Genomic DNA, 57,077 nt, shown 5'->3' with positions numbered 1-57,077 from the left:
GGGCGCATTCGACGCGTCCGCGCCCTTCGCGCCCGGCGCCCGGGATGAGGCGGGGCACGGCCTTCGTCTCGGCGCGCAGCTCCTCCTGTACCTTGGCCGCCGCCTCCAGGATCTGCTCGCCGTTGCGGAACGACCGGCTGAGCTGGACGACCGGCGCGGCCACCGGGCGCCCGCCGGGGGCGGCCGCCGGCTGCGCGGGGAAGTCGTAGGCGAACCGCAGCAGGTTCCCGGCGCTCGCGCCGCGCCACCCGTAGATGGACTGGCAGGGGTCGCCGACGGCCGTCACCGGATGCCCGCCCGCGAACAGCGACTTCAGCAGGACGAGCTGCGCCTGGCTGGTGTCCTGGTACTCGTCGAGCAGAACGACCGAGAACCGGGACCGCTCGATCATCCCGACCTCGGGGTGCTTGTAGGCGATGCGCGCGGCGAGGGCCATCTGGTCGCCGTGGTCGATGACCTCGCGGTCGGCCTTGGCGCGTCCGTACGCCTCGATTAGCGGCATGAGCTGCTCGCGGACGGCGTGCTTGGCGAGGACGTCGCGCTGCGCCTTGAGCGGCTTCTTCACCACGGCGAGCCGCTCGTCGAGCCAGGCGCCGACCTTGCGGACGTCCTCGGCCGTGCGCAGGTGCTCCGCCAGGTCGCCGGACAATTCCATGACGGCCTTCGTCACGGTGTCGGGCTGCCAGTCGATCCGGTCCATGGGGCCGTGGTAGGCGTCGACCACCCGCGAGCAGATCTGCCAGGCGACGGCAGGCGAGATCAGCCGCATCGTGGGTTCGAGCGCCTCGCGCAGGGCGTGGTCGCCGAAGAGGCGCGCCGCGTACGAGTGGTACGTGGACACCATCGGCTCGCCGTCGAACAGGGCCTCGCCGCCCAGCCGCTCCAGCTCGTCGCCGGGCAGGACCTCGCGGAGCCTGTCGAGCCGCTTGCGCACGCGCACGCCGAGCTCGGCGGCGGCCTTGCGGGTGAAGGTGAGGCCGAGGACGCGCTCCGGCCGGACGAAGCCGTTCGCGACCAGCCACACCACGCGCGCGGCCATCGTCTCGCTCTTGCCCGACCCGGCGCCGGCGATCACCGCCATCGGCGCCATCGGCGCCTCGATCACCCGGGCCTGCTCCTCCGTCGGCGCCGGGATCTCCAGCAGCCGGGCCAGTTCTCCCGGCGTGATCACCTCGCTCCCCCCGAGCCAGTCAGTCGCTCACCTGCCCGCCCTCGTCATGGACGGGGCAGCAGGAGCGTACGGGACAGGTGCGACACTTGTCGTTCGCCCTGGCCTGGAAGACGTCGCCGGCCATCCCCGTCGCGACGATCTCGACGAGCTTCTTCGGCCACTCGGGGTCGGTGTCCTCGGCGGGCGGGGGCTGCTCCTGCTCGCGCGCCTTCGCCGTGAACGCGGCCTTGCCGACCTGGATCAGCTTCGCGCCGCCCGGCTCGATCAGCCCGTGCCGCTCGAACGCGCCGAGCATCACCGCGTACTGGTAGACGCCGAGCTGCGGGTGCCGGGCCAGTTCGTCCTTCGGGACGGCGGTGGAGGAGGTCTTGATGTCGATGATGACGGCGCGGCCCTGCTCGTCGCGCTCGGCGCGGTCGATGCGGCCCTTGATGACGACGCGGCCGAGGTCGACCTTGAACGACTCCTCCAGCGCGACGACCTCGTTGGGGTTGTCGCGGTGCCAGGCGAGGAACTTGTCGACCATCCGGGCGGCCTGCTCGCGCTGCTTCTCCGAGTACCAGGAGCTGCGGAACTCCAGGTCGTTCCAGACCTCGTCGAGCCGCCGCGCGACGTGCACCTCGTCGACGCCGTCGTCCGCGCCCGCCATCTCGGCGACGGCGTGGACGACCTTGCCCATGGTGCTGTACTCGTTGGGCCCGCCCTCCTGGGCGCCGACCGCGGAGGCGAGCAGCCAGCGCAGCCCGCACGTGGTGAACGCCTCGACCTGGGACGGCGAGATCGTGATGGGCTCGTCCTCGGCGAACGCGGGGCCGGAGTCCGACAGCGCGGTGATGGCGTACCAGTTCTCCGGTCTGGCGCCGCGCACGCCCGCGCGCGCCAGGCGGGCCAGGTGCCCGGCGGCGGCGCGCCGCAGCGGTTCGGGACGCGACGGGTCGGCGACGACGGACCGCAGGTCGGCCACGAGCGCCGACAGCGAGAGCCAGCGGGTCTTCTCGTCCAGCTGCGACTGCTCGATCGCGCCGGGGAGGAGCTCGTTCAGGAAGCGGGACGGCCGCTCCTCGGTGTCGTCGCCGCCGACGGCCGTGACCACGAGGCGCTTGCGAGCGCGCGTGACCGCCACGTAGAACAGGCGCCGCTCCTCGTCGAGCATCTTGGCGGCCATGGAGGCGCCGGCGGCGGCCTCGCCGTCCGGTTCGGCCCCTGCGGCGTGCTCGACCAGCTCCTCGACGCCGAGCAGCGACCCGCGCAGCCGCACGTCGGGCCAGACGCCCTCCTGGACGCCGGCGACGACGACGACGTCCCACTCCAGGCCCTTGGAGCGGTGCGCGGTGAGGATCCGGACCGCCTCCCCCTCCGGCGCCTGCTCGGCGAGCGTGTCACCGGCGATCTCCTGGGACGCGATGTTGTCGACGAACAGCTCGGGCCCCGCCTGGGGAAGCCGGTCGACGAACCGCGCGGCGTGGTCGAACAGCGCCACCACGGCGTCGAGGTCGCGGTCGGCCGCCGCACCGCGCGTCCCGCCCTTGACGCTCTGCTCCAGCAGCACGTCGGCCTGGCCGCTCTCCTGCCACACCGCCCACAGGACGTCCTCGGCGGTCCCGCCGTCGTGCGCGCTGCGCCGCGCCGTCTCGATCAGGTTCGCGATCCGCTCGGCGGGCGCGCGGACCCGCTCATGGACGAGGACCAGTTCGCGGGGGTCGTTCACCGCCGCGACCAGAAGCTCGCCCAGCGGACGCTGCCCGCCCGACAGCTCCTCCAGGTCGCGCAGAGCGCGCTTGAGGCGGCGCATGGCGAGCGCGTCGGCGCCGCCCAGCGGACCGGTCAGGAGGTCCTCCGCCACGACCTCGTCCAGGAAGCCCTTCTTGAGCGCCGCCCTCAGCAGGACGAGGAACGGCCGGACGGCGGGCTCCCCCACCAGCGGCACTTCGTCGCCGGCGACGACCACCGGCACGCCGGCCTGGGCGAGCGCCCGCCGCAGCACGGGAACCTGCCGCACCGCGCTGCGCACCAGGACCGCCATACGCGACCACGGGACGCCGTCGAGCAGGTGGGCGCGCCGCAGCTCGTCGGCGACCAGCGCGGACTCCTGGCTCTCGGAGTCGGCGATGACCGCGCGCACCTCGCCCTCGTCGAGCTCGTCCACGGGACGGAGCGCGCGGTGCTCGGCGGCGCCCGCCGACCCGGCGGGCAGCCGCCGCGCGATGCGCCGCGAGGCGGCGAGGATCTCGGGTCCCATCCGGCGGCACGTCCGCAGCGCCACCACGGGCGCCGGGTCGCCGTCCAGGGTGAGGAAGCGGTTCGGGAACTCCTGGATGCCGCGCACGTCGGCGCCTCGGAACCCGTAGATGGACTGGTCGGGGTCGCCCACCACGACCAGGTCGCGCCCGTCGCCCGCGAGGTGGTGCAGGAGGGCCTCCTGCGCGGGGTCGGTGTCCTGGTACTCGTCCACGAACACGGCGTCGTAGGCGTCCTGCTCCCGAATGCGCACCTCCTCGTCGGCGAGCATGCCCGCGGCCAGGTGGATCAGCTCGCCGTAGTCGTAGGTGGGGACGGGATCGAGCAGGAACCGGTCGACGTACCGCTCCATGAACCCGCCGATGGCGGCCCAGTCGTCGCGGCCCCGCATGCGCCCGAGGGCGGCGAGGTCCTCCGCAACGTACTGCCGCTCGACCGCGCGCAGGGCGAAGTCACGCAGCTCCTCGGCGAACCCGCGCGTCGCCAGCGCGGCCCGCAGCCGCTCCGGCCAGTCGCGGGCGCCGTCCGCGAGCTCGCCCTCCAGCAGCCGCCGCACTTCGAGCAGCTGCTCGGGACCGGACAGCAGCCGGGGCGCCGGCTCCTCGTTCAGGACGGCGTCCCGCCGGATCAGCGCGTACGCGTAGCTGTGGAAGGTCAGCGCCAGGGGCGTTCGCGTCGTCCGGTGCAAGCGGCCGGTGATGCGCTCCCGCAACTCCCCCGCCGCCTTGCGGCTGAACGTCAGGACGAGCACCCGCTCGGGGTCGACTCCCCGGTTCTCGATGCGGTCGACGACCGCTTCCACGATCGTGGTGGTCTTCCCGGTACCCGGCCCCGCCAGCACCAGCATCGGCCCACCGGCATGCTCGACCACCCGCCGCTGCTGCTCGTCGAGCACAGGCGGGACGCTCCGCGCGGGACCCGCGCGGCGCACGAGACGGTAGGAAGCTGCAGGCACAACAGTTCATTGGAACAGATCCCCGAGCCTGATCTGACCAAGACGCACGCATGTCGCAGGAGAGAAAAACCACCGCCCGAACACATCATCTCGGGCAAGGGTGCCCTGAGCGCGCGCCGCCTTCCCGCGACGACCTCGGCCCGCACCGCAACCCCGCGACGACCTCAATGGTCGCGATCGCGTCCGAAGGCAGGTGCGAGCGAAGCGAGAACCTGATCGCGCAGCGAGCCGCCAAGGCGAGCCGGAGCGATGCCAGCGATCGCATCGCGTTTCTCGACGATGGAGGGCCGCCAGGCCCGAAGGAGGAGAGAAATGCTAAGGAACCCAGCGGGCTCGCTTCATGTCGACGCGGCGGCCGTCCGGGTGGAGGGGGGTGCCTTCGGCGCGGTAGTTCTCGTGGGCCTGGATCTCGTGGCCGCTCGGCGGGTTGCCGTCGGCGCGGATGACCCGCCACCAGGGGACGGCGCCGCCGTAGAGCGACATCACGCGTCCGACCTGGCGCGGCCCGCCGCGTCCGACCAGCTCGGCGACGTCGCCGTAGGACAGGACGCGGCCCGGCGGGATCCGTTCCACCGCGTCCAGCACCGCCTCGGCGTACTCGTCAGGTTCGGACCACACCCGCTCATTATCCGCTCAATCCGACGGGTCCCGCTCGCCGCGCAGGAGGACGGCGGCGCCCGCGAGGCCCAGCAGGGACAGCGCGCAGATCAGCAGGTACGTGAGGACGAGCCCGCCCGAGCGGTGCACGACCTGGACGGGGCGGGCGGGCCCCGCCGCGAACCGCTTCCCGGCCGGCAGGCCCGCGCCGCCCGTCCGCGCGCCCGCCAGCGTGTCGGACGCGGCGAGCGCGGCGGCGGCGTCGACCCGCCCGAAGCCGACGCCCCGGTCGTAGCCGCGTGCCGGGCGGTCGCCGGTGCCCGCCACGATGGCCTGCGTGACCAGCGCGGGGGCGAGGCCGCGGTGGCGGGACCTGATGAGCGCGGCGACGCCGGAGACGAACGCGGTCGCCGGGCTCGTGCCGTCCCCGACCCAGTACCGCCCGTCCGGGCCCGCGCCGATGATCTGGACGCCGGGCGCCGACACCACGACGCCGGAGTTGCGGTTGGAGAACCCGGCGTGCCGGCCCTGCGCGTCCACGGCTGCGACGGAGATCACGCCGGGGAACGACGCCGGGTAGAAGTACCTGGCGGATCCCCCGGGTCCGCGGGCGCCGCGCGGCGGGGCGGACCCGTCTCCCACTCCGCGCGGGTCGCCCTCGGCTCCGCTGTTGCCCGCCGCCGCGACCACCACGACGTTCCGGCCGATCGCGTAGGCGACGGCGTCGCGCTCGCGGGGCGTGGGATAGGAGCGGCCGAGCGACAGGTTGATCACGTCGGCGCCGTGGTCGACCGCGTACCGGATGCCCTGGGCGATCGTCCCCGTGTAGCGCTGCCCGCCGGTGAACCGCGCGAAGCCCGGCTCGTCGCGTTCCAGGATCACCCGCAGGGACAGCAGCCGCGCCTCGGGCGCGACGCCGACGACCCCCTCCGACCCTCCGGGTCCGTGCCCGTGCCCGGCGATGATCGACGCCATGTTGGTGCCGTGCAGCCGCTTCGGCGCGACGCCGTCCGGGTTCGCGCCGCGCGTGTAGTCGGGCCCGGCGGTGACGGAGCCGGCGAGGTCGGCCTGGCCGGGGTCCACGCCCGAGTCGAGGACGGCGACCGTCACGCCGCCGCCCTTCGTCATCGTCCAGGCGCGCGGCACGTTCAGCGATGCGAGGACGGGCATGACCGCGTCCCGCACCGCGTCGGCGGGAAGGGCGCGCTGCGGGAGCGCCGCGGCGGCGCGGGCCGGTGCCGCCGCGGGGGCGAGGACGAGGGCCAGCGCGGCCGTCCCGGCGGCGACGCGGCTCAGCACCGCCACTCCCGGCCGCCGCAGCGGACCGTCGCGGGCGCGGTCAGCGGCCGCAGGACGCCCTGGACGAGCTGCGGCGCCAGTTCGGCCGCGTCGGCCAGGGAGCCGCGCAGCGCGGGGCGCCCGTCGGCGTACCCGGCCGTCGCCGCGACCACGTAGGGGCCTGCCTGCGCGGCGGTGGACGCCTGCCGCGCGGAGTCCCCGAAGCGGGCGGCCACCGAGCCCGCGAACGGCAGCGCGCGCAGCCCCGGGCCGGCGGCGTGGGACGGGAACCAGGCGACGGCCTCCCGCGCCGTCCGCTCGTCCGGGAACACGACCACGCCGACCGTGACCGCGAGTCCCTGCGCCTGGTCGAGGTAGGTGGCGCGGAGCGCGGCGCGGCAGCCGCGCGACGTGAGGCTGTTGGCGAACGCGTCGTCCACGGCCGTCTCGCAGCGGGTGTCGGGACCGATCCCCACCCGGCGGGCCGTCTCGGTGGAGGCCTGGCCGAGCCGGTAGCGAAGGCCCGCGGGGAAGATCCGCCCGGCGGGCCAGGCCCGGTAGCGGCCGGACAGCTCCGCCGCCGCGGCCGCCGCGCGCTCGGCCGGCGTCGGGGCGCGGGTCAGCTCGGCGGCCAGCCGCACGCCGGCGACGGCGAGGACGGTCGCGCAGACCGGCGCGGCCACCAGGGCGGCCGTCCGGCGGGAGACCCGCCGTCCGCCGCCCGGCTCCGGTTCCGGATCGCTGTCCGGGACGGAGATCTGGGCGCGCCACACGCAGCGGAGCGTAGCCGAAGCCGGGTCAGGACGGGGCGGCAGGAGGCCGTCCCGAAGGCGGCCCGGCCTGAGGGGGCACGCCGCGAGGAGGGGGCATGCGAGGGGCCGCGCTGCGGGGAGGCGCACCAGGAGCGGGGCCGCCGCGGTGGGGGCCGTCGGGGGCGGGGCCGCCCGCCGGCCTGGGGTGCCGCCGCCGGAACGTGATCGCGAGCGCGCCCGCCCCGGCCGTCCCGCCGATCCCGAGCAGCACGATCACGATGATCAGCGGGCGGACCCAGAACGGCCGTTCGATGACCTCCACCGGGCCGGGGTCCTTCTCCCCGAACCGCTGCCCGGCGGGCTTGGCCCGCGCCGGGCCCGGCTGCGCCGAGGCCAGCGAGTCCGCCGCCGACAGGGCGCGGGCGGCGTGCACCTCCCCGAACCCGATCTCCGGGTCGTACTTGCCCGGCGGGCCGTGCCGGGTGCTCTGGATCAGCGCCTGCGAGACCAGCGCGGGCGCCATCCGGGGATGCCTGGCGCGGATCAGCGCGGCGATCCCGGACACGACCGCGCTGGCGTCGCTGGTGCCGGCGCTGGTGAAGTACCGGCCGCCCGGCCCCGCGACGGGCAGGCCCGCGCCCGGCGCCGACAGCAGCACCGAGTAGTTGCGGTTGGAGAACGGCGCGCGGACGTGGCCGGGCTGCGTCGCCGCGACCGCGATCACACCGGGGTAGGACGCCGGGTAGGAGTACGGCGCGAACCCGTCGCCGTCCAGCAGCCGGTCCTCGTCGCCGTCGTTGCCGACGGCCGAGACCACCACGACGCCCTTGCCGACCGCGTAGCCGACCGCCTCGCGCTCGGCGGGCTGCTCCTCGCGGCTGCCGAGCGACAGGTTGATGACGTCGGCGCCGTGGTCGGCGGCGTAGCGGATGCCGCGCGCGACCGCCGCGTCGGAACTGCCCGAGGTCCGGAAGCGGGCGTAGCTGGCGTCCTCCGGCTCGCCGATCGCCCGGACGGCGAGGATGCGCGCCTGCGGGGCCATCCCGATGACCCCGGAGCCGCCGCCGGGGCCGTGCCCGTGCCCGGCGATCAGCGACGCCATGCCGGTGCCGTGCAGCCGCGCCGGCGTCGTCCCGGCGTCGATCCGGGCGAGCATGTTGGGGCCGACGGTGACCTTGCCGCGCAGGTCCGGCTGGGCGGGGTCGACGCCGGAGTCCACGACCCCGACCGTCACCCCGGCGCCCTTGGTGACCTTCCAGGCGGCCTTCATGCCGAGGAGGTCGAGGATCGGGCGCTGCCGGTCGCGGACCACGTCCGCGTGCGCGTGGACGGGCATCAGCCAGCCCGCCGCCAGTGCCGCCGCGGCCGCGGCCGCGGCCGCGGCCGCGGCCGTGCCGCGCCGCCGCGCCCGGGTCAGCATTGCCACTCGGGCTGGTCGCAGTCGGGCAGCGCCTTGGCCGACAGCGTCCGCGCGATCGCGTGTCCGATCTGCGGGGCGAGCGCGAACGGCTCGCCCGGCCGCTCCTTCTTGATCACGGAGGCGGGGCGGCCGTCGGCCTGCCCGGATGTCGTCAGCACGACGTACGGGCCGCCGCGGTCGATCGTCCGGTCCTGACGGGCGTCGTCGGTGAAGCGGGCGGACGCCGTCCCGGGGAACGCGGCGGCGCGCAGGGCGGGGCGCACGGAGCCCGAGCCGTCCGGGCCCTGCGAGCCGGGCAGCTCCTTGTAGGCCCGGTCGGCCTTCCACGGGTCGGGGAACGCAACCACGCCGACGGTGACGACGACGCCCTGCAGCTGGTCGACGTAGGTCGCGCGCAGGACGGCCCGGCAGCCGTGCCTGCCGATCGTCGTCGCGATCTCCTCGTCCACGCCCTCGACGCAGCCGGTGTCCGGGACGATCCCCGTCCGCGACGCGTACTCGGTGTGGTTGCCCGTGGGCCGGTAGCTGATCCGGTCGGGGAAGACGCGCCGCGCGGGCCACGCCTCCCAGCGGCGCGCGACCTCCTTGTTGGCGGCGATCTGCAGCTCGGCGTTCGTGGGCTCGCGCCTGAGGGTCGTCCAAGCGCCGAAGAACGAGATCGCCGTGGTGAGGAGGTAGCAGCAGCCGACCACCAGCGCCATGAGGCTCCACTGCCGGCCGGTCAGGCCCAGCACCGTGGGCGGAGCGCCCATCCCCGGCGGCAGCGGCGGGCCGGGCGGGCGCGAAGGCCCTGCGTAGGGGGTCGCGGGCGCGCCGGGCGGGCCGGGGCGGCGGAGGCCGCCGGGCATGCCGGGCTGGTGCGGGGACCGCGGCGGGGGCGGTTGCTGGGAGGGAGGCAGGAATGCCACAACAGTCAAGATTAACTGCGCTTCACGACATTCCGCCTGTCATCCGGCGAAGGCCACGCTCCGTCCGGGGCCGGAAACGGACGGAGCCCCTTTCCGCAGGGGCTCCGTCACCGTGTTCCGCGTCACGCGCTTCCGCTCCGGGCGGCGGAGGTCCGCCGCCCAACCCGGCGGGTCGGGCGCGTCACTCAGCGGCGCGCTTCGCCTCCTTGGCGGCGTCCTTGACCTTCTCGCCGACCTGCTTGGCGCCGCCGGCGGCGCGGTCGGTCCTGCCCTCGGCCTCGAGGCCGGGGTCGCCGGACTGCCGTCCGGCCTCCTCCTTGCCGCGGCCCTTGGCCTGCTGCGCCTTGTTCTTCAGTTTGTCGAGGAAACTCATGGTTCCTCCTCTGGTACGAAGAGTCGTCCAAGTCGGCCATGCCCTCGATGGCCACGGATCATGCAGACGTCCGGGTGCCGCGCCGCAGCCGCTCCGCCTCCTCGTGGATGAGGGCCTCGGTCTCCAGGAGCTTCGCCTCGGCCTGCTCCGTGCGCATCCGCGCCCGCAGCTCGCGGGGGCTCGGCTTGCGCCGCTTCCCGGCCGTCCGCCGCCCGGCCCGTTCCCCCGTGAGCTTCTTCAGGAACCCCATGCCCGTCACCTCTCTCACCCGCGGCCGGTCCCGTCCGCCGGCCTCGCGCCCGTACGGTGCCCCTTTTATGGCGTTCCATTCCGGTACCGGGGAGGTCAGGGCCGTCCGGCGCACGGGCGGCTGCCGGGAATGCCGCAGGACATGGCAAGGTTGTGCGGTGAGTGGACGATGACGTCCCGCCCTCCTTACGTCGAGCGTCAGCACAGGAGCATCCACCGTGTCCTTGCCACCTCTGGTCGAGCCCGCCCCGGAGCTCACCCGCGACGAGGTCAACCGCTACTCGCGGCACCTGATCATTCCCGATGTCGGCATGGCCGGGCAGAAGCGCCTCAAGAACGCCAAGGTCCTGGTCGTCGGCGCGGGCGGCCTCGGTTCCCCCGCCCTGCTCTACCTGGCCGCCGCCGGGGTGGGCACCCTCGGCGTCATCGACTTCGACGTCGTGGACGAGTCCAACCTGCAGCGGCAGATCATCCACCGGCAGTCGTCCCTCGGCAGGCCGAAGGTCGAGTCGGCCGCGGACACGGTCCGCGACATCAACCCGCTGATCGACGTGGTGGTGCACGACACCGCGCTCGACCGCGACAACATCATGGACATCTTCTCCGGCTACGACCTGATCGTGGACGGCACCGACAACTTCGCCACCCGCTACATGGTGAACGACGCGGCCGTCCTGCTCGGCAAGCCGTACGTGTGGGGCTCGATCTACCGGTTCGACGGCCAGGCGTCGGTGTTCTGGGCCGAGCACGGCCCCTGCTACCGCTGCCTCTACCCCGAGCCGCCGCCGCCCGGCATGGTGCCGTCGTGCGCGGAGGGCGGGGTGCTCGGCGTCCTGTGCGCGTCCATCGGCTCCATCCAGGTGAACGAGGCCATCAAGCTGCTGACCGGCATCGGCGAGCCGCTCGTCGGCCGGCTGATGGTCTACGACGCCCTGGAGATGACCTACCGCTCGGTCAAGGTCCGCAAGGACCCCGAGTGCCCGCTGTGCGGCAAGAACCCGACGCAGACCGAGCTGCTGGAGGACTACGAGGCCTTCTGCGGCGCGGTGTCCGACGAGGCCGCCGAGGCCGTGAAGGACTCCACGATCTCCGTGCACGACCTCAAGGCCATGCAGGACCGCGGCGAGGACGTCTTCCTCGTGGACGTCCGCGAGCCCAACGAGTACGAGATCGTCTCGATCCCGGGCGCCACGCTCATCCCGAAGGGCGAGTTCCTGAACGGCTCCGCCCTGGAGCGGCTGCCGCAGGACAAGAAGATCGTCCTGCACTGCAAGTCGGGCGTCCGCTCCGCCGAGGCCCTCGCCGTCGTGAAGAACGCCGGCTTCGGCGACGCCGTCCACGTCGGCGGCGGCGTCCTGGCCTGGGTCAACCAGATCGACCCGAGCCAGCCCACCTACTGACCGTCCGCGCCGAAGGCCCCCGGAACCTCCGGGGGCCTTCGGCGTCTCCGGGGCGGAAACGAGCCGCTCCCAGGCGTCGAAGCCCGGAAGCCGCCCGGCTCACTTCCCGGGCGGGGCGTAGGTCAGGCCCAGCTCCGAGGCCACCTCGCCGAGCATCAGCTCGAACATGGGGGCGGCGTCGGACAGGGCGAACTCCAGGTGCCCGAACACCTCCAGGCTGACCCCGCCCTGGAGCCTCGTCCAGCACTTGAGGAACTGCTGGATCACGCCGAGCGGGAGCTCGACGCCGAGGACCTCGTCGCGGTAGCGGCGCAGCTGCTCGCGCAGGCCGGGGTCGATGTCGTCGTCGGCCATGACCGGGAACGGGCTCTTCCTCCAGAGCTCCAGGAAGAGCGACAGGAACGTCCAGCCGAAGCGGCGGGCGCACTCCTCGGCGAAGTCGACCTCCTCCTGGTGCGCGGCGCCGCGCACGGGCGCGCCGAAGAGCAGTGAGTACTCGCGGGGGTGCGCCAGCGCCCAGAGCCGGAACTGGCGGGCCACCGTCATGAACTTGCCGCTCATGTCGCCCGCCGGCACGTCCTTCATGGCGGCGTGCAGCTCCGTGGTCAGCTCGGTGAACAGGTCGCCGACCAGGTGCCGCAGCAGCTCGCCGTGGCTGCCGAAGTAGCGGTAGAGCGCGGGGGCGGTCATGCCCATCTCGCGGGCGATGGCGCGCAGCGTCACCGCGTCGGGGCCCTCCTCGACGAGGATCCGGCGGGCGGTCTCGGAGATCTCCCGGACCGTCGCCGCACGCAGGCGATCACGACGCGATTCCACCACGCCTCCTCTCACCGTCCGGTGCCCGGCCGGGTCCGGCCGCCCTCGCATGATTCCGCAAAAACACCCTTGACGACAGCTAACGCTGTATGCGAAGTTAACGCTGTTCTCAGTTTACGGCGTTCACTGAAATTACTCAAGGTAACAAGGCTGGGGGAAAGAGCCATGTTCGATCGATGGGGCAGGTGGGTGCACCGGCGCCGGCGGTGGGTGCTCGCCGTCGCCGGCGCCGCGCTGGTGTTCGCCGCGGTGTGGGGTACGGGCGTGTTCGGCGCGCTGACCTCCTCCGGCGGCTTCGACACCCCGGGCAGCCAGAGCGCGGAGGCCGCGCGGATCGCCGAGCGCGACCTCGGGCGGGACCAGGCGGACGTCGTGGTCCTCTACCAGGGCCGGACGACCGTGGACGACCCGTCCTTCCGGACGTCGGTGGAAGGCGCGCTGGCCGCGCTGCCGTCGGACAAGGTCGCCAAGGCCAGCACGTTCTGGACGACCAACGCGCCGCAGTTCGTGAGCCGGGACCGCAAGGCGACCTACGCCGTCCTGCAGCTGGCCGGCTCCGACGAGGCCGCCCGCGAGGACGCCTACAAGGCGATCCGGGACGACCTGACCGAGGTCGGCGGCGGCCTCACCGCGAAGGTGGGCGGGGCGGTCGGCACCGGGGTCGCGATCAACGAGCGCGTCTCGTCCGACATCGGCCGGGCCGAGGGCATGGCGATGCCGGTCCTGCTGGTGCTGCTGGTGCTCATCTTCGGCGGGCTGGTCTCGGCGAGCCTGCCGCTGCTGGTCGGCGGACTGGCCATCCTGGGCTCGTTCACCGCGCTGCACGCGCTCACCTACGTCACCGACGTGTCGATCTTCGCGGTCAACATCACCACCTTCCTCGGGCTCGGCCTCGCGATCGACTACGGGCTGTTCATGGTCAGCCGGTTCCGCGAGGAGATCGGCCGGGACGGCGCCACCGCCGAGGACGCGCTGGCCGCCACGATGGCCACGGCCGGGCGCACCGTCGCGGTCTCCGGCGTCACGGTCGCGGTGTCGCTGTCCGGGCTGCTGCTGTTCGACCAGAACTTCCTGGTCTCCATGGGCTACGGCGGCATCGCCACCGTGCTGGTCTGCATGGCCGGGGCGCTGACCGTGCTGCCCGCGCTGATGGCCGTCCTCGGCCCGAAGGTGAACGCGCTGCCGATCCGGCGGCGCCGGGCGGCCGCCGGCCGGACCGACGGCTGGTGGGGACGCGTCGCGCGCAGCGTGATGCGCCGCCCCGTCGTCTACATGGTCGCGACCGTGGCGCTGCTCCTCGCGCTCGGCGCTCCCTTCCTGCGCATCAACTGGGGCGGCGTGGACGCGAAGGTGCTGCCGGACGGCGCGGACGCGCGGGTCGTCGCCGAGACGCTGGAGGCGCGGTTCCCGCGCAACGCCACCAGCCCGATCGAGGCCGTCGTGACCGGGACGTCCGACCGGGCCGCGGTCCAGGCGTACGGGGCCCGCCTGGACGCGCTGCCCGGCGTCACGGACGCGGCGGTGACCGGCGCCAAGGGGACGACGACCCGCATCGCGCTGCGCTACGACGCCGACCCGAACTCCGGCGCCGCCCGCGACCTCGTCCAGCGGGTGCGGGACGTCCCGCCGCCGCCCGGCGCGCGGGCCCACGTCGGCGGCCAGACGGCCGACGTGGTCGACCAGCTCTCCAGCATCGGCGCGACGCTGCCGTGGCTGGCCGTGCTCGTCGGCGGCGCCACCTTCCTCCTGCTGTTCCTGGCGTTCGGGTCGGTGCTGCTGCCGCTGAAGGCGATCGTCATGAACATGCTGTCGCTGTCGGCCACCTTCGGCGCGGTCGTGCTGGTCTTCCAGGACGGCCACCTGTCCGGCCCGCTGGACTTCACCGCGACCGGCGCGATCTCCCCCGCGATGCCGATCCTCATGCTGGCGATGCTGTTCGGGATCTCGATGGACTACGAGGTGTTCCTGCTGTCGCGGGTCCGCGAGCAGTACGACCTGACCGGCTCCAACACCGCGGCCGTCGCCTCCGGCGTGCAGCGCACCGGCGCCATCATCACCAGCGCGGCGCTGCTGTTCATCGTGGTGATCGGCGCGTTCGCGACGTCCGGCATCACGTTCATCAAGATGACCGGGGTCGGGATGGCCGTGGCGATCCTGCTGGACGCGACGGTCGTCCGGGCGCTGCTCGTGCCCGCCACGATGCGGCTGCTCGGCCGCGCCAACTGGTGGGCGCCCGGCCCCCTCGCCCGGCTCTACCGCCGGTACGGGATCCGGGAGGGCGACGCCCCGGCCCCGTCGCGGCTGGAGCCCGTGGGCTGACCCCCGCACCGGTGGCCGGCACCGCGAAAGTGCCGGCCACCAATCCACCCGAACCGCTTGTGGACTCCCTCGCCCGGCGGAAGACTGAACGTCATTCCACCGGCTCCACCCTCGCGTGACGCGCGCCGCGACGGCCCCTGCCCGGCGGATCCCCGAACCCCTGTCCCGTGCCGGGATGTTCCTTTGGAGGCACCATGTCCGCGCTGCTGATCACCGACGACACGGCGCTCGCGCACCTGGAGCGGCTCACCGACGTCCTGCGCTCCGCCGGCTGGGCGGTCGAGGTCGCCGCGCCCGCCGACCGGCGCCCGTCCGCGCTCATCGCCGACCCGCGGCTGCCGCGGGTGAACGAGAGCGTCATCGCCGTGCGGGAGCGGTCCGGCGACGGCTGGTCCTACTGCTACGGCTGGGGCGAGCGGATCGCGTCCTGCGACGACCCGTCCGGCGCGGCCGCCGCCGTCGGCCGGGTGCTCGCCGCCCGCCGCGACAACTGACCCGCCCGGCGCACGCACCCGGCGAGGGGTTCAGGCCGACTTTCGGCCGCGGCTCTTCGCCGGCTCCTTCTTCGCGCCGCTCTTCGCCGGCGACGTCTTGCGCGCGGCGGGCTTCTTCTCCGCCGCCTCCTTGCCGGACGCCGCCTTCGCGCCCTTCTCGCCGCGGCTCTTCTTGGCCGCCTCCACGCTCGCGCGCAGCGCGCTGAGCAGGTCCGCGGCGGGCTCCTCCGGGCCCTCCTCGGCCGGGCGCGCCACCTCCCGGCCCTCGACCTTGGCGTCGATCACCGCCTGGAGGGCCTCGCGGTAGGCGTCCTTGTACTCGCCCGGGTCGAACTCCCCCTCCATCGACTCGATCAGCGAGGTCGCCATCGACAGCTCCTGCTTGCGGACCTCGATGTCCTCCTCCAGGAAGGGGAACTCCGGCGCGCGGACCTCGTCCGGCCACAGCATGGTCTCCAGGACGAACACGCCCTCGCGGACCCGGAGCGTCGCGAGCGACTCGCGCTGCCGCAGCGCCACCTTCACGATCGCGACCTGCCCGGAGCTCTCCAGCGCGTCGCGCAGCAGCACGTACGGCTTGGCGCCCTGCGCGTCGGGCTCCAGGTAGTAGGACTTCGCGAAGTAGATCGGGTCGACCTCCTCGCGCTCCACGAACTGCAGGACGTCGATCCGGCGGCTGGACGACAGCGGCAGGTCGGCGAAGTCCTCGTCGGTGAGGATGACCATCTCGCCGCTCGGCAGCTCGTACCCCTTGGCGATGTCGGAGTACGGCACCTCCTCGCCGTCGACCGTGCACACCCGCTTGTACTTGATGCGCCCCCCGTCCTCCCGGTGCACCTGGTGGAAGGCGACGTCCCGCTGCTCGGTCGCCGAGTAGAGCTTCACCGGTATGGTCACCAGACCGAAGGAGATCGCGCCCTTCCAGATACTGCGCATGATCCGTCCTTACCCAGCACGTTCCTGCCCCTAGCGTCGCAACGCCGTTCGATTTGCGCCACAAGGGCGTCGTGATCCTTTCCCCGTGCGGCGGGACGGGGTAAGACGGCGGTATGACCATGCCGTGGCCCGTCGAGCCGATGATGGCCTCCACCGGGGCCCTCCCCTCCGACGGCGGGAAGTGGGGCCTGGAGCTGAAATGGGACGGGGTGCGCGTCCTGTCGCACGTGTCCGCCGACGGCGTCCGGGCCGTCGGGCGGCGCGGCGGCGAGGTGACGAGCCGCTACCCCGAGCTGTCCGCCCTCGCCGACCTGCTGCCCGACCACGACGTCGTCCTGGACGGCGAGGTCGTCGCCTTCCGGGAGGGGCGGCCCAGCTTCGAACGCCTCCAGCGCCGCATGCACGTCGAACGCCCCGATCCGCGACTCATCCGCGAGGTGCCCGTCCGCTACGTGGTCTTCGACGTCCTCTTCCTGGACGGGCACCTCCTGTACGACATGCCGTACGCCGACCGCCGCTCCGTGCTGTCGGAGCTGGACCTCGCCGGCACCGGTCCCGTGGAGGTGCCCCCGTACCTGCACGGCGGCGACCAGGCGCAGGTGGAGGAACTGCTCGCCTTCACCCGCGAGCAGCAGATGGAGGGCCTGCTCGCCAAGCGCCTCGACTCTCCGTACCGTCCGGGGCGCCGCGTCGACTTCTGGCGCAAGGTGAAGAACTTCCTGACGCGCGAGGTCGTCATCTGCGGGTGGAAGCCCGGGAAGGGCCGCCGCGAGGGCGGCGTGGGCTCGCTGCTGCTGGGCGAGTACGACCTGAAGGGGCTGCTGGGCTTCGTCGGGCACGTCGGCACGGGCTTCAGCGACCGCGCGCTGGACGACCTGTACGAGACGCTGTGGCCGCTGCGCCGCCCGACCAGCCCCTACGACGAGCCCGTTCCGCGCGAGTTCGCCCGCGACGCCCAATGGGTTGAGCCCCGGCTCGTCGGGGAGGTCGCGTACAGCGCCCGGACCAGGGACGGCCGCCTCCGCTTCCCGTCCTGGCGGGGCCTGCGTGACGACAAGGACCCCCTGGAGGTCACGAGTGAGCAGTAAGAGGACCGCCGTCGACGTGGACGGCCGTCAGCTCTCCCTCTCCAACCTCGACAAGAACCTGTACCCGGAGTTCACCAAGGGCGAGGTCATCGACTACTACGCCCGCATCGCCCCGGTCATGCTCCCCCACCTGAAGGACCGCCCCGCGACCCGCATCCGCTGGCCGGACGGCGTCGACGGCGGCAAGTTCTTCGAGAAGAACGCCCCCTCCCACACCCCCGACTGGGTCCGGACCGCGACGGTCCCCACCCCCGGCAGTTCGAAGGGCCGCGACACCCTCGACTTCGTCGTTGTCGACGACCTCGCCACGCTCGTGTGGTGCGCGAACCTCGCCGCGCTGGAGCTGCACGTCCCGCAGTGGAAGGTGGGGCCGCGCGGCAAGGTGCACACCCCCGACCTCGTGGTCTTCGACCTCGACCCCGGCCCGCCCGCCACGATCGTGGAGGCGTGCGAGGTGGCCGCCCTGCTGCGCGACGTGCTCGCCGAGGACGGCCTCGACTCCTACCCGAAGACGAGCGGCAAGAAGGGCCTGCACCTCTACGTCCCGATCGAGGAGCCCGGGGACGCGGAGCGGACGTCCGAGTACGCCAAGGCCGCCGCGCAGCGCCTGGCCGAGGAGAACCCCCGGCTGGTCGTGGCGAAGATGGAGAAGCGGCTGCGCAAGGGGAAGATCTTCGTCGACTGGAGCCAGAACAACCCGGCCAAGACGACCGTGGCGCCCTACTCGCTGCGCGCCGGAAGCCGCCCGTCGGTGTCGACCCCCATCACCTGGGACGAGCTGGAGTCGTGCGGGGACGCCGCCGAGCTCGTCTTCGGCCCGGACGACGTCCTCACCCGAGTGGACAAGCACGGCGACCTCCTGGAACCCCTTCTGAAGGACCACCGGCCGCTGCCCTGAGCGACTTCCGCGATCCGCGTGCCCTATGTGTTCGAATCGGCACGCTCCGGGACCGCGGTCCGTCACCATGGTGCGCGGGGACACCACCGGTGGAAGGAAGGACCGTTGTCGCACAACCACCACTACGACGCCGTAGTGCTGGGCGGGGGGACCGCGGGCGAGCTGGTTGCGACCGGCCTCGCCCGCGCCGGGAGGGACGTCGCGCTCGTCGAGAGCCGCCTCGTCGGCGGCGAGTCGCCGTACTTCGCGTGCGTCCCGTCCAAGTCGCTGCTGCTGTCGGCGCGCCGCGGCGAGACCTGGGAGGCGGCCGTCGCCCGCCGGGACGCCCTGGCCGGGCACCGGGGCGACGACCCCGCCGTCGCGCGGATGGCCGAGGAGGGCGTGACCGTGCTGCGCGGCCGGGGCCGGATCCTCGAACCCGGCCGCATCGAGGTCGACGGCGCCGTGCACGGCTTCGGCGACCTCGTCGTGTGCACCGGCAGCGAACCGGTCATCCCGCCCGTCGAGGGCCTGGCCGACGTCCCGCTGTGGACGAGCGCCGAGGCCCTGTCGGTCCCCGACCTGCCGCGCCGGCTGGTGATCCTCGGCGGCGGCCCGGTGGGCTGCGAGCTGGCGCAGGTGTACGCGGCGTTCGGGTCGCAGGTCGCGGTCGTCGAGGCGTCCGGGCGGCTGCTGACCGCGGAGGCGCCGTTCGCGGGGGACGTGCTGGCGGACGCGCTGCGCCGGATGGGCGTCGACCTGCGGCTGGGCGCCGACGTCGCCGACGTGGAGCGCAAGGACGTCGGGGCGCGGCTGTGGCTGTCGGACGGCGGCACCCTCGACGCCGACCGCGTCCTCGTCGCCGCCGGGCGCCGTCCCCGCGTGGAGGGCCTCGGGCTGGAGAACCTCGGCGTCGACGTGGTCCCCGGCCGCGGGATCCCCGTCGACGCGACGTGCCGCGTCCCGTCCGGCGGGGGCAGCGTGTGGGCGGCCGGCGACGTCACCGGCATCGCGCGGACCACGCACGCCGCCCGCTACCAGGCGCAGGTGGCGCTGTCGAACCTCCTCGGGAACCGGCGCGAGGCCGACTACCGCGCCATCCCCCGCGTCGTCTACACGACGCCCTCCGTCTACTCGGTCGGGATCTCCCCCAGGCAGGCGGAGGAACTCGGCATAGACCTCCTCACCGCCGGGTACGACCTCGCCTCGACGGCCCGGGCGGCGGTCGAGGCCGACGAGCGCGGCCGGGTGGAGCTGTACGCCGACCGCGCCCGCGGACTGCTGGTCGGCGCCGCCGCCGCAGGACTCAACGCCGAGGAGTGGATGAGCGAGATCGCGCTGGCCATCCGAGCCGAGACGCCGCTGAGCCTGCTCGCCGACGTCGTCCACGCGTTCCCGACGCACGGCGAGTCCGTCGAGGCGCCGCTGCGGGAACTGGCCGGACGGCTGTGAACCGCGAGCCGGCCGTCCACCCGAGACGACCGCGGACCCTGGAGGAGGACCCCTGATGAGCGAGACCGACGACCTGGAGCAGCCCGCCCCCGACGAGGCCAACGAGGCCGACGCCGCCGAGCAGCGCGCCGTCCTCGACGAGGAGGGCGGAGTCGAGCGGGGCCCGATACCGGACGACGCGAACGAGGCCGACGCCGCCGAGCAGCGGCTCGAGGTCCGGCTCGACGAGGACGACTACCGCTGACCCGCGTTGGCGTCCGGCACAGGAAGGAAGGCTGACAGAAGACTCGGTGCACGACCGCGCCGCGCTCCGCCGGGAATACACTGACCTGCGCGAAGGAACGCCGGCGGGCGCGGCCCGTGACCAACGGAGTTACTCGCGCGTAGGATGATGAGATTGTTTCCCGGCGACGGACGACCCCCATCCGTCCCAAGATTCGGTGATCGGAGAGTGTGGTGACCGCGACCCCGGACGCCCGCCCCCGTGGCACGAGACTGCCGCGACTGGCACGCCGCAAGCAGCTGCTCGGCGCGGCCCAGGAGGTGTTCGTCGCGCAGGGGTACCACGCGGCGGCGATGGACGAGATCGCCGAGCGTGCGGGCGTCAGCAAGCCGGTGCTCTACCAGCACTTCCCGGGCAAGCTGGAGCTGTACCTGGCGCTGCTGGACGAGCACGCCGAGGCCCTGGTGAAGATCGTCCGCGAGGCGCTGGAGTCCACCACGGACAACAAGCTGCGCGTGCAGGCGAGCATGCAGGCCTTCTACGACTTCGTGGCGGGCGACGGCGAGGCGTACCGGCTGGTCTTCGAGTCCGACCTGCGCAACGTCGCGCCCGTCCGGGCCCGCGTCGACCGCGCCAACCAGCAGTGCGCCGAGATGATCGCGCAGGTCATCGCCGAGGACACCAACGCCCCGGCCGAGGAGGCGCACCTGCTCGGCATGGGCCTGGTCGGCATGGCCGAGGTCAGCGCCCGCTTCTGGCTCTCCCAGCACCGCGCGATCCCCAAGGACACCGCCGAGAAGATCATCGCCCGGCTGGCCTGGCGCGGCATCTCCGGCTTCCCCCGCACCACCGACCAGGGCTGACCGCCGCCGGGGGTGAGGGAAAGTTCACCCTCGGCACAACCGGGCGTCGGCACGTCCGGCGATCTCCGTGCGACCATCGGAAGGCGAGCCCGCCGGCGGTCGGCGGGACGCGCCGGACGACGGGAGGCAGCGCGTGCAGGTTCGCATCGGGGTCCAGAACGTGGCCAAGGAGCTCGTGGTCGACACCGACCAGACGGCCGACGAGGTGCAGGACGCGCTCAAGGCGGCGCTCGCCGACGCGCAAGGCGTGCTGGTGCTGAAGGACCGCCGCGCCGGCCGGGTCGTCATCCCCGGGGCCCGCGTCGGCTACCTGGAGATCTCCGAGGACGAGCAGCGCAGCGTGGGCTTCGGCACGCAGTACGCCTGAGCCGCCGGACCCGGGTTTTACCCCCTTCCCACTCTCCTTGACCTGGGTTTTGTTTCAACCTGGCAGGAGGGGCATATCGACCACCGACCCGGGCCACCGGCCCACGGAAAGGAATGGTTGATCGATATGCTCACGACGATCCTTTGGTTCATCGTGGTCGGTGCCGTCATCGGAGCCGTCGCGCGGCTTCTCGTCCCCGGCCGCAACCCGATCGGCATCCTGCTGACGATCCTCATCGGTGTCGCCGGCGCCATCCTCGGCGGCGTCGTCGCGGACGCCCTCGGAGCGGGCACCATCGTCGCGCTCGTGTTCGCCGTGGTGATCGCCGCGCTCGGCGTGGCGGCGCTGACCGCGATGAACACCCGAGGCCACGGCCGCGGCCGCGGGTGGCGGACCAAGCACCGGACGTTCTGACCCCGCGCCACCCCGGTGGAAGCCCTCGCCCCGGCGGGGGCTTCCGTCATTCCGGATGTCCGGATGTGGCCGTCGCCGCGCCGTCCCCCGGCCGGTCCGGAACCCCCGTCCCGCCGGGCCTGTAATGCCTGGCGGGCCCGGGACGGAATAGATGAAACCATGGAAACGTTGGGCACGGTGACCGGCTATTGGTGTAAGCGACTAACGGTCGGTACACTGCGTCGCGGAGTGTGACCGCACGCAGCCACAGCGAGTGACTGCTTTCAACCCCTGACTGCGGTCGCCGAAGGATTTTGATCAACGGCTGGTCCCTCCCGCGCGAGCGCGCGGCCACAGGAACGGCGGACAACGCCGACTGGGCGGCGTCACGCCGGCGAGCCGCGCCGCACCCGGGAGCGGAGACCCCGCATATTGGAGGCTGAAAGCCCTGACTACCTTTCGTGAACTCGGGGTCGTACCCGAGATAGCAGACGCCCTCGAAGCCGAAGGCATCGTGGAGGCGTTCCCCATCCAGGAACTCGCCCTGCCCATCGCACTGGGCGGGCACGACATCATCGGCCAGGCCCGCACGGGCACCGGCAAGACCCTCGCGTTCGGCGCCGCGCTGCTGCAGCGCATCGAGCACGGCGGCCGCGAGCCGCGCGCGCTCGTCGTCGCGCCGACCCGCGAGCTGGCCCTCCAGGTCACCGACGACCTGCTCGTCGCCGGCGGCAAGCTCGGCACGCGCGTCCTGTCGGTGTACGGCGGGCGCGCCTACGAGCCGCAGATCGAGGCGCTGCGCGAGGGCGTCGACGTCGTCGTCGGCACCCCGGGACGGCTCCTCGACCTCGTCAAGCAGAAGCACCTCGACCTGTCCAAGGTCGGCGTCCTGGTGCTGGACGAGGCCGACCGCATGCTCGACCTCGGCTTCCTGCCCGACATCGAGCGGATCATCGACCGGATCCCGGCGCAGCGCCAGACCATGCTGTTCTCGGCGACGATGCCGGGCGAGATCGCCGCGCTGTCGCGCCGGTACCTGACCCGTCCGACCAACGTCCGCGCCGAGTCGCACACCGAGTCCGACGCGACGCCGCAGGTCGTCCAGCACGTCTTCCAGGCCCACCAGATGGACAAGCCGGAGATGCTGGCCCGCCTGCTGCAGGCCGAGGGCCGCGGGCTCACCATGGTCTTCTGCCAGACCAAGCGGGCCTGCGACCGGGTGGCCGCCGACCTCGCGCAGCGCGGCTTCGACGCCGCCGCCGTGCACGGCGACCTCGGGCAGAGCCAGCGCGAGCGGGCCCTGCGCGCGTTCCGCAACGGCAAGATCGGTGTGCTGGTGGCCACCGACGTGGCGGCCCGCGGCCTCGACGTCGACGACGTCACCCACGTCGTGAACTACGAGTGCCCCGACAGCGCCGACACCTACGTGCACCGCATCGGCCGGACCGGCCGCGCGGGCAAGGAGGGCGTCGCCGTCACGCTCGTCGACTGGTCCGACCTCGTCCGGTGGAAGCTGATCAACAGCACGCTCGACCTGCCGTTCGCGGCGCCGGAGGAGACCTACTCGACGTCCCCGCACTTCTTCGAGGTGCTCGGCATCCCCGAGGGCACGAAGGGGACGCTGCCCGCCGACAAGCGCAACGGCCGCGCGGGGCTGGACGCCGAGGAGCTGGAGGACATCGGCGAGACGGGCAAGGTCCGCAGCCACGACCGCGGCCGCGACCGTGACCGGGACCACGAGCACGAGCGTCCCCGGCCGCGCCGGCGCAAGCGCAACCGCACCCGGACGCGGGCGGGCCAGCCGGTCGAGGCGACCGCGCGGGAGACCGAGACCGCCGCCGCCACCGACAACGTGGTCGACGCGGTCGCCACCGAGCGCAAGCGCAGCCGGACCCGCCGCCGCACCCGCGCCGGCAAGCCGGCCGCGACCGGGAGCGGCACCGCCGAGACGTCCCAGACCGCCTGACCGGCGGCGGAGCACACGGCCGCGAGACTCAGCCAGGTCTCGCGGCTCGCGTTCTCCCCGGGTCTCCCCCCTCGCGCATCCTGAGGGCGAGGCCCGGATGGTCGGTGACGAGGACGGCGACCCGCGGATCGCCGAGGAACCGGCGCATGACGGGCTCGGCGTTGACCGTCCAGATCATGGCGGGGATCCCGGCGCGCCCGCACTGGCGCAGCACGCCGACGCGGGCGAGCCGGTGGTTGAGGGCGACCATGTCGGCCCCCGCCCGCCGGATCAGCCGCAGCGGCGCGAAGTCGTGCGCGGCGCCCCGCTCCCACAGGTTGCGCCCGACCGACAGGGCCGTGCGCACCCCGGGGAAGCTCTTCTTGATCTCCATGAGGGACGTGATCTCGCGGGTCGTCACCACGAAGTTCTCGGTGCCGAACGCCTCCACGGCGAGCGCCACGGTCTCGTGCTCGCAGCCGCGCTCCTTGAGGTCCAGGTGCCCCTGGGCCCGGCCAGCGATGATCTTCATGGCGTCGGCGACCAGCGGCACGGGGCGCACCGCGAGCTCCTGGATCCGCGCGTAGCTGAGCCGGTTCAGCCGGAGCCCGCCGATCTCGGGGTCGTGGTGGACGACGAGGCGGCCGTCCCCGGTCCGCCTGATGTCGATCTCCACGTACTCGGCGCCGGACGCGGCGGCCTCGCCGAGACCCGTCAGGCCCGCCTCGTCACGGCGGTGCGCGGAGATGGCAGGCATGGCGACCACGCTGGTGACGCTACCACCGAAGATTTCTTACCGAAGCACGTAGCCACCCATTGACTAAGGTTTCCACCGTGAGTACGCCCCGGTTCGTGAGTCTGCCCCCCGGTGTTCGCCGGACGACCGTCGAGACCTCCCGCGGCCCGTTCGCCGCGCTGGAGGCCCTCCCGGGATCGGGCGCGCCCGACCGCTGCCCCGCCCTCCTCGTGCCCGGCCTCACCGGGAGCAAGGAGGACTTCCTCGCCGTCCTGGAGACCCTCGCAGCGTCCGGCCGCCGCGTCGTCGCGATCGACATGCGCGGGCAGTACGAGACGCTCGGCCCCGACGACGAGAGCGCCTACACCCGCGCGGCCCTCGGCGCCGACGTCGCGGCCCTCCTGACGGCCCTCGGCCCGGACCCCGTGCACCTGGTCGGCCACTCCTTCGGCGGCCTGGTGTGCCGCGAGGCCGTGCTCTCCGGGGCCCGCCCCGCGTCCTTCACCGTGATGAGCTCGGGGCCCGCCGCCGTCGGCGGCCAGGCCGCCGCCAGGGCCCGCGCCCTGCGCGACGCCATCCCCGAGCTCGGCATGGAGCAGATCTGGGAGCTCAGCCTCGAACCCGACTACCTCGGCCGCGGCGTCCAGCGCGAGATCGTCGCCTTCCTCAAGGCCCGCACCCTCGGCAACTCCGAGAAGGGCCTGACCCGCATGGCCGACGAGATCCTCACCGCCCCCGACCGCGTCGACGAGCTGGCCAAGCACTGCGCCGACACGGGCCTGCGCACCCTCGTCCTCTACGGCGAGGACGACGACGCCTGGGACCCCCGCGAGCAGGCCGCGATGGCCGAAAGGCTCAACGCCTCCAAGGTCGTCATCCCCGGCGCCGCCCACTCCCCCGCCTGGGACGCCCCCGAAACCACCGCCGCCGCCCTCCTGTCCCACTGGGCCGACACCGAGCGCGCCCTCAAGTAGCCGCGCCCGGACGGGCCGCTCCGTCATCCGAGTTCGGCGAGGTCCTGCTCGGTCAGGGTGAGGGCGCCGGCCGCGATGTTCTCCTCCAGGTGGGCCGGTGAGCCCGTGCCGGGGATCAGGAGGATGTTCGGGGAGCGGGCGAGGAGCCATGCCAGGGCCACCTGCGGGACGGTCGCGCCGTGCCGGGCGGCGACGGCCTCCAGGTGCTCCGCAGTGACCGGGGTGAACCCGCCGACGGGGAAGAAGGGGACGTAGGCGATCCCCGCCTCCGCGCAGGCGTCCACGAGCGGGTCGTCGTCCCGCTGGGACACGTTGTAGAGGTTCTGGACGCACGCGATCGGCGCGATCCGGCGGGCCTCGGCGAACTCGGCCGGAGTGACGTTGGAGACTCCGAGGTGGCGGATGAGGCCCTCCTCCCGAAGCGCGAGCAGCGTTTCCAGGGGTCCGGCCAAGGGCGTCTCGCTCCGGTCGAGGTCGCCCATCCGCAGGTTCACCACGTCCAGGCGGTCGACTCCCAGCGAGCGCAGGTTCGCCTCCACGCCGCGGCGCAGGCCGTCCGGGGCGAGGCCCTTCTTCCGCTCCGCGGGAAGGGCGAGATCAGAACCCTCGACCAGCGCGCCCACCTTGGTGACGATCACAAGGTCGTCCGGATAGGGGTGCAGGGCCTCCCGGATCAGCTCGTTCGCCGCCACTCCGCCGCGCGAGTAGTAGTGCGAGGTGTCGATGTGGTTCACCCCGAGCTCCACGGCCCGGCGCAGGATGCCCAGCGCGGTCTCCCTGCCGGGCGGGTCTCCCTTCGGCCATCCGGTCAGCTTCATCGCGCCGTAACCGATCCGCGCGACCTTCAGATCTCCGCCCAGCGTCCAGCTTCCAGCAGTCATGATCATTGACGATAGACGCCCAGCACGGAGATCGCGCCTTCTTGACCTCAAGTGAGGTTGAGGTTCTACGGTCGGGGGCCGTGAGCAGTTACCTGGTGACCGGGGCGACGGGGCGGGTGGGGCGGCACGTCGCCGCGTCCTTGGCCGAAGCGGGCCATGCCGTCCGCGCGCTGGTCCGCGACACCGCGGGCGCGCCCGCCGGGATCGACGCCGTCAAGGGAGACCTCAGCTCCCCTGAGACGCTGGAGCGCGCCGCCCGGGGCGTGGACGCCGTCTACCTGATGTGGCCCGGCCTTCCGGTGGACTCGCGCGCCGTCGACGCGATCGCACGCAGCGCCCGGCACGTCGTCTACCTCTCCACGGACGTGGCCGATCTCGCGGACGGCGAGCCCGCCGCGTCCTTCCATCAGGAGATCGAGCGGCTGATCCGCAGGTCGGGGCTCGCCTGGACGTTCGTGCGCGCGATCGACTTCGCCGCCAACACCCTTGCGTGGGCCGACCAGATCAGGCGGGGCGTCGTCCGCTGGCCCTACGGGGACGCCGCGCGCTCCCTGATCCACGAACGGGACATCGCGGACGTCGCGGTCCATGCCCTCACCACCCCCGGCCACGACGGGGCCGCCTACGTCGTCACCGGCCCCGAGTCGCTCACCCACCGGGAGCAGGTCCGCATCATCGGCGAGGTCGTCGGACGCGAGGTGCGCTGGGAGGACCTGCCCCCGGAGATCGCCCGCGAGCAGCTGACCGCCGCCTGGGGCGACGCCGCCTTCGTCCAGGCCCGGCTGAAGGCCTGGCAGGGCTTCGTGGACGAGCCGGAGCGCGTGACCGACACCGTCGAACGCCTCCTCGGCCGCCCGGCCCGCACCTTCCGCCAGTGGGCGGAAGACCACGCCTCCGACTTCCGCTGACGGGATTCCCGCCCGCGGGGTCCGCCACGACCGGCGCGTGGAGGGCTGGCCCTCTCCCCGGCCGGCCCCCCGGGAGCTCCGGAAGGACCACTGCGCGGCTCCCTAGCCGATTCGCCGCTTCATGGCGCCCCGGATGAGCCCCATTCGCCCAACGTTCGCCTACGCGATCTCCGAAGGCCAACCGCGCTCCTTAGCTTCCTCTTGCCGGAGGGCGAGCAAGGGAGAGCGCCATGGAGCACAGCCCCGCAGTCCGGGGTCGCGGGATCAGGAAGACCTTCGGGGACGTGGTCGCGCTCGACGGCGTCGACCTCGACGTGGCCGAGGGGCAGGTCCACGGCCTGGTCGGCCCCAACGGCGCGGGCAAGACGACGCTGCTGGGCCTGCTGCTGGGCCTGGCCGTCGCCGACGGCGGAAGCCTGGAGATCCTGGGCGCGCCGGTGGGACGGACGCTCGCCGTCCCCGGCGGCGTCGCGGGCTTCGTGGACGGCCCCGGGCTCTACCCGTCGCTCACCGCGCGGCAGAACCTCGCGGCTCTGGCCTCGCTGCGCGGGCACGGCTCCCGCGACGCCGGTGTGGACGACGCGCTGGAGCAGGTCGGGCTGACGGACGTCGCCGATGACCGCATCCGGGGCTTCTCGCTGGGCATGCGCCAACGGCTGGGGCTGGCCGCCGCGCTGCTGACCGAACCGCGGCTGCTCGTCCTCGACGAGCCGGCCAACGGCCTCGACCCGGCCGGGAAGCGCCACGTCCACCGCGTCATCACCCGGCTCGCCGCGGACGGGACCGCGGTGGTCCTGTCCAGCCACCGGATGGACGACCTCGCCGCGCTGTGCTCCGAGGTCACCGTCCTCGCCACCGGGCGGGTCGTCTTCTCCGGGACGGTGGGCAAGCTCGCCGCCGAGAGCGGCGAACTGGACTACCGGCTGCTCACCTCCGATCCGGACGCGGCCCGCCGGGTGGCGGCGGACCTGCCGGGGCTCGCCGTCCCGTCCCGCCGCGACGGCGCCGGCCGGCAGGACGCCGACGCGCTCGTGGTCCGCGGGGCCGTGCCGGTCATCGAGGACCTGGTGGTGCGGCTGGTGGAGGCCGGCGTCGCGCTGCGGGAACTGGCGCCCGTGGTGCCGCCGCTGGAAGCCGCGTTCCTGGCCCTGACCGGAACCGGACGGACCGCCGCGACCGACGCGGCCGACGAGGAGGACGCGGCGTGACCATCGCACCCACCCGGATCGAGGCGAAGCCCGCGCCGCTGGTGCGCGGCTACCGGTTCGAGCTGGTCAAGCTGCTCTCGCAGTGGCGGACACGGCTGATGCTGCTCGTCTGTTGGATCGGTCCAGCCGGCTACGTGGCGGTGGTGAGCCTGCAGAGCATGCTGCCCACCGACACGGTCTTCGGCCGCTGGATGCACGCGACCGGCTGGGCGGGGCCGCTGGTCGTCCTCGACTTCTCGTGCAGCTGGGCGCTGCCGCTGCTGACGGCGCTGGTGGCCGGCGACGTGTTCGCCGCCGAGGACCGGCTGGGCACATGGCGCCATCTCCTCATGGCGGTCCGCTCGCCGCGGCGGATCTTCGTGGCGAAGGGCCTCGCCAGCGTCACCGTGCTCCTCCTGCTGGTGGCGGGGCTGGCCGGGTCGGGCATCGCCGGGGGCCTGGCGGCGGTCGGCGGCCATCCGCTCGTCGGGCTGGACGGCCACCTCCTCTCCCCGGGGGACGCGGCCGGCACCGTGCTGCTCGCGTGGGCGTGCGTGCTGGCGCCGACGCTGGCGTTCGCGGCCGTCGGCCTCCTCGGATCGGTCGCCCTGGGCCGCTCCCCCATGGGGCTGCTGATGCCGGCGCTGCTCGCCTTCGCGTTGCAGCTCGCGCAGCTGCTCCCGCTGCCGGTGGCCGTTCGGACGGCCCTGCCGAGCCACGGCTTCCTCGCCTGGCGCGGCCTGTTCACCAGCCCCGTCCAGGCCCGCCCCCTCGTCATCGGCCTCGCGGTGAGCCTGGCGTGGGCGGTCGTCGCCACCGCGCTGGCCTACCGCCTGTTCCTGCGCCGCGACTTCACCGACCCGTCCTACGAGGGGTCGGGACGGCGCGTCCTCGTCGCGGGAGCGCTTCCGCTGACGGGCCTGGTCGTCCTCACCTTCGCGTTGGTCAGCGCCACGACCCCGGCCGAGGGCTCCGGGATCGAGCGGACGAAGGTCCAGAACTCCCTCGCCACGGTGTACGGCCACCTCTACCGGTTGCAGACGCGGCAGCTCCACCGTCCTGACGTCACCGAGGCGGAGCTGCGGGTCACCGCGTCCTGCGACAAGGGCGGATCCCGCGTCGCCGACGAGGGGCCGGGCAACGACTGGCGGTGCGTCGTGTCCTGGCACCTGCCCGGGGCGACCGCCGTGGGCAGCGCCATCTACCAGCTCGACGTCACCGCGAACGGGCGGTACGTCGCCGACGGCGACGGCCCCAAGGAGGTCAACGGCTACTTCCAGATCCGCACCCCGACCGGGGACGCACCCAACCCCCTGTGGCAGTTCGACGGGCACGTCGACCTGCTCGCAAGTGCTCCGGAGGAGTAACAGATGCACGTCACGCGCCAACGCGTCCCGAAGGCCCGGACCGGGCTCTTCGGTTCGCGGACCGGCCGCCGGACCCGCCTCGTGGCGGCCGGCACCGCGGCCCTCACCCTGGGCGGCGGCGGAGTCGCCCTCGCCTCCACCGAGGTGTTCGGCTCCAACCAGGTCGGCTCCACCACCGAGGACGGCGGCCTGCAACTCGCCAGCGACCAGATCATCAAGCCGATCGGCGACCGCCTGCTCGTCGACAACGGCAAGCTGCTCGCCTCGACGGTCAGCCCGGACGGCCGCCACCTGGCGGCGCTCACCAACGACCGGGGAATCGCCCTCACCATCGTCGACCTGAAGACCTACAAGATCCTTCAGCAGGCGGGGACCGACAAGTCCGCCGGCGTGCGCATCAGCAGCAACAACGTCGGGCAGGAGGGGCCGGCCTACTCGCCGGACGGCAAGACGCTGTGGCTGCCGCAGGCCACCGGCTTCAACCGCTTCCCGGTGAAGGACGACGGCACCCTCGGCGCCCCCACGTTCATCACCATCGCCGCTCAGGGCCAGAAGAAGGCCATTCCCGCCCAGGCCGTCTTCGCCGCCGACGGCGCGACCGTGTACGCAGCCGTCAACGGCCAGAACCGCGTCGTGGCGATGGACCCCGCGACCGGCGCGATCCGGCGGAGCTGGACCGTGGGCACCGCACCGCGCGGCCTGGCGCTCGTCGGGGGCAAGCTCTACGTCAGCAACGAGGGCGGCCGTCCGGCCAAGCCCGGCGAGACGACGATGAACTCCTACGGCACCGACGTTCCGGCGAACCCGGACACGGGGGCGACGACCACCGGCACCGTGAGCGTGATCAACGTCGCCGAGCCGGACGCCGAGGTCCGCTCCATCGACGTCGGCCTGCACCCGACCGCGCTGCACGCGGCCCGCGGCGCGCTCTTCGTCACCGACACCTTCGACGACCAGGTCTCGGTCATCGACACCTCCAAGGACAAGGTCGTCCAGACGATCGCGACCCGGCCCTGGCCGCAGTCCGACGTCGGGTACGCCCCGAACGGCGTGACCCTCACCAAGGACGGCCGCCTGCTGGTCACGCTCGGCCGCGCCAACGCGGTCGCCGTCTACCACTACACCTCGCCGCAGGCGCCGGTCCGCTACGTCGGCCTCCTCCCGACGGACTACTACCCGGCGGAGGTGACCACCGTCGGCGAGAACGTGGTCGTCACCAACATGCGGGGCATCGGTGAGCGCGGCCCGACGCGCACCATCGACAAGGGCGCCGGGACGAAGCCGGCGACCGGCCACAACACCCACGACTCGACCGGCTCGCTGCTCCGGTTCCGGCTGCCGTCCGACAAGGTGATCGCCAAGTCCACGGCGACGGTCTTCGCGCAGAACGGCTGGGGCAGGAACGACGTCAAGCCCGCCAAGGGCAGGCCGCAGCGCGCCGTGCCCGTCCCGCGGCGCCTCGGCGACCCGTCGACCATCAAGCACGTCTTCCTGATCGTCAAGGAGAACCGCACCTACGACCAGCTCTTCGGCGACGACCCGCGCGGCAACGGCGACCCGTCGATGGCGCAGTTCGGCGAGAAGGTGACCCCGAACCAGCACGCCCTGGCGCGCCAGTTCGGCCTCTACGACAACACCTACTCCATCGGCACCAACTCCGCCGAGGGCCACAACTGGCTGGTGCAGGCCGACAACCCGGAGTACACCGAGTCCAGCGCCGGCCTGTACGAGCGCAGCTACGACACCGAGGACGACGCGCTGGGCCACCAGCGCACCGGCTTCCTGTGGACCGGTGCCGCGGCCGCCGGCAAGAGCGCCCTCAACTTCGGCGAGTTCACCCAGTTCCTGACCAAGCCCGCGGGCGCGACGTGGCAGAAGTTCTACTGCGACGCCCGCACCATGGCGGACACCGGTCAGAACACCGCCCTCAAGACCGACACCCAGTCGCCGATCCCGTCGCTCAACAAGATCACGGTGCACGACTACCCGAAGTACGACACCAACATCCCGGACATCTACCGGTACGAGATGTGGAAGCGGCACTTCGCGGCCAACGGCCCGGCCAACCTCAACATGTTCTGGCTCTCCAGCGACCACACCGGCGGCGCGCCGAACTCGGTCGCCCAGGTCGCCGACAACGACCTGGCCGTGGGCAGGATCGTCGAGACGATCTCGCACAGCAAGTGGTGGAAGGACTCCGCGATCTTCGTGATCCAGGACGACACCCAGAACGGCGTCGACCACGTCGACGGCGCGCGCGGGCCCGTCCAGATCATCAGCCCGTGGGCGAACCACGGCACGGTGGACAGCCGCTACTACACGCAGATCACCATGATCCGCACCATCGAGCAGATCCTCGGGATCCAGCCGATGAACCAGAAGGACAGCGCCGCGACCCCGATGAGCCGGGCCTTCACCACCAAGCCCGACTTCACGCCGTTCACCGCCAAGCCCAACCAGGTGCCGCTCACCGACGGCCTGGCCACCCCGCCGGCCTGCGGCAACGACACCCCGACCGGAGCGGCGTCGGCCAAGCCGGCCGCACTGAGCGCCGACCAGCAGCGCATCGCCGACGCGTGGACGGCCTGGCAGCGCAAGCAGGCCCAGAACGGGTCGACCACGATGCCGGACCGCGCCAACCCCGTGATGATGGACCACTTCACCTGGTACCAGTCGCACGACTGGGCCACGCCCTACCCGGGTGAGAAGAAGGTCCTCACCCCGGACGAGGTCCCCGGCCGCTACCTGCCGTCCCCGGAGACCGACGGCTGATCTCCGCGACCCCACGGCCCGCCGGCGACCCCGGCGGGCCGTGCCGCCGTTCACGGGGCCTGGAAGTAGTGCCCCTTCTCCAGATCGTCGATGAGGCTCGGGCCGGTCGGGCTCCACCCCAGCAGCTCGCGGGTCAGCGCGCTGGACGCCGGAGCGTCCATGCCCACGGCTCCGGCGAGCCACCCGAAGTGCCCGGCGGCGTCCTCAGGGGCGATGGACGCCACGGGCAGGCCGAGACGGCGTCCGATCACTTCGGACACGTCCCGCAGCGACACGCCCTCATCGTCGTTCGCGTGCAGCGCCGACCCCGCCGGGGCCTTCTCCAGCGCCAGCCGGAACAGCCGCGCGGCGTCCGACACATGCCCCGCGGGCCATCGGTTGGCTCCGTCCCCGATGTGTCCGGAGACGCCCTTCTCGCGTGCGATGCCGACCAGCACGGCCACGAAGCCCGGGTCGCCGTCGCCGTGCACCGTCGGTGGAAGCCGGACGATGGACGAGCGGACACCGCGCGCCGCGAACGAGAGCGCGAGCTGCGCGGTGGCCTGCCGAGCCTGCACCCCCTCCCCTTCGACGGGCTCACGCCCGTCCTCCTCGGTCGCCACCCGCCCGGGCGCGAGCCCGAGCAGGCCGGAGGCGAGCACGAAGGGCTTGTCCGTCCCGGCGAGCGCACCACCGAACGCCTCGACGGCCCGGCGGTCGGCCTCGGCGGCCTCCTGGAACCCGCCCGCGAACGCGATGTCGTGCTTGAACGCGAGATGGACCACACCGTCCGCCGCTTCGGCCCCCTCCCGCAGGGCGTCGAGATCGTCGAGCGTGCCGCGCCGCACCTCGACCCCGGCCGCCGCCAGCTTGGCGGCCGCGGAGTCCGACCGCGCGAGCCCGATGACCTGATGCCCCGCGCCGATGAGTTCCGGGAGGAGCGCCGAGCCGATCCAGCCGGACGCCCCGGTGACGAAAACGCGCATGAGAAACCTCCAACGACCCGATCCATCGTCCAAGCGACGACAGTCACTGTCATCACCATAGCTCGCCTATGACAGTGACTGTCATCGAGCTAGGATCGAGGCCATGGGGCGATGGGAGCCGAACGCGCGGGGCCGGCTCGAAGAAGCGGCGCTGGACCTCTACGGCGAACGCGGTTACGAGAAGACGACGGTCGCGGAGATCGCCGCCCGCGCAGGCCTCACCGAGCGGACCTTCTTCCGCCACTACGCCGACAAGCGCGAGGTCCTGTTCGCGGGCTCGTCCCTGCTCCAGGACGTCCTCACGAAGGCCGTGGCCGACGCCCCCGACGGCGCGTCACCGCTCGACGCGACGGCCGCCGCCCTGGACGCCGTCAGCGCGATCTTCGCGGGCCGCCGCGCCCACGCCCGCCGCCGCCAGGCCGTCATCAACGCGAACACCGAACTCCGCGAACGCGAACTGATCAAGCTGGCGACCCTGGCCTCCACCCTGGCCGACGCCCTCCGCCGCCGGGGCGTCCCCGACCCGACCGCCCCCCTGACCGCCGAAACCGGAATCGCCGTCTTCAAGGTCGCCTTCGACCGCTGGCTGACCACGCCCACCGACCAGGAACTGGCCGAGATCCTCCGCGAGTCACTCGCCACCCTGAAAACCGTGACCGCCGCCTGAGCCCTCCCCACAGCGCTTCAGGCCCACGGTGCAGCACTTAGAACCAGACGCACACCCGCCTTGCAAAAGGGCCCCGCCCCCGGCACCGGCCGGAACCTTGCCCACCGGTGTTTCAGTAGGGACCGCCCGCACGGAAGGCTTCAACGATCTGCATCGCCTTCTCTTCACTGACCTCTTCCAATTCGTCATCGAAACTCGCATGCTCCCACTCGACGATGATGCCGGTACCATGCCATTGAAGATCCCGATGCAATGCTTCGTCCACGATGCCGATCTCGTCCGAGGTGCGCCGTCGAACTATTCCGTGTGGAGCATCGACCGTCTTGCCCCCGCCGGTGATCGCATAGTAGATAACCTTCTCCTCAGACATGCCCGCTAGTACCCTTCTTTCCGGTAGTTCGCTATATCGCCGACGTCAGCAGGGATGGGAATACCAGCTGAAACCTCCCGCTGGAAGGCTTTCAGCTTCACCCTCTCCTGACCGCCGGTCAGCGGATTCCTTTGCCGCTCATATGCCTTATGAGTCAACTGCTTCGCCTCAAAGCTCTCCGGTGTATGGAACTGAACTTCGAACAGCTGACCGCTCGGCGTTCGCCATCTGGTATTTACGCCTTTATATTCCGAGGCACCCCAAGAATTTCTACAAAAAACCATCTCATGGCCATCACCCTTTAGTCCGCCGACAATCTGCCGATATCCCTGAGTGTACGAATCGACGGGAATCTGGTAGGTATATCGAAGACCGTCCGATATCGACTCCGCCGCCTCAGTAGGACTCTTGCGAAGTTCGGCCGCAAGTTTCTCGGCCACCTTCTCCTTGAACCTTTCTTCGCCCTTTAAACGATACTCAAGGCCAACCAGTTTCACATCAGCCATCTCGGCTTCCTGCGTCTTCAATCCATCAGTAACATCGGTTTCTTGATCGCGCAAGCGGCCGAGAGAACGATCAACGGCATAGTTCTCTTCGAAATTCAGATACTGATCGCCGTCTCCACGCCAGGAGCCGGGCTCGTCTCCTGAAAGGTCGCTTGGTCCTTCGCTCGTGCCTTCCCCCTGGAGGTCCTCACCTTCGTCGTTCTCTTCCGGCGGTCTGTCAGGAGTCCGTTCCGCTCCGAGGTCGGCCCACTTGGCTCTCATATCGTCGACGTGTTCGCGCCACGCGTCACCGCTCTCTGCCGTCTCGGCATCGGTGGTCTCGGCGTCGGCCGCGTCCTTCTGTCCCTCAGAGGAGAGTTCGTCCCGACCAGCCGATTCATCCTGCGGCTCCGTCGAACCGGTCTCGGTGGGCCGGCTTGCCGCCTCGCCGGATGCCCCGCGGTCTTCGAGCTCCTCCCAGCGGTCACTCCCCGAGGAGTTCTTCGGCTCGTCTTCGGGCTCCGGCGCGGCATCCTTATCGCGAGCATCGTCGGACTCGTCCTCGGCGTCCTCGTCCGCGAGTTCCTCAGGTCGCTCCGCACCCCCGCGCTCTCCGCTTGTGACGGTGTCCTCGGTCTCGACCGGATCCTCGTCCGTCTTCTGTTCTGCGTCCTCCCCCGGCGCGGCGGCCAGGGGCCGGTCGTCTTTCGGGGTCTCCGTCTCTGCTTCGGTTCCGGGCTTCTCACCTGGAGGCGGTGACTGCTCGTTACGCCGCTGGATTTGGGCTTCGCGGGCGGCTGCCAGGCTTGCCAGGCGGGACGGCTGTCCGGGTGAGCCCGGTTGGTCGACAGGACGCCATACCCTGTCCCGGGCAGGCGGCTTCTCGACGTTCTCGGTACCGCTGTCAGAGGTGTTGCCGGTGCGGTCGACACCCACGCGTGTCAGCCCTTTCGACTGCCGGACGAATGCGGCGCCGGTGCCGAACGGTGTCCAGATGCCTGCGGGGTGCTGGCGCCGACTTACCTCCGAGAGACTGGACCAATCCGACTTAGGCCGTCAAGTCTCCTTCGCGGGCATGTCGGACGAGCCTCCAGGGCATCTGGAGCGTCCAGGTCACCGGACGGGATCGGTCCTGCGGTGGCTCTGCCGAAGAACGGTCTGAGTGGTGATCCACGCGACGAGCACGAAGCCGAGAGAACCTACGAGGGCCCAGGCACGGGCGTCGGAGCCGACGTGCCTGCTCATGTCCGCGTCCATTTCCATTCCCCAGGCCAAGAAGGCGAACGGCAGCCACATCACTGCCGCGGCGCCTTCGATGATGACGACGGTCCTGAGCAATGCGTGACGGTGTCCGGCGCGGGCCGGCCGCTCGATCAGCGGCTTGTTCACCCCCGCGAACGCGAACATGAGCGCGACCGCGCCCGCGAGCCAGGCCAAGATCGTTCCCACCCCGATGTCGGGGGCGTCCCCCACGCCCAGTTCACTGATCACGACCGCGTCGTAGGAACTCGGGGCGGCCAAGGAGAGCAGCAGGTCGAGCACGGCGACGGCCGCGAGGGTGAGCCCCGGCCTGTGCGTGAGGTTCCACAGTCCGAAAGAGAGGAGGACCGCCAACGCCAGGACTCCTCCCAGCCAGTGCGGGCCTTCGTCCAGGAGGATCATCAGGCCGATGGGGTCGGCGAAGTCGCGTGGCAGCAGCACGACGGCGGCGACGGCCACCCAGGCGGCGGTGAGAGCGCCCCGAACCGCGACCGGATGGTCACGAGCACCGCCCGGTGCGGTGTCGATGCGGGTCTCGGGCCCTGGGGCGGACGGCCGATCCAGGGCGGGAGGTCGTTCGCCCTCGTCAGCGACGGCATTGAGCAGTTCGCGGGCCTGCGCGGGAGACGGCCGGTCGGCGGGGTTCTTGCGGAGCAGGCCGTTCAGGAGCTGTGCGAGTGGTCCACCGCACTGGGGCGGGTCGGGTTCCTGGGTGGCGATGGCGATGAACAGAGCGCCGTGGGTGGGGGCGGTGAACGGTGGGCGCCCCTCCACAGCCGCGTAGAGGGTGGCGCCGAGCGCCCACAGGTCCGAGGCGGGGGTGGCGGGCTCGCCGTGCACCTGTTCCGGGGACATGTAGGCGGGTGTGCCCAGTACCGCGCCCGAGCGTGTGAGGGTCGCGTCGCCTTCCACCGCCGCGATGCCGAAGTCGGTGAGGACGACCCGGTCGCCTTCCAGCAGCACGTTGGCCGGTTTGACGTCGCGGTGGACGATGCCCTGTGCGTGCGCGGCCGACAGCGCGTCCAGCACCGCCAGCCCGATCGCGGCGGCCTGGCGCGCGGGGAGCCTGCCCTGCTCGGCCAGCAGGGCCCCCAGCGACCGCCCCCGGATCAGTTCCATCACTATCCATGGGCGGCCGTCCTCGCCCATCACCCGGTCGTAGACCGTGACGATGCCGGGATGCCTCAGCCGGGCGGCGGCCCGGGCCTCCCGTTCCGTCCGCGCGTACCAGACGGAGCGTTCCTGCTCGGTGACCTGCTCGGCGATTCGCAGTTCCTTGATGGCGACCTCTCGGCCCAGCTCGGGGTCGCGGGCCCGCCACACCGATCCCATCCCGCCCTGCCCGATGAGCCCCAGGTTCTGGTACCGGCCCGCCAGCACGCCATCGCCGTCCCAGCCCATGATCGGACTTTACAGTCCCCCGTTCGTCCCCGTGGGCGGTGCGGCGTCGGGAGCCAGCAGGACGCCGGGGTTGAGGATTGCTCCCGGGTCGAGGGTGGATTTGACCGCGCGCAGGGCGGCGGCGAAGGGGGCCGGGCGCTGGCGGTCGTACCAGGGGCGGTGGTCTCGGCCGACGGCGTGATGGTGGGTGATGGTGGCGCGGTGGGCGGAGATGACGTCGGATACCGCGGTTTTGATCTCGTCCCACTGGGACACCGTGGAGCCCCAGCGGCCGGACGCGTAGACACCGAAGTAGGGGGCCGGGCCGTCCGGGTAGACGTGGGTGAAGCGGCAGGTCACCACGCCTTCGGCGCCGACCGCGCGCATGGCCTGCTGCGCTGTCGAAAGGACCGCCTCGCGCAGGGCGGGGAAGGCGCTCCAGGTGCAGGCCGTCTCGAAGGTCTCGACGATCATGCCGTGGGCGGCGAGGGCGTCGCGCTGGTAGGGCATGCGCAGGAACGCGGTGCGCCAGGTGTCGGACGCGTCGCGCTTCGAGCGGGGCTGCGGGTCGCCGCCGTGGTCGCGGCACGACTCCAGTGCCCGTTCCAGTGACGCGTCGACCGGGTGGTCGGCTGATTCGAAGCCCAGCACGAGCACCCCGCCCGGTGCGTCGGTGCCTGCGTTCAGCAGGGCTTCCATGGGATCGAGCAGGCGGCAGTTCGCCGGGTTCAGGCCGGACTGCGCCAAGGCCCGGGTCGCGGCCACGGCGTCGTCGTAGTCGTCGAAGAGGACGGACGCTCCCGCGCGCCAGCGGGGCCGTTCCTGCAGGCGCATCCACGCTTCGGTGATGACGCCCAGGGTCCCCTCGGAGCCCAGGAACAGCCGGTCGTGGGACGGGCCCGCGCCCGAACCGGGCAGCCGCAGCGACTCGCTCACTCCCACGGGGGTCACCACCCGCAGGGATTCGACCAGGTCGTCGATGTGGGTGAGCACGGTGGCGTAGTGGCCGCCCGCGCGGGTGGCGAGCCAACCGCCGAGCGTGGAGAACTCGAAGGATTGGGGGAAATGCCGCAGGGTCAGTCCGTGCGGCCGCAGCCGGTCCTCCAGCGCCGGGCCGTAGACGCCCGCCTGGATCCGGGCCGCCCTGGCGGTGGTGTCGATGTCGAGGACGTCGGCGAGGCGGCCCAGGTCGAGGCTGATCGCGGGCCCGGCGAAGCGCGGCTCGACGCCCCCGACGACCGAGCTGCCGCCGCCGTAGGGGATGACGGCGATCCCCGCGCCGGTGCACCAGTCCAGGACGTCGACCACGTCGCGTTCGGTGCGTGGCCTCAACACCAGATCGGGGACCTCGCCCACGTCGCCCAGCAGGTTGCGGACGACGTCCCGGAACGCCTTGCCGCGCGCGTGGCCGAGCCGGTCGGACGGGTCGTCCGAACAGAGGGCGGCCAGCGACGGGGGCGCGGCGATCCGCGGGGGGCGCAGGTCCAGGTCGCCGATCGCCGGGGGCTCGTGGTCGAGCAGTTCGGCGCCGGGGAGCAGCGCCGCCACCCGCTCGACCAGCGCCGCCCGCTCCGCACCCGCGACCGCGTCCCGCAGATTTCCCCAACCCCACCAAGACCGCATCGCACCATGATGCGCCATGGCGATGCGGGACGCCCCGGCACGTCGGCTACCCGGCCCGGCCTCCTTCGGCGGAGCCGCGGAACCTGTCCGGGAACTGCGCGATGATGCCGCCGGCGAGGATGTCGGACAGCTTCAGCATGTGCCGGAGGGCGAGCTCGAAGTCGATGATCGACTGCTTGTAGTCGCCCTTGAGGAGATCGACCGAGTACACCTTCGTCTGGGTGATGTGCTCCCTCATGATCGGCCGCGTCGCCGACCGGGGCCAGTTCCGCGGGTTGAGCTTGGTGAGGAAGTCGGCGATCTGCCTGGCGTTCGCGTACCACGCGGCCATGGCGTCCCGCAGTCTGGCCCGGTCGCCGGCCTGCGCGGCCTCAAGCACCGGAACGGCCAGCTTGATGTGCGTGAGCAGGAGGTCGGTCAGCCTGTTCGCGGCGGCCGTGCCGTTGAACGGCTCGAACGCTCCCCCGATCTCGCGCTGGTTCGAACGGGCGCGGCGGCTCCGGGTCTCTCAGACGAGTCCGCCGTCCGCGAAGTGAGGTGACTCGGGGCACCGCCCGCCCGGCCTCCACGGCTGCCTCGGACGCGGCGAATGACCGGGCGTCAGTCGAGGCAGAACTCGTTGCCTTCGGGGTCGGTCATCACGATGTGGCCGGCCCCCAGCGGGGGTTCCGGGTCGTGGCGCTGGAGACGGGTGGCGCCGCGGGCGACGAGGCGCTCGGCCTCGGCCTCCAGGGCCGCCATCCTCGCGTCGCCGTCGAGGCCGGGCGCGGCTCGCACGTCGAGGTGGACGCGGTTCTTGGCCTGCTTGCCCTCCGGGACGCGCTGGAAGAACAGCCGGGGCCCGGCACCCTCGGGGTCGACCACCGCCGAGGCGTCGTTGCGGTTCTCGGGCGGGACGCCCATCGCCTCCAGGGCGTCGTCCCACGAGGCGAAACCGCCGGGCGGGTCCTGCAGCCGGTAGCCGAGGGCCTCGGCCCAGAAGGCCGCCAGCGCGGCCGGGTCGGCGCAGTCGAAGGTGATCTGGACGTCGCGGGCCATGTCAGCTCGCCTCCTTGTGAGTGTGCAGGTAGAGGTCGCGGAGCAGGCACACCTCGGAGAGGTGGTGGATCAGCTCCCGGTGGATGTGCAGGACCAGCGCCGCCAGGGGTCGTTCGGCGTACGGCCCCTCAGCTTCGCCGCACGGGCGGGCGAGGCCGGTCTCGCCGAGGGATTCGACCCCGGCCAGCCATGTTTCATACTCCGCGTCGAGCTGGGCCAGTGCCTCGTCCGCCGTCGCGGCGTACTCGAACGCCTGGTAGTCGGTGGGCGCGCGCCCGAAGTGGGCGGCGCTGCGCACCGCCAGCACACCGACGATCACGTGCGCGAGCCGCCAGGCGATCGTGGTGAGCGGGGCCTGGTCGGGCCTCGTCATCGCGAAGTCGGTGGTCATCGCACCGGCACCGGCCTGCACGGGCGCGGTGCCGGTGCCGCGCGGGCGCACGCTCCAGCAACCGGGCGCGGGCTCCCAGAAGTACTCGTCGTCGGTGAGGCCGCTGATCCGAGGACGCAGCTGGTTGTCCCAGTGCCAGGTGATCTGCTCCCGGAGCAGCGGATTCCAGGTGTCGGTCATGGGGCCAGTGTGGCGGCAATCGCGGACAGCTACGGTCCGCGATTCGTGGGACGATGCAGGCGTGAGCGTGGAGGGGACGACTGAGCGGGTCCTGCGGCTGCTGGCGCTGCTCCAGCGGCGGGCGTCCTGGACCGCCGACGCTCTCGCCGCCGAGTTGGGCGTCACCGACCGTTCGGTGCGGCGCGACGTGGAGCGTCTGCGCGCGCTCGGGTACCCGGTGCACGCGACGGCGGGCGTGGGCGGCGGGTACCGGCTGGGCGCGGGCACCCGGCTGCCGCCGCTGCTCCTCGACGACGAGGAGGCGATCGCGACGGCGGTGTCCCTGCGGATGGCGTCGGGAGGCACGGTCGCCGGGGCGGGCGAGGCGGCGCTTCGGGCGCTGGCGAAGCTCGACCAGGTGATGCCGCCCCGGCTGCGCGCCGAGGTGCGGGCGGTGCACGGCGCCACCGAGACTCTCGTCGGGCCGGGCGTCGAGATCGACGCGGAACTGCTGGTGACGCTCGCGCGGGCGTGCCGCGACGAGGTCCGGGTGCGGTTCCGCTACCCCCGGCGCGGCGGCGGGGAGAGCGAGCGCACGGTGGAGCCGGTGCGGATGGTCGCCACCGGACGCCGCTGGTACCTGATGGCGTGGGACGTCGACCGCGACGGCTGGCGCACCTTCCGGCTGGACCGGATGCGCGAGGCCGCGGCGACGACCTGGCGGTTCCGGCCGAGGGAACATCCCGACCCGGTCGCCTACGTGCAGCGGGCCGTGGCCGAGGCCCCGTACCGGCATCTCGCGCGGATCCGGGTGCACGCCCCTCCCGACCGGGTCCGGGAGCTGGTCCCTCCCCAGGTGGGACGGGTCGAGGACGATCGCGAAGGCTGGTGCGTCCTCGTCGTCGGCGCGGCGGACCTCGACTCCCTCGCCCTGCACGTGGCCAGGCTGGGCTTCGGAGTGGAGGTGCTGGAGCCCGCGGAGCTGCGGGAGGCCGCCGCGCGGCTCGCCCGGCGCCTGGCGGCGATGGCCCGTTAGGACGCCGGCTGGAGGTGGACGAGGATCATCCAGGTGCGCTCGTCCTTCGTGTAGGCGGCGCGCACGCGGTAGCGGCCCGGGGCAAGGTCGATCTTGAGGTGGTTGCCGGGCTCGGGGGTCGCGCCCGGCCAGGCGGAGTCGAACAGGACGACGGGGCCGTCGACGTCCCAGCCGAGCTCCTCCTCCCACTCGACGTCGTGGACGGCCTGCCTGGCCGCGTCGACGAGCTCGGACTCGGAGTCGGCCGCCGCCCAGCGCACGAAGAGGCGCTCGTCGGGCAGGTACGTCGTGGTGGCGGGCTCGTCGCCGAGGACGAGGCCCTGCCCGGCTCCGACGCCGACCAGCCCGATGTAGCCCTCGACCGCGCAGGCGCGACCGTAGTCGCCCCAGGTCTCGACGGGACCCTCGTCGTCGGTGGAGCCCTCCCAGCGGGCGAGCTGCGACGCGGGCGCGGCCAGCAGCGGTCCCCCGCCGGACTCGACCCAGTCCATAGGCACACCCTCTCGTCGCCGGAGGCGTCAACGTACACCGCGTGTCGGACATCCTCCCCCGTGACGTGGCCAAATGCGACGATTAAGGTGGATTGTGAAGATGTGGCGATACGGCGGGAACGACGGCCGGACGGGGCGCCGCCGCCATGCACGACTCCCCTCGCGCGCGGGCGCCCGGCCGGCGAGGGGGAAGCATGCGCAAGGTGGCCGACTGCAGGGACATGCCGAGCGAGATGGGCTGCACGCTCACCATCAGCGGCGAGGAGGACGAGGTCGTCCGCGCCGCCGCCGAGCACGCCGCCTCGGTCCACGGGCACGACGACACCCCGGAGCTCCGCGAGGAGATCCGCACCCACCTCAAGAACGAGCGCGCGACGGTGGGGGGTTGAGCCCTATGAGCTTCGTACAGATCATCGACTACCGCACCGAACGCCAGGACGAGATGGACGGGCTGTTCGACGAGTGGGCGAGCATCAGCGAGGGCAAGCGCACCGCGACGCACGAGCTGCACACCCACGATCGCGAGGACCCGTCGCACTTCGTCGACATCGTCGAGTTCCCGTCCTACGAGGAGGCGATGCGCAACAGCGACCTGCCCGAGACCCGGCGCCTCGCCGGGGAGATGGAGGCGCTGTGCAGCGACGGTCCCCGGTTCCTGAACCTGGACGTCATGCGGGACGACTCGCTGTGATGTGAAGGCACCCCGTGGATTTCACTGGTGCCCTCGCGAGGCCGGGCCGGCCGCCGCACCGCGCGACGGTCCCGGCCTGGAGACCGGCCGGCCGGCAAGGACCGGCCGGCCGACGGGGACGGCTAGGAGTTCTGAACCTGCTGGACCGCGAACTGGGCGCCCTGGTCGTTCATCCCGTTGAAGAAGTAGGTCAGATGCGCGATGGCGTTGCCGGTGCTGCCCTGGCAGACGAAGTCGTCCTTGGCGCAGTAGTCCTTCATCCGGTCGGCGTAGGCCGCTAGTTCACCCTTGGTGCGGGGCTTGTCTCCGCTCTTGCCGGGTTCGGGCGTGCCGGCGTTGTAGGGCTCGCCGGCGACGAAGCGCGGGTCGCCGTAGAGGAGTATCGCGGCGATCTTCCCGGGCACGGCCGCGGAGACCTCGCCGGCGTCCTTGCCGGCGAGCCGGTCGGCGGGTGGAACGAGGGAGTCGCCGGTCACCTGGGCGCCCTGGGAGTAGCCGATCAGTACGTAGCGCTGGTCGGGGCATGCCGCGGCCTCGTCGTTGAGCAGCTTCACCAGGGCGGTGACCCCCGCCTCGGGGCTCGTGTCGAAGTTCGGCGCGGCCGGGTATTCGAGCTCGGTGTACTTGGTCCGGCCGGGCAGCGCCGCGGCGATCTTGTCGCCGATCGGCTTCTGCAGCCAGCTCCCGCTCTGCGGCTCGAACGTCCCGCGGGCCGAGACGATGCTGACCGGCTTGCAGTCGGCGGCCTGCGCGGGCGCGCTCAGGGCGAGTACGCCGACCGTACTGGACACCACCGCGAACGCCGCCACCTGGGCGGCCGCGCGGACGAATCGGAAACTGGCCATGACCCCAACTCCTGACGCTCATGTCGACTGGGCCGCCCACTCTCGTCGAGGCGCGGTGCCGGAGATAGGCAGTCCGGCAAGACCTCGCACACCGTGATTGGCAGCCGGCGACAACCGCCGACGGGCGTCACCGCCGCCCCTCGTTCTGAACGTTCCGCACCCGCCTCGAGACGAGCGCGCGCCGGTCGGCGGTTGAGCCGGGACGTCAGGTGGGACGAGTCGCTGTGAACAGGTAGTTCATGGGGAAGCCGAGGGTGTCGCGGGGCAGGGGCGGCCAGGGCCAGCGGCCGAAGGAGGCGCCGTCCTCGCCCGGCAGGCGCACCTCGGAGGCCGGCCAGCCGCAGGAGTCCAGGAACTCCTCCGGCCGGTCGGTGCCCCACAGCCAAGGGCAGCCGTCCGCGCGCAGGCGCGCCAGGCCCTCCTTGGTGAACTCGCTGATCATCGACTGGTGGGCGATCAGGTCGCCGGCCAGCACGCTGCCGGGGGCCGACAGGGACGCCAGGCGCTCCAGGAGCGTCCGGGCGTCCCGTTCGGCGAGGTAGAACAGCAGGCCCTCGACGATCCACAGGGTGGGGACGGACGGGTCCCAGCCGGCGGCGCGGAGCCGCTCGTCCCAGGGCCCGGTCAGGTCGGCGCCGACGGCGTGCCGTTCGCAGCGGTGGCGGGCGCCGAGTTCGGCGAGCCGCTTCTCCTTCCATTCCACGAGGTCGGCGTGGTCCAGCTCGTACAGGACGGTCCCGTCCGGCCAGTGCAGCCGGACCGAGCGGGTGTCCAGGCCGGCCGCGACCAGGACGACCTGCGGCCGCGCGGACCGGGCGACCACCTCGTCCAGCCAGCGCGTGCGGATGGCAAGGAACTCGGTCGTGCCGGGGTTGTCGTAGCGCTCCCAGCGGGCGAAGCCCTCCGGTCCGGCGAGCGCCTCGGCGAGCCCGTCGGCGAACAGGGCGTCGGCGCGGCGGGTCTCCACCGCGCGGGCGGCGGCCGTCCAGCGGGCCGTCGCGGAAACGCCTTCCATGGTCGTTCTCCTCTCAGCGGCGGCCGGCGGTAACGGCGTCGACCAGGCGGCGCATCGACTCGGGCAGGCGGGCGGGCACCATGTCGCCGCCGGGGCCCGGGCGGACGCAGGCGACGCGCTGCTCGCCCGTGGCGACCAGCTCCTCGCCGTCGGGGCGCTGCCGCCAGTACTCGAACCTCATGGTCATCTGGGTCTGGCCGACCTCGCCGGGCGTCATCCGGACGGCCACCTCGTCGAAGATCGTCAGTTCCCGGAGGTACTCGCACTGGCAGCTCACCGTGAGCAGCCGCACGCCGTCCCCGAACCCGGCGACCACGTCGGGGGTGTACTCGCGCAGGCACAGCTCGCGGGCGCGGCCCTGCCAGGAGATGTAGTTGACGTAGTTGACGTTGCCGAGCAGGTCGGTGTCCTCGATGGTGACGACGTGCCGGTACTCGAAGCCCTTCACGCGGGCGCCTCCTCGGTCAGCACCGCCAGGACGACGGGTTCGGCGACGCCGCGGACGCCGGTCGCCATGGTCGCGGCGCGGGCGTCCCCGGCGGCCAGCACGACCCAGCCGTCCTCGTGGGTGGAGTGGACGGTGAACGGCGTCCCGGCGGGGAGCCCCGCCTTGGCCGCCGACTCGACCGCCGCCTGCACACGGGTCGCGGCCGTGTCGAACTCCTCGTCCAGGGCGTCGGCGAGCGCGAGGCCGTCCGCGCCGAGCAGCCCGGCCCACGTCTCACGGTCGCGGGAGGCGACCAGGCGGAGGTCGCAGCCGCGGGTGCTGGACGCCAGCGTGACTCCGGCGTTGTGCGCGATCGACACATTGGCGCCGGTGCTGGACTCCGGCCTGCCGTCCGGGCCGAGGCGCAGGGTGACGTCACCGCCGAGCAGCCGCCGGACGGCCAGTTCCGCGGCCTCCTCCGGGGACGCGCCCTCCGGGTCGGTGTCGACCACGGCGCGCCCGGCGAGGCCGAACGCCACGAGGGCGTGCTCGACGTACGGGCCGAGGAGGGCGGGCACCCAGCCGGCGGGAAGCGGGAACTTCTCCACCATCCGGGTCGTGAAGCCCTCCCAGGTCTCGATCAGCTCGCCGTCCTCGTCGGTGACCTCCATGTCCCAGCAGTCCTCGTCCAGCCGGTAGCGCGCGTGGACGAACGCGGCGGTCGCGCCGGCGCGCGGCCCGGGGACGAGCCGCCGCACCCCCGCCGGGATCGCGAGGACGGTCGGGGCGCACAGGGCGAGGGGCTGCATGTAGGCGTCGCGGGCGGCGGGGTCGCCGAGCAGCAGCCGGTCCGGCAGGTAGCGGCCGAACCAGGCCACGCGGGTGTCGGGCAGCAGCCGGGCGGTGACGTGCTTGGCGTCGGCGCGCCGGATGTCGCCCATCAGGCGGAACCGGGGCCCGTGGAACAGCATCGGCCCGTACAGCTCGGTCTGCGGGTCGATCGCCATGGGCGGCAGCCCGGCGTTCTCCGGCCGGACGAGCCCGGCGCCCTTCGGCGCGGCGGCGGGCGCCTCGCAGACCGCGCGGAAGTGGTCCACCTTGAAGTCGGTGGTGCTGCACCGCACGACCGTCGTGACGCTGCCGGTGCCGGTGCGCAGCGCGGCGACCCGGACGGTGACGGTGGCGTCCTCGGCGACCGCGATCGCCCGCAGGAACTCCACGCCGGTGAGGACGGGCGCCGCGCCGGACGCGACGTCCAGGCCCAGCAGCGCGGCGGCGGCCTGCGCCATGATCTCCATGCCGACGGTGCCGGGCAGGACGGCCTCGGTCCCGCCGCCGAACACGTGCTCGGCGAGGTAGGGGTCGCTGCCCCAGCCGACGTCGGAGTCGGCGACCAGCTCGATCCCGGGGTAGTGCACCCGCGGCCGCTCCAGGAAGCGCAGCAGCGGCGGCTCGTCAGCGCCGAACGACACGGTCGGCATCTCGCCGAACCGTCCGGTGACGACGGCGACGACCGGGGCGTCCGGGTCGGCGGCCAGGTCGCGCAGCATCGCCACGCCCTGCTCGGGGGTGATCGTGGTGACGCCGGCGCGGGACAGGTTCTCCACCGAGCCGAGCCGCTCCCCCATGCCGACGCCCGACCACAGCGACCATTCGACGGCGCGGAACCGGCAGTGCGGCAGCTCGGCGGCGAGCCGCTCGACCAGGTCGCTCTGCCATTCGTTGGCGACGGCGTAGTGGGCCTCGCCGCGCAGCCCGGCGCGCCCGGTCATGCTGCCGAAGGTGATGACGAGCCGGAGGCGCGCGGCGTCGACGGCGGCGAGGACGGCCTCCAGACCCGCGACCTTGGGGTCGATGGTCCGGGCGTAGTCGTCGTCGGTCAGCTCCTCCAGCAGCTTCGGGACGTTGCCGCCCGCGCCGTGCAGGACGGCGGTGACCGGTCCGAGCGCGGCCTGCGCCTCGGCGACGGCCTCGGCGACCCGGTCGGCGTCGGTGACGTCGGCGCGCAGGTAGCGGGCGGTGACCCCGGCGGCCTCCATGCGTTCGAGGTTGGCGGCCAGCTCCGCGTCGCCCGCCGGATCGGACCGTCCGACCAGGGCGAGCCGGGCGCCGCTCTCGCGGGCGAGGGCGAGGGCGCACTCGGCGGAGATGCCCTTGCCGCCGCCGGTGACGAGCAGCACGTCGTCCGGCCCGAGGGGCAGGTCGGTGCCGCGCGGCTCGACCGGCGCGAGGAAGGGCTCGCGGCGGGCGCCGTCGTGGATCACCTCGCGGAACCGGCCGGTCGCGGCGGCGTCCGCCGCGACCAGCGCCGGGGTCGCGGGGTCGCCGAGGGCGGCGGTCACGACGGTGGTCGCCACCCAGGGCGCCTCCAGGTGCAGCGTCTTGGCGAACCCGGCGGCGCCCGGCCCGTCCTGGACGAACACGCAGCGCGTCACGTCCTTGCCGGCGAGGACGGCGTCGGCGCCCGCCCGCAGCACGGCGAGACGGTCCGCGCCGGAGGGGACGACGACCAGAACACCTTCGCCCAGTTCCGCCGCTTCCAGCGCCTCGCGCAGCGGCCCGGCGGCGGGATGCTCCCCGACGGCCTGCCAGGAGCCCGCGGCGCGCGGGGCGACCCGTCCGGGGGCCGCCGTCTCCCGCCGGTCCACCGCGAAGGCCCGCACCCACGGACCCACCCCCGGCGGGACGATCTTGGCGGCGGCGGCCTCGGCGTCGTCCTCCCCGGCGCCGCCGGTCGCGACCAGCTCCCGGAGCGTCTCGGCGACCTGGCCGAGGGTGGCGGTCGCGTAGCCGGTGGGGGCGGCGGTCTCGGCCAGGTCCAGGGTGCGCATGGCCTCGCCGACCAGCTCCGACACGACGATGGAGCTGAGGTGGAGGTCGTCCAGGAACTTGCTGTCGGCCTGGACGGCGTCGAGCGGGAACTCGGCGCGGCGCGCGACGAGCGTGCGCATCAGCAGCAGCGGGTCGTCCGTCCCGACCTCGTCCGGGACGCCGTTCTCGGAGGCGGCGCCGGGCGCGGCGGCGCGGGCGGTCGCGTCGGCGAGCAGCGCGGCGTCCACCTCGGGGACGATCTCGCAGAAGTTGGAGATGAACACCGGCTCGGTGTCCGGGTCGAACGGCCGGACCAGCCGGTCGGCGAACAGCTCCCCGACCCGCACGCCCGCGCCGACGGCGAACGCCGCGCCGAGGGCGCCGAGCAGCCCGGTCAGGGAGTCCTCGTCGGTGCGGGTCGCGACGGCGGGCACGCCGGTGATCTCGCGGGCGAGGTGGGTCAGGACCTGCCCGGGCCCGACCTCGATGAGCAGGTCCGAGTTCTCTGCGCTGTCCGAGGGGGGACGACCCCCCACAGCCCCCGGGGCGCCTCCGGCGCCTCTTATGGCGGCACTGAGGGCCTCCGCGAACAGCACGGGTGCGGTGATCTGCTCGCGCAGGAGGCCGCGCAGCTCCTCCGGCGTCATCCCCGGAGGCAGCGCCGCACCGGTCACCGTGGAGAACACCGGGCGTCGCACCGGCGCGAGCGGCTCGCCGCGCAGCCGGCCCTCGAACGCCTCCGCGGCGGGCGCGACCAGCGGCGAGTGGAACGCGTGCGACACCGGGAGACGGACGGCCTGCAGCCCGGCCCGCGTGGCGCGGCCGATGACCCGCAGCAGCCCGTCCGCCGGGCCGGAGACCACGGTCTGCCGGGGGCCGTTGTGGCCCGCGATGACGACGCCGTCGTCCGCGCCGTCGAGCAGGGCGGCGACGGTGGCGGCGTCCGCGGTGATGCCCGCCATCGCGCCGTCGTCCTCGGCCAGCTCGCTCATCGTCGCGCCGCGCGCCGCCGCGATCCGCAGCAGCGCGTCCTCGTCGAGGGCGTCGGCCCAGTGCAGCGCGGTGATCTCGCCGAGGCTGTGCCCCACGGCGGCACCGCCCTCCACGCCGAGCGCGGTGAGCACCCGCAGCCCGGCGGCCGAGGCGGTCGCGATGCGCGGCTGCGCCACGGCGGTCTCGACCTGGTCGGCGCCGACGGGCAGCGCGGCCGCCTCGTACAGCTCCTCCACCGTCTCGAAGCGGCGGCGCAGCGCCCCGCCGTCCGAGCGGGTCCCCGAGCCCTGGCCGGGGAACAGCAGGACGATGCGCGGCTGCTCGCCCGGACCGCCGACGAACACGCCGGACGCCGGGTCGATGTGCCGCACGGCCCCCTCGCCGGCCTGCCCGGTCGCCTCCCCGGCCAGCTCCGCGACGCGGCGCAGGGCGGCCGCGAGCGCCGCCGGGGCGCCCGCGACGACGGCGGCGCGCCACGGCCGCCGCGCCAGCCGCCCCGCCAGGTGCGCGGCGAAGTCGGGCAGCTCGGACCGGGCGGCGGCCTCCGCCACCGCCGCCAGCGCGGTCGCCCGCTCGGCCAGCGCGGCGGGCGAGTCGGCGTCCAGGACGAACAGCTCGGCGTCCTGCGGGGAGTTGAGGACCGTGCGGGTGCGGTTGCCGACGCGGGCGCGGCGCGATGGCCGCGGCGCCTCGACCACCATGTGCGTGTTGATGCCGCCGAAGCCCATCGCGCTCACGCCCGCGCGCAGCGGCGCGCCCTCCGGCCACGCCTCGCCCTTGCGCAGGACGCGCAGCGCGTCGCGGCCGTCGTCCAGCAGCGGGTGCGGGCGCTCGCAGCCGGTGGTGGGCGGCAGCACGCCCGCGCCGACCGCCTGCACGCTCTTGATCAGCCCGGCGACGCCCGCGGCGGCCTTGGTGTGCCCGATGTTGGCCTTGATCGAGCCGACCGCGGCGGGCGGCGCGGACCCGCCGGCCGCGCGGCGCGCCTCGATCAGGGTCTCCAGCTCGGCGGCGTCGCCGACGGCCGTGCCGGTGCCGTGCCCCTCGAAGTAGGCGACCTCGTCCGGGCCGAACCCGGCGCGCCGGTAGGCACGGTCGAGCGCCAGCCGCTGCCCGTCGGTCTCCGGGCGGGTGATGCCGCCCGCCCCGTCCGACGACACGCCCCACCCGTCGATGAAGCCGCGCACGCGGTGACCGCGCGCGACCGCGTCCTCCTCGCGCATCAGCACGACCATGCCGCAGCCCTCGCCGGGCCAGAACCCGGCGGAGCGCCGGTCGTAGACGCGCATCTCCTCGACGGCGAGCGCGCCCGCGCGGGAGAACCCGATCAGCTCGGTGGCGTCGACGCTGATGTCCACGCCGCCCGCGACCGCCAGATCCAGGTCGCCGGTCAGCAGCGAGTTGCACGCGGTGATGACCGACAGCAGCGACGACGCGCACGCGCCGTCCACGACGTAGCCGCCGCCGTTGAAGTCGAAGTGGTTGCAGATGCGCCCGGCGATCGTGTTGGACAGGCCGCCCGCCAGGGAGTCTCCGTCCGGGACGGGGAAGGGCGCCTTGTAGGAGTGCTCCAGGTCGGCGAGCAGCGCCGCGAGGCGGTCGGTCCCGACGTCGTCCTTCAGCGCGTCGGCCACCACGCGCCGCACGTACGGCCAGCGCAGCCGCATCTGCGCGGCGCGGATGCCCTCGCCGGTCAGGGAGTTGCCGACCAGCACGCCGGTGCTCTCGCCCGGCGCTCCGCGCCCCTCGGGGAACCCGGCGTCGGCCAGCGCCTCGGCCGCCGTCTCCAGCGCGAGCCAGTGGGTCAGGTCGGCGTTGCGGTAGGTGGAGCCGGCGACCTTGAACCGGACCCGGTCGAACTCCCAGTCGCGCAGCAGCGCGGCCTCGGTGATGTAGATCTGGTCGGCCGCGGAGCGGTCGGCGCTGTAGTAGTCCTCCAGCCTGATCCGCTGGGACGGGATGCGGCGGAACGACCGGCGCCCGGCCAGGACGTTGTCCCACAGCTCCTCGGGAGTGGCGGCGTCCGGGAAGCGGCACGCCATGCCGACGATCGCTATTCGAGAGCTCACAGTGCACCCCAATACGGCGGCGAAAGGCCCGCGCATTTCCGGGCAGCCCGTTTTCGGGCACGCCGAATCGAGCGCCGTGCCCAGGGAGGGAGGAAATGCGGCCAAGCCGTGACTGACCATTCTCGGAGCGTGCGGACGCCGCCCGCGGCGCCCGCCCATTCCAAGATCAATCTGTAAGTTACTGAACTGTAGGCAGCCTGGTCTCATGGCGTCAAGGGGCCGAACCGAGCATTAGTGAACCATTTTCGAGTCTTCCGCGGCCATTCTCGGCCCACTCATGCCCGGCATCACGCGTTTGCGGCGTACCGCGCTCCACATCCCGCTTGGTGCCCGGTTGACCGCTTTCCCGGTGAGCGCCGCACGCAGCGCGACGGACGAAAAGCCGTCCGTCACGGGGCGTAATTCGCAGCGGCACCGGGGCATGTGCGAATTGCGCTCGCGGAAATGGATGATCCTTCAACGATGCTCGGAGGCATGCTCAAATCCATCCATGGCCGGCGCGCTGCGGGTCGGCGAGCCGACGGAGACGGCGTCGAAGTCGGACGGCTTCGGTCAGCCGGCCGGGGCCGCGACCGGATCGGTCTCGGGTGAGCGTCGGCGGGCGAGGACGAGGCTGGTCATCGTCGTGATCGCCATCGCGGCGACGCCGACCAGCGCCGCGGTGGTGTAGGCGCCCTCGTCCGGGAAGAGGCGGCCGGTGCCGGTGCCGGCGGCCAGGACCAGACCGCCGATGGCGCTGCCCAGGGAGTACCCGACGCTGCGGACGACGTAGTTGAAGCTCATCGCGCTCGACGTCTCGCTCTTGGGCGTGACGGCCAGGATGACGCCGGGCATGGCGGCCGAGAAGCCGCCGACGCCGAAGCCCAGCACACCCATGGCCACGAGCAGTTCGGCCAGGTTGGACCGGGCCGCCGCGAACAGGACGAACCCGCCGCCGACGATGGCGGCGCTGCCGGCCAGGAGCAGGGGGCCGTCGATCCGTCGGCGGACCCGGGGCGTGAGCCTGCCGGCGACGAACCCCAGCACGGAGAACGGGATGAGGACCAGCCCCGCCACGAAGGTGCTCAGCCCGAAGCCGTAGCCGGCGCCGTGCGGCGTCTGCGCGTAGCGGGTGATGAGCGTGAGCAGGAGGTACATGCCGCTCCCTCCGACGAACATGGCGATGTTCGCCCCGGCGACCGCCGGGTGCCGTACCGCCCGGACGTCGACCAGAGGCGTCGTGCTGCGCAGTTCGGAGGCGGTCCAGACGCACAGCAGGAGCACGGCGGCGACGGCCAGGGTCACCGCCACGGCGAGGTGCCGGCTCCACAGGCTCCTCTCGCCGGCCAGGAACAGGACGAGGAGCAGTCCACCCGCCAGGAAGAGCGCGCCGGCCACGTTCACGTGAGCGGAGCGGCCTTCGGGAGCCGCGGGCATGGAGCGCCAAGCGGTCAGGAACGCGATGGCGGTGACGAGCAGGCCGAGGCCGTAGGCGGCCCGCAGTCCGCCGAACTCGGCGAGCAGCGCGGCCAGCGGGTAGCCGACGCCGGCTCCGATGATGGAGACCACTGAGATCAGGGCGATCGTGGCCGCGCTGCGCCCCTTGGGAAGATGGTCGCGGGCCACGCCCATCATCAGCGCCGTGAGACCGAGTCCGACGCCTTGGGCCGCTCTGCCCACGAGCAGCCAGGCGAACGGCAGCGGCAGCACCGTGAGCGCGCTGCCGGCGACGACGATCGCAAGCGTGGCGAGAATCGCGGCCCGCCGGTGCGGACCGGCGCCGAGCCGGCCGAGGACGGGGGTGGCGACGGCGCCGCTGAGCAGGGCGATGGTCAGCGTCCACTGCGCGCTGTCGAGGGAGACATGGAACGTGGTCGCCACGCTGGTGATGAGCGGCGTCCCGAGGCTGGCGACCGCCGCCACGACCAAGGCGATGAATATCAGGGCGGGGACCAGCAGACGTGCCTCGGAACGAGCCGGGGCAGCGCTCATGGGCTGGTCATGAGCCTCGGCCGCGGTCACCGGTCCGACTCCTCTCGGGCGTGGCTTTCGAGCTCCGCCAGACGCAGCAGCGCCGGAAGGGCAGCCGCCAAGGCCTCGACCTCGTCATCGGTGAGCTCGTCGATCAACCGCGCGTACGCGTCGACGCCCGCCTGGCGCCGCGTCCGGACGTACGATTCGCCGGCCTCGGTCAGGCGCACCAGCGTGACCCGCCTGTCGGACGGATCGCCCGTCCGCTCGACCAGCCCGGATTCCTCCATCACCCGGACCAGGACGGTCATCGCGGGCTGGGTGACGCCCTCGGCCGCCGCCAGATCGGTGATCCGCCGCGGGCCGGTCTTGTCCAGGGTGGCCAAGGTGGCGGCGGACGTCAGGCTCATGTCGCGGGGAAGGCGTCTCACGGCCCTGGTGGCCAGACCGTAGAGGGCTGACCCGATGGCTTCGGAAGCGCCGTGCGCGGCGCCCTGGCGGCTCATGCCTGAAAGATAGCAGCTTTATATATAGTCTCTATGCATCTCGTCCAGGGTGGGGCGGTGTCGCGGGGCCGTCGAAGTAATGACACACTTACTTCAGTTTGTCTCATGGAGGTGTACATGCCGGCGACCGTCCAGCCCCCCGAGAGCGTCACGTGGCGCGTCCACATCGACCGGTCCATGTGGGTCGGGGGCGTGCGCAGCCTGATGCTCCAGGCGCTGCACCCGATGGCGATGTGGGGCGTCTGGCAGAACTCCAACTTCCGCGAGGACCCGTTCGGGCGGCTCCAGCGGACGTCCGACTTCGTCGGGCTCGGCACGTTCGGCAGTCCGGAGGAGGTCGAGGAGGCCGCGTACAGGGTGCGGGAGATCCACCGGAGCCTGCGCATCCTCAACCACGACACCGGGAAGAAGGAGCGGCTGGACCAGCCCGAGCTGCTGCTGTGGGTGCACTGCGCCGAGGTGTACTCCTACCTGGAGGTGGCGCGGCGGGCCGGGCTGCCGCTGACGGACGCCATGGCCGACCGCTACCTGTACGAGCAGCGCAAGTCGGCGACGCTCGTCGGGCTGCACGCCGACGACGTTCCCGGCGGCGTCGCCGAGATGGAGGCGTTCTTCGCCGAGATGCGGCCGCGCTTGCGGGTCACCGAAGAGGCGGCGGAGACCGTCCGGTTCCTCATGTGGCCGACGCTGCCGGACAACCTGAAGTTCCTCTCCCCCGGCAAGCCCGGCTACTTCCCGTTCGGCGCGCTCTGCTACTACTCCCTGCCGGACTGGGCGCGCCAGATGTACGGTGCGCTGCCCGAGGTGCCGCAGCCCGCGGTGACGGCGGCGCTGAAGTCGTTCCGGCTCGCGATGAACTCGGTGCCCGAGCGCGTCCACGACTACGCGTTCGCGAAGAACACCCGCGACATGCTGGACCGCGCCCGGCAGCGGCTCGCGGCCGACGGCTACGACCTGAGCAAGGGCCTGTACGGCCTGCGCGACCCGCGCCGCTGGCCCGACCGCCGGGCCCTCACGCCCGCCTAGACGGCGTCGACGGGGAGCGCCGCCCACGGCTCCTTGCGCGGGGCGGCCTCCCGGCCCTCGGGGCAGTGGCGGGCGAAGTCGCACCACGAGCACAGGTTCCCCGGACGCGGCGGGAACGACTCGTCGAACGGGCCGTGGTCGACCTCCCCGTCACGGGGCCTCGGCACGGTGCGGTTCCCCTTGGCGGGACCGGCGATCTCACGGTAGGCGTCGTCGGCGGCCGCGGCCTCGGCGGCGATCTGCTCGGCGCGCCGGATGTGCCGGGCCAGCGACTCGTCGGTGTGCTCCCACACCGCGACCTCACCGGACGGAAGGTGGTGCAGCTCGACGCGGCGGCACGGGCGGCGCAGGACGCGCGACGCCGCCACCGCGTAGATCGCCATCGCCAGCGAGCCGCGGGCGTCGTCGGCGGTGAGGACGTGCCGCCCCGTCTTGTAGTCGACGACTACGAGCTCGGAGCCCCGCGCGTCGAGCCGGTCGATGCGCCCGGACACCGCGATCCGGTCGGTGCGGGTCGCCACGGTGCGCTCGACGCCGAGCGGTTCGTCGGACGGGTCGAGCCCCGCGACGTACCGCTCCGTCATCTCCCGGGCCCGCTCACGCCACTGCGCGGACTGGGCCTCGTCCCGGAAGCCGTCGGTCAGCCAGCCCCGGGCCAGCAGCGTCCCCGCCGCCTCGGGACTGCGCTCCTGGACGGGCAGCCGCCACCAGCCGGCCAGCGCGTTGTGCACGCTCGCCCCGACGCTGTTGTGCGCCCACGGCGGGCCCTTCGGCGGCATCGGACGATCGAGGTAGGTCATCCGGTACCGGCGCGGGCAGTCAAGCCACGTGTTCAGCCGCGACGGCGTGCACGTGTACAGCCGCCGGGGCATCCCCTCGAACCCGAGCTGCTCCAAGGCTATGCCCTCTCTGGGGGGACGACCCCCCAGACCCCCCGGGACGGGGGACTGACCGCCGCCCTCCGCTTCGCTCCGGGCATCGGTCAGTCGTCGGTCTCCTGCGCCAGCGAGCCCCAGCTCTCCCAGCGGGCGTCCTCGTCGCCGACCGTGGTCTCCTCGCCCTGGGCGGGCAGGACCCGCAGGTCCTTCGGCAGCGGGGTCAGCAGGGCGCCGATCGAGTTGAGCTGCTTGCGCAGGTCCTCGTAGGCGCCGCCGACCGAGCCGGGACGGCCGCGGTGCAGCGTGTCGCCGGAGAACAGCAGGCCGAGCTGCTCGCTGATCACGCAGACGCTGCCGGGGGTGTGGCCCGGGGTGTGCACGATCTCGAGCTGCGCGTCGCCGATCTCGAAGACGCCGCCGTCCTCCAGCCAGATGTCGGGTTCGAGGGAGCGCAGCGCCTTGGCGTCGTCCTCGTCGTCCTCCTCCTTGGCGAGGCGGCCGAAGTAGTCGCGCCACAGCAGCCGGTCGGCGCGGTGCAGGGCGATCGGCGCCCAGTTGTCCTCGTCCTCCTCGCCGGCGGCGGCGACCTCGAGGACCACGCTGAGGCGGTGCTCGTTGCCGTCGGTCAGCAGGACGGCCATGACCTCGCGGTCACCGACCTCCTTGAGGATGGCCTCGGCGTCGTGCGCCGGGTCGATCACGATGACCTCGTCGTCGTCGCCGACGATGTAGGTGTTGTTCTCGACGTCGTACTCGGTGTCGTCCAGGGTGAGCTTCCCCGACGTCACCACCTGTTCGATGCGCGCGTCCACGCTTCGCACCCTACCGCGATTCGCCGCCCCGGTCGGGCAGACGGAGATCACCGCCGGTGGCGGCGGCGCGGAGCGCCTCGAAGGCGTCCGGCGCGGTGGTCTCGGCGCCGATCCGGTCGCCGGTGAACGCGCCGTGGTCGTCGCTGGAGCCGGTCGCGGCGAGCCCGAGCGCGGCGGCCAGGCCGCGCAGCCGGGCGCGGTCCTCGGGGGCGTGGTCGGGGTGGTCGGTCTCCACCCCGGCGAGCCCGGCGGCGGCGAGCCTCTCGATCACCTCGTCCTCGAACACATAGCCGCGGCGGCGCGCCCGGGGATGCGCCAGCACGCACACTCCCCCGGCGGCGCGGACCAGCTCGATCGCCCGCTCCGGGTCGAGCGCGTACCGGTCGACGTAGACGCGGCCGCCCTGGGCGATCCATCGGGACGTGAACGCCTCGTCCGCCGTCTCGATCACGCCGGCCTCCACCATGGCGCGCGCGATGTGCGGGCGTCCGACCGCCTCGCCGCTCGCCAGCGCGCGGACCATGTCCCACGTGACGCCGGCGCCCAGCTCGCGGAGCCGCTCCACCATGGCGCGCGCCCTGATCACCCGGTCGTCGCGGATCCGGGCCAGCTCGGCGGCCAGCTCCGGCTCGCCGGGATCGAACAGGTAGCCCAGCATGTGCAGGCTCCGGCCGCCCTCCTTGCACGACAGCTCGATGCCGGGGACGAGCGCCAGCCCGTCGGGGAGGGACGCGGCGGCCTCGTCCCAGCCCGCGACCGTGTCGTGGTCGGTGAGCGCGACGACGTCCACGCCGTTGCCGCGCGCCCGCCGGACGACCTCGGCCGGCCGCCGGGTGCCGTCGGACGCGTCACTGTGGCAGTGCAGATCGATCCGCATGGACCCTTCCTACCAACCGGACGCGGCTCAGCCGTCGAGGCGGGGGCTGTGCGCGCCGTAGGGGAGGTCGAGCTCCATGCCCGGCTCGCGGAGGTCGAGCAGGGTCAGGTGCTCCAGCAGGAGCACCCCGGAGTCGGCGGGCCACAGCACCGCCCACAGCCAGTTCCCCATCGCCTCGCCGACGTAGGCGGCGCGGTCGGAGCGGTCGCCGACCGTCCACATCGGCACCGTCTGCCCGCAGGTCGCGGCGGGGCCGGCGACCTCCAGCTTCACGTGCGGCGGTCCGCCGTTGAACCCGTTCCCGGGATCGGGGCCCGCGAGCCCGGCGTAGTGGGCGCCGAGGCCGATCCCCGGCTCCTCGGCGATCAGGACC

Annotated in this window: 53 protein-coding genes (2 of these 53 running past the window's edge); 21 read left to right on the top strand and 32 right to left on the bottom strand. The window is 72.9% G+C overall.

Features of this window, described 5'->3' with window-relative positions; all coding sequences use genetic code 11:
- The 9 genes from ABWI07_RS13435 to ABWI07_RS13395 all read right to left on the bottom strand — a co-directional run.
- Positions 1–1,171, bottom strand: partial view of an ATP-dependent helicase gene (locus tag ABWI07_RS13435; RefSeq protein ID WP_353818699.1) — the 5' end (the start) only. 2,267 nt of this gene lie to the left of the window's left edge; the window shows 1,171 of its 3,438 coding nt (coding positions 1–1,171); its start codon is at positions 1,169–1,171; the stop codon falls past the left edge of the window.
- 19 nt (positions 1,172–1,190) lie between these two features.
- A complete protein-coding gene (locus ABWI07_RS13430; protein ID WP_353818698.1) occupies positions 1,191–4,304 on the bottom strand; it encodes an ATP-dependent helicase in 3,114 nt (1,037 codons plus the stop codon).
- A gap of 375 nt (positions 4,305–4,679) precedes the next feature.
- Positions 4,680–4,982, bottom strand: coding sequence for an MGMT family protein (locus tag ABWI07_RS13425; RefSeq protein ID WP_353818697.1), 303 nt, complete (start codon positions 4,980–4,982; stop codon positions 4,680–4,682).
- Between the two features lie 15 nt (positions 4,983–4,997).
- Complete coding sequence (locus tag ABWI07_RS13420) at positions 4,998–6,260, bottom strand: S8 family serine peptidase (RefSeq protein ID WP_149263500.1); 1,263 nt, start codon at positions 6,258–6,260, stop codon at positions 4,998–5,000.
- Positions 6,254–7,012 (bottom strand): hypothetical protein, encoded by a 759-nt coding sequence (locus tag ABWI07_RS13415; RefSeq protein ID WP_149263499.1) that lies wholly within the window; start codon positions 7,010–7,012, stop codon positions 6,254–6,256. Before ABWI07_RS13415 ends, ABWI07_RS13420 begins: the two co-directional genes overlap by 7 nt.
- Positions 7,013–7,037: 25 nt before the next feature.
- Positions 7,038–8,411 carry a S8 family serine peptidase gene (locus ABWI07_RS13410; RefSeq protein ID WP_353818758.1) on the bottom strand — a complete coding sequence of 458 codons (1,374 nt, stop codon included), beginning with the start codon at positions 8,409–8,411 and terminating at the stop codon, positions 7,038–7,040.
- Positions 8,405–9,319 (bottom strand): hypothetical protein, encoded by a 915-nt coding sequence (locus ABWI07_RS13405; RefSeq protein ID WP_353818696.1) that lies wholly within the window; start codon positions 9,317–9,319, stop codon positions 8,405–8,407. Before ABWI07_RS13405 ends, ABWI07_RS13410 begins: the two co-directional genes overlap by 7 nt.
- A gap of 181 nt (positions 9,320–9,500) precedes the next feature.
- Entirely contained in the window at positions 9,501–9,692 is a 192-nt protein-coding gene (locus ABWI07_RS13400) for a CsbD family protein (protein ID WP_149263497.1), read from the bottom strand.
- Between the two features lie 58 nt (positions 9,693–9,750).
- Entirely contained in the window at positions 9,751–9,942 is a 192-nt protein-coding gene (locus tag ABWI07_RS13395) for a hypothetical protein (RefSeq protein ID WP_149263496.1), read from the bottom strand.
- A 217-nt stretch (positions 9,943–10,159) separates the two neighbouring features.
- Here ABWI07_RS13395 and moeZ point away from each other — a divergent pair, with 217 nt between their 5' ends.
- Entirely contained in the window at positions 10,160–11,341 is a 1,182-nt protein-coding gene (moeZ, locus tag ABWI07_RS13390) for an adenylyltransferase/sulfurtransferase MoeZ (RefSeq protein WP_149263495.1), read from the top strand.
- A gap of 99 nt (positions 11,342–11,440) precedes the next feature.
- On the opposite strand, the gene ABWI07_RS13385 is transcribed toward moeZ, so the two are convergent.
- Entirely contained in the window at positions 11,441–12,157 is a 717-nt protein-coding gene (locus ABWI07_RS13385) for a TetR/AcrR family transcriptional regulator (protein WP_149263494.1), read from the bottom strand.
- 165 nt (positions 12,158–12,322) lie between these two features.
- On the opposite strand from ABWI07_RS13385, the gene ABWI07_RS13380 reads away from it, so the two are divergent.
- Positions 12,323–14,476, top strand: coding sequence for an MMPL family transporter (locus ABWI07_RS13380; protein ID WP_353818695.1), 2,154 nt, complete (start codon positions 12,323–12,325; stop codon positions 14,474–14,476).
- Positions 14,477–14,670: 194 nt separating this feature from the next.
- Entirely contained in the window at positions 14,671–14,970 is a 300-nt protein-coding gene (locus tag ABWI07_RS13375; RefSeq protein WP_149263492.1) for a response regulator transcription factor, read from the top strand.
- Between the two features lie 30 nt (positions 14,971–15,000).
- On the opposite strand, the gene ku is transcribed toward ABWI07_RS13375, so the two are convergent.
- Positions 15,001–15,906: a non-homologous end joining protein Ku gene (ku, locus tag ABWI07_RS13370; RefSeq protein ID WP_149263491.1), complete on the bottom strand. Its 906-nt coding sequence runs from the start codon at positions 15,904–15,906 to the stop codon at positions 15,001–15,003.
- A gap of 113 nt (positions 15,907–16,019) precedes the next feature.
- Between ku and ligD (ABWI07_RS13365) the strand changes: the two genes are divergently transcribed.
- The 8 genes from ligD (ABWI07_RS13365) to ABWI07_RS13330 all read left to right on the top strand — a co-directional run bounded on the left by ligD (ABWI07_RS13365) (position 16,020) and on the right by ABWI07_RS13330 (position 23,135).
- Positions 16,020–16,994: a non-homologous end-joining DNA ligase gene (ligD, locus tag ABWI07_RS13365; RefSeq protein ID WP_353818694.1), complete on the top strand. Its 975-nt coding sequence runs from the start codon at positions 16,020–16,022 to the stop codon at positions 16,992–16,994.
- Positions 16,984–17,892, top strand: a complete 909-nt coding sequence (gene ligD / locus ABWI07_RS13360; protein WP_149263489.1) for a non-homologous end-joining DNA ligase — start codon at positions 16,984–16,986, stop codon at positions 17,890–17,892. Before ligD (ABWI07_RS13365) ends, ligD (ABWI07_RS13360) begins: the two co-directional genes overlap by 11 nt.
- Before the next feature lie 105 nt (positions 17,893–17,997).
- On the top strand, positions 17,998–19,323 hold the full coding sequence (locus ABWI07_RS13355) for a dihydrolipoyl dehydrogenase family protein (protein ID WP_353818693.1): 1,326 nt from the start codon (positions 17,998–18,000) through the stop codon (positions 19,321–19,323).
- A 55-nt stretch (positions 19,324–19,378) separates the two neighbouring features.
- The gene (locus ABWI07_RS13350) at positions 19,379–19,567 is read left to right on the top strand and encodes an Rv3202a family protein (protein ID WP_149263487.1); all 189 of its coding nucleotides are present in this window, start codon (positions 19,379–19,381) and stop codon (positions 19,565–19,567) included.
- A gap of 212 nt (positions 19,568–19,779) precedes the next feature.
- Entirely contained in the window at positions 19,780–20,409 is a 630-nt protein-coding gene (locus ABWI07_RS13345; RefSeq protein WP_141577962.1) for a TetR/AcrR family transcriptional regulator, read from the top strand.
- A gap of 133 nt (positions 20,410–20,542) precedes the next feature.
- Entirely contained in the window at positions 20,543–20,776 is a 234-nt protein-coding gene (locus ABWI07_RS13340) for a DUF3107 domain-containing protein (protein WP_149263486.1), read from the top strand.
- 126 nt (positions 20,777–20,902) lie between these two features.
- Positions 20,903–21,190 (top strand): GlsB/YeaQ/YmgE family stress response membrane protein, encoded by a 288-nt coding sequence (locus tag ABWI07_RS13335; protein WP_149263485.1) that lies wholly within the window; start codon positions 20,903–20,905, stop codon positions 21,188–21,190.
- Between the two features lie 493 nt (positions 21,191–21,683).
- A complete protein-coding gene (locus ABWI07_RS13330) occupies positions 21,684–23,135 on the top strand; it encodes a DEAD/DEAH box helicase (RefSeq protein WP_235037281.1) in 1,452 nt (483 codons plus the stop codon).
- Between the two features lie 28 nt (positions 23,136–23,163).
- Here the strand turns inward: ABWI07_RS13330 and ABWI07_RS13325 are convergent, their stop codons facing one another.
- Positions 23,164–23,871, bottom strand: a complete 708-nt coding sequence (locus tag ABWI07_RS13325; RefSeq protein WP_235037293.1) for a glycerophosphodiester phosphodiesterase — start codon at positions 23,869–23,871, stop codon at positions 23,164–23,166.
- 77 nt (positions 23,872–23,948) lie between these two features.
- On the opposite strand from ABWI07_RS13325, the gene ABWI07_RS13320 reads away from it, so the two are divergent.
- On the top strand, positions 23,949–24,824 hold the full coding sequence (locus ABWI07_RS13320) for an alpha/beta fold hydrolase (RefSeq protein ID WP_149263482.1): 876 nt from the start codon (positions 23,949–23,951) through the stop codon (positions 24,822–24,824).
- Positions 24,825–24,847: 23 nt separating this feature from the next.
- On the opposite strand, the gene ABWI07_RS13315 is transcribed toward ABWI07_RS13320, so the two are convergent.
- Positions 24,848–25,705 (bottom strand): oxidoreductase, encoded by an 858-nt coding sequence (locus ABWI07_RS13315; protein WP_149263481.1) that lies wholly within the window; start codon positions 25,703–25,705, stop codon positions 24,848–24,850.
- An 80-nt stretch (positions 25,706–25,785) separates the two neighbouring features.
- On the opposite strand from ABWI07_RS13315, the gene ABWI07_RS13310 reads away from it, so the two are divergent.
- From ABWI07_RS13310 to ABWI07_RS13295, 4 genes are all read left to right on the top strand, one after another.
- The gene (locus ABWI07_RS13310) at positions 25,786–26,613 is read left to right on the top strand and encodes an NmrA family NAD(P)-binding protein (RefSeq protein WP_353818692.1); all 828 of its coding nucleotides are present in this window, start codon (positions 25,786–25,788) and stop codon (positions 26,611–26,613) included.
- A gap of 230 nt (positions 26,614–26,843) precedes the next feature.
- Positions 26,844–27,821, top strand: a complete 978-nt coding sequence (locus ABWI07_RS13305; RefSeq protein WP_149263480.1) for an ABC transporter ATP-binding protein — start codon at positions 26,844–26,846, stop codon at positions 27,819–27,821.
- Positions 27,818–29,167, top strand: coding sequence for an ABC transporter permease (locus ABWI07_RS13300; protein WP_353818691.1), 1,350 nt, complete (start codon positions 27,818–27,820; stop codon positions 29,165–29,167). The genes ABWI07_RS13305 and ABWI07_RS13300 overlap by 4 nt, the downstream gene beginning before the upstream one ends.
- A 3-nt stretch (positions 29,168–29,170) precedes the next feature.
- Positions 29,171–31,939 carry an alkaline phosphatase family protein gene (locus tag ABWI07_RS13295; RefSeq protein WP_353818690.1) on the top strand — a complete coding sequence of 923 codons (2,769 nt, stop codon included), beginning with the start codon at positions 29,171–29,173 and terminating at the stop codon, positions 31,937–31,939.
- Between the two features lie 50 nt (positions 31,940–31,989).
- Here ABWI07_RS13295 and ABWI07_RS13290 read toward each other — a convergent pair whose 3' ends face one another.
- The gene (locus ABWI07_RS13290) at positions 31,990–32,904 is read right to left on the bottom strand and encodes an SDR family oxidoreductase (protein WP_353818689.1); all 915 of its coding nucleotides are present in this window, start codon (positions 32,902–32,904) and stop codon (positions 31,990–31,992) included.
- A gap of 103 nt (positions 32,905–33,007) precedes the next feature.
- Here ABWI07_RS13290 and ABWI07_RS13285 point away from each other — a divergent pair, with 103 nt between their 5' ends.
- Complete coding sequence (locus ABWI07_RS13285; protein WP_353818688.1) at positions 33,008–33,571, top strand: TetR/AcrR family transcriptional regulator; 564 nt, start codon at positions 33,008–33,010, stop codon at positions 33,569–33,571.
- 112 nt (positions 33,572–33,683) lie between these two features.
- On the opposite strand, the gene ABWI07_RS13280 is transcribed toward ABWI07_RS13285, so the two are convergent.
- From ABWI07_RS13280 to ABWI07_RS13250, 7 genes are all read right to left on the bottom strand, one after another.
- On the bottom strand, positions 33,684–33,941 hold the full coding sequence (locus tag ABWI07_RS13280; protein ID WP_353818687.1) for a hypothetical protein: 258 nt from the start codon (positions 33,939–33,941) through the stop codon (positions 33,684–33,686).
- A gap of 5 nt (positions 33,942–33,946) precedes the next feature.
- Entirely contained in the window at positions 33,947–35,362 is a 1,416-nt protein-coding gene (locus ABWI07_RS13275) for a hypothetical protein (protein ID WP_353818686.1), read from the bottom strand.
- Between the two features lie 177 nt (positions 35,363–35,539).
- Positions 35,540–37,087: a serine/threonine-protein kinase gene (locus ABWI07_RS13270; RefSeq protein WP_353818685.1), complete on the bottom strand. Its 1,548-nt coding sequence runs from the start codon at positions 37,085–37,087 to the stop codon at positions 35,540–35,542.
- Between the two features lie 9 nt (positions 37,088–37,096).
- Entirely contained in the window at positions 37,097–38,689 is a 1,593-nt protein-coding gene (locus ABWI07_RS13265) for an FAD-binding oxidoreductase (RefSeq protein ID WP_353818684.1), read from the bottom strand.
- Between the two features lie 46 nt (positions 38,690–38,735).
- The gene (locus ABWI07_RS13260) at positions 38,736–39,068 is read right to left on the bottom strand and encodes a hypothetical protein (RefSeq protein WP_353818683.1); all 333 of its coding nucleotides are present in this window, start codon (positions 39,066–39,068) and stop codon (positions 38,736–38,738) included.
- 221 nt (positions 39,069–39,289) lie between these two features.
- Positions 39,290–39,727 (bottom strand): VOC family protein, encoded by a 438-nt coding sequence (locus tag ABWI07_RS13255; RefSeq protein ID WP_149263471.1) that lies wholly within the window; start codon positions 39,725–39,727, stop codon positions 39,290–39,292.
- A gap of 1 nt (position 39,728) precedes the next feature.
- On the bottom strand, positions 39,729–40,298 hold the full coding sequence (locus tag ABWI07_RS13250; protein ID WP_353818682.1) for a DinB family protein: 570 nt from the start codon (positions 40,296–40,298) through the stop codon (positions 39,729–39,731).
- A gap of 67 nt (positions 40,299–40,365) precedes the next feature.
- Between ABWI07_RS13250 and ABWI07_RS13245 the strand changes: the two genes are divergently transcribed.
- On the top strand, positions 40,366–41,313 hold the full coding sequence (locus ABWI07_RS13245; protein WP_353818681.1) for a helix-turn-helix transcriptional regulator: 948 nt from the start codon (positions 40,366–40,368) through the stop codon (positions 41,311–41,313).
- Here the strand turns inward: ABWI07_RS13245 and ABWI07_RS13240 are convergent.
- Positions 41,310–41,804, bottom strand: coding sequence for an Imm21 family immunity protein (locus tag ABWI07_RS13240; RefSeq protein ID WP_353818680.1), 495 nt, complete (start codon positions 41,802–41,804; stop codon positions 41,310–41,312). The genes ABWI07_RS13245 and ABWI07_RS13240 overlap by 4 nt on opposite strands.
- 194 nt (positions 41,805–41,998) lie before the next feature.
- On the opposite strand from ABWI07_RS13240, the gene ABWI07_RS13235 reads away from it, so the two are divergent.
- Positions 41,999–42,193, top strand: a complete 195-nt coding sequence (locus ABWI07_RS13235) for a DUF1059 domain-containing protein (RefSeq protein ID WP_149263468.1) — start codon at positions 41,999–42,001, stop codon at positions 42,191–42,193.
- A gap of 5 nt (positions 42,194–42,198) precedes the next feature.
- Positions 42,199–42,495, top strand: coding sequence for a hypothetical protein (locus tag ABWI07_RS13230; protein WP_353818679.1), 297 nt, complete (start codon positions 42,199–42,201; stop codon positions 42,493–42,495).
- A gap of 122 nt (positions 42,496–42,617) precedes the next feature.
- Here the strand turns inward: ABWI07_RS13230 and ABWI07_RS13225 are convergent, their stop codons facing one another.
- The 6 genes from ABWI07_RS13225 to ABWI07_RS13200 form a co-directional block, all read right to left on the bottom strand.
- The gene (locus ABWI07_RS13225; protein ID WP_353818678.1) at positions 42,618–43,340 is read right to left on the bottom strand and encodes a cutinase family protein; all 723 of its coding nucleotides are present in this window, start codon (positions 43,338–43,340) and stop codon (positions 42,618–42,620) included.
- Between the two features lie 205 nt (positions 43,341–43,545).
- Complete coding sequence (locus tag ABWI07_RS13220; RefSeq protein ID WP_353818677.1) at positions 43,546–44,355, bottom strand: class I SAM-dependent methyltransferase; 810 nt, start codon at positions 44,353–44,355, stop codon at positions 43,546–43,548.
- A 13-nt stretch (positions 44,356–44,368) separates the two neighbouring features.
- A complete protein-coding gene (locus ABWI07_RS13215) occupies positions 44,369–44,803 on the bottom strand; it encodes an acyl-CoA thioesterase (RefSeq protein ID WP_353818676.1) in 435 nt (144 codons plus the stop codon).
- Positions 44,800–50,655: a type I polyketide synthase gene (locus ABWI07_RS13210; protein ID WP_353818675.1), complete on the bottom strand. Its 5,856-nt coding sequence runs from the start codon at positions 50,653–50,655 to the stop codon at positions 44,800–44,802. The genes ABWI07_RS13215 and ABWI07_RS13210 overlap by 4 nt, the downstream gene beginning before the upstream one ends.
- Positions 50,656–51,207: 552 nt before the next feature.
- Positions 51,208–52,626 (bottom strand): MFS transporter, encoded by a 1,419-nt coding sequence (locus tag ABWI07_RS13205; RefSeq protein ID WP_353818674.1) that lies wholly within the window; start codon positions 52,624–52,626, stop codon positions 51,208–51,210.
- 26 nt (positions 52,627–52,652) lie between these two features.
- Positions 52,653–53,111 carry a MarR family winged helix-turn-helix transcriptional regulator gene (locus tag ABWI07_RS13200; protein ID WP_235037276.1) on the bottom strand — a complete coding sequence of 153 codons (459 nt, stop codon included), beginning with the start codon at positions 53,109–53,111 and terminating at the stop codon, positions 52,653–52,655.
- 117 nt (positions 53,112–53,228) lie between these two features.
- On the opposite strand from ABWI07_RS13200, the gene ABWI07_RS13195 reads away from it, so the two are divergent.
- Positions 53,229–54,137: an oxygenase MpaB family protein gene (locus ABWI07_RS13195; protein WP_149263560.1), complete on the top strand. Its 909-nt coding sequence runs from the start codon at positions 53,229–53,231 to the stop codon at positions 54,135–54,137.
- On the opposite strand, the gene ABWI07_RS13190 is transcribed toward ABWI07_RS13195, so the two are convergent.
- The 4 genes from ABWI07_RS13190 to ABWI07_RS13175 all read right to left on the bottom strand — a co-directional run.
- Entirely contained in the window at positions 54,134–55,033 is a 900-nt protein-coding gene (locus ABWI07_RS13190) for a RecB family exonuclease (protein ID WP_149263446.1), read from the bottom strand. The genes ABWI07_RS13195 and ABWI07_RS13190 overlap by 4 nt on opposite strands.
- Positions 55,034–55,119: 86 nt before the next feature.
- Positions 55,120–55,827: an MBL fold metallo-hydrolase gene (locus ABWI07_RS13185; protein ID WP_149263445.1), complete on the bottom strand. Its 708-nt coding sequence runs from the start codon at positions 55,825–55,827 to the stop codon at positions 55,120–55,122.
- A gap of 10 nt (positions 55,828–55,837) precedes the next feature.
- Entirely contained in the window at positions 55,838–56,704 is an 867-nt protein-coding gene (locus ABWI07_RS13180; RefSeq protein WP_149263444.1) for a PHP domain-containing protein, read from the bottom strand.
- A gap of 27 nt (positions 56,705–56,731) precedes the next feature.
- On the bottom strand, positions 56,732–57,077 hold the 3' portion of the coding sequence (locus tag ABWI07_RS13175; protein WP_149263443.1) for a DUF6758 family protein. The gene runs 302 nt beyond the window's last position; the window shows 346 of its 648 coding nt (coding positions 303–648); its start codon lies off the right edge, out of view — the gene reads right to left on this strand; it ends in the stop codon at positions 56,732–56,734.

Origin of the sequence: Actinomadura sp. NPDC000600 (assembly GCF_040492135.1) — a bacterium.
In the GTDB taxonomy this organism is placed as follows: Bacteria; Actinomycetota; Actinomycetes; order Streptosporangiales; family Streptosporangiaceae; genus Spirillospora.
Note: the sequence above shows the minus strand (reverse complement) of the source record. Positions and strands in the feature narration are given on the sequence as shown.

Excerpts from the sequence above, each read along its gene's own strand:
- ABWI07_RS13410 (WP_353818758.1), bottom strand. The coding sequence starts at position 8,411 with ATGCTGACCCGGGCGCGGCGGCGCGGCACGGCCGCGGCCGCGGCCGCG.
- ABWI07_RS13400 (WP_149263497.1), bottom strand. The coding sequence starts at position 9,692 with ATGAGTTTCCTCGACAAACTGAAGAACAAGGCGCAGCAGGCCAAGGGC.
- ABWI07_RS13395 (WP_149263496.1), bottom strand. The coding sequence starts at position 9,942 with ATGGGGTTCCTGAAGAAGCTCACGGGGGAACGGGCCGGGCGGCGGACG.
- ABWI07_RS13380 (WP_353818695.1), top strand. The coding sequence starts at position 12,323 with ATGTTCGATCGATGGGGCAGGTGGGTGCACCGGCGCCGGCGGTGGGTG.
- ABWI07_RS13375 (WP_149263492.1), top strand. The coding sequence starts at position 14,671 with ATGTCCGCGCTGCTGATCACCGACGACACGGCGCTCGCGCACCTGGAG.
- ku (WP_149263491.1), bottom strand. The coding sequence starts at position 15,906 with ATGCGCAGTATCTGGAAGGGCGCGATCTCCTTCGGTCTGGTGACCATA.
- ligD (WP_353818694.1), top strand. The coding sequence starts at position 16,020 with ATGACCATGCCGTGGCCCGTCGAGCCGATGATGGCCTCCACCGGGGCC.
- ABWI07_RS13350 (WP_149263487.1), top strand. The coding sequence starts at position 19,379 with ATGAGCGAGACCGACGACCTGGAGCAGCCCGCCCCCGACGAGGCCAAC.
- ABWI07_RS13335 (WP_149263485.1), top strand. The coding sequence starts at position 20,903 with ATGCTCACGACGATCCTTTGGTTCATCGTGGTCGGTGCCGTCATCGGA.
- ABWI07_RS13325 (WP_235037293.1), bottom strand. The coding sequence starts at position 23,871 with ATGCCTGCCATCTCCGCGCACCGCCGTGACGAGGCGGGCCTGACGGGT.
- ABWI07_RS13315 (WP_149263481.1), bottom strand. The coding sequence starts at position 25,705 with ATGACTGCTGGAAGCTGGACGCTGGGCGGAGATCTGAAGGTCGCGCGG.
- ABWI07_RS13305 (WP_149263480.1), top strand. The coding sequence starts at position 26,844 with ATGGAGCACAGCCCCGCAGTCCGGGGTCGCGGGATCAGGAAGACCTTC.
- ABWI07_RS13295 (WP_353818690.1), top strand. The coding sequence starts at position 29,171 with ATGCACGTCACGCGCCAACGCGTCCCGAAGGCCCGGACCGGGCTCTTC.
- ABWI07_RS13290 (WP_353818689.1), bottom strand. The coding sequence starts at position 32,904 with ATGCGCGTTTTCGTCACCGGGGCGTCCGGCTGGATCGGCTCGGCGCTC.
- ABWI07_RS13285 (WP_353818688.1), top strand. The coding sequence starts at position 33,008 with ATGGGGCGATGGGAGCCGAACGCGCGGGGCCGGCTCGAAGAAGCGGCG.
- ABWI07_RS13280 (WP_353818687.1), bottom strand. The coding sequence starts at position 33,941 with ATGTCTGAGGAGAAGGTTATCTACTATGCGATCACCGGCGGGGGCAAG.
- ABWI07_RS13270 (WP_353818685.1), bottom strand. The coding sequence starts at position 37,087 with ATGGGCTGGGACGGCGATGGCGTGCTGGCGGGCCGGTACCAGAACCTG.
- ABWI07_RS13265 (WP_353818684.1), bottom strand. The coding sequence starts at position 38,689 with ATGCGGTCTTGGTGGGGTTGGGGAAATCTGCGGGACGCGGTCGCGGGT.
- ABWI07_RS13255 (WP_149263471.1), bottom strand. The coding sequence starts at position 39,727 with ATGGCCCGCGACGTCCAGATCACCTTCGACTGCGCCGACCCGGCCGCG.
- ABWI07_RS13250 (WP_353818682.1), bottom strand. The coding sequence starts at position 40,298 with ATGACCGACACCTGGAATCCGCTGCTCCGGGAGCAGATCACCTGGCAC.
- ABWI07_RS13240 (WP_353818680.1), bottom strand. The coding sequence starts at position 41,804 with ATGGACTGGGTCGAGTCCGGCGGGGGACCGCTGCTGGCCGCGCCCGCG.
- ABWI07_RS13235 (WP_149263468.1), top strand. The coding sequence starts at position 41,999 with ATGCGCAAGGTGGCCGACTGCAGGGACATGCCGAGCGAGATGGGCTGC.
- ABWI07_RS13230 (WP_353818679.1), top strand. The coding sequence starts at position 42,199 with ATGAGCTTCGTACAGATCATCGACTACCGCACCGAACGCCAGGACGAG.
- ABWI07_RS13225 (WP_353818678.1), bottom strand. The coding sequence starts at position 43,340 with ATGGCCAGTTTCCGATTCGTCCGCGCGGCCGCCCAGGTGGCGGCGTTC.
- ABWI07_RS13220 (WP_353818677.1), bottom strand. The coding sequence starts at position 44,355 with ATGGAAGGCGTTTCCGCGACGGCCCGCTGGACGGCCGCCGCCCGCGCG.
- ABWI07_RS13205 (WP_353818674.1), bottom strand. The coding sequence starts at position 52,626 with ATGAGCGCTGCCCCGGCTCGTTCCGAGGCACGTCTGCTGGTCCCCGCC.
- ABWI07_RS13200 (WP_235037276.1), bottom strand. The coding sequence starts at position 53,111 with ATGAGCCGCCAGGGCGCCGCGCACGGCGCTTCCGAAGCCATCGGGTCA.
- ABWI07_RS13195 (WP_149263560.1), top strand. The coding sequence starts at position 53,229 with ATGCCGGCGACCGTCCAGCCCCCCGAGAGCGTCACGTGGCGCGTCCAC.
- ABWI07_RS13180 (WP_149263444.1), bottom strand. The coding sequence starts at position 56,704 with ATGCGGATCGATCTGCACTGCCACAGTGACGCGTCCGACGGCACCCGG.